The organism is Spirulina subsalsa FACHB-351, assembly GCF_026130165.1.
GTDB lineage: Bacteria > Cyanobacteriota > Cyanobacteriia > Cyanobacteriales > Spirulinaceae > Spirulina_A > Spirulina_A subsalsa_A.
In genome coordinates, this window is sequence record NZ_JAIHOM010000028.1 from 1 (window position 1) to 49,200 (window position 49,200).

Annotated in this window: 42 protein-coding genes and 1 pseudogene; 26 read left to right on the forward strand and 17 right to left on the reverse strand. The window is 47.8% G+C overall.

Going from position 1 to position 49,200, the window contains the following annotated elements:
• Together K4A83_RS07405 and K4A83_RS07410 are read right to left on the reverse strand one after the other, a co-directional pair.
• Positions 1 to 674, reverse strand: a 674-nt coding sequence (locus K4A83_RS07405) for a hypothetical protein (RefSeq protein ID WP_265263830.1), incomplete at its 3' end; no start/stop codon positions are given.
• A 255-nt stretch (positions 675 to 929) separates the two neighbouring features.
• Positions 930 to 1,433, reverse strand: coding sequence for a hypothetical protein (locus K4A83_RS07410; RefSeq protein ID WP_265263831.1), 504 nt, complete (start codon positions 1,431 to 1,433; stop codon positions 930 to 932).
• Positions 1,434 to 1,800: 367 nt separating this feature from the next.
• On the opposite strand from K4A83_RS07410, the pseudogene K4A83_RS23880 reads away from it, so the two are divergent.
• The 10 genes and pseudogenes from K4A83_RS23880 to K4A83_RS07455 form a co-directional block, all read left to right on the forward strand.
• Positions 1,801 to 1,884 (forward strand): annotated as a pseudogene (locus K4A83_RS23880) (UPF0175 family protein); the annotation flags it as partial.
• A complete protein-coding gene (locus K4A83_RS07415) occupies positions 1,881 to 2,267 on the forward strand; it encodes a hypothetical protein (RefSeq protein WP_265263832.1) in 387 nt (128 codons plus the stop codon). The pseudogene K4A83_RS23880 and the gene K4A83_RS07415, both read left to right, overlap by 4 nt.
• Before the next feature lie 409 nt (positions 2,268 to 2,676).
• Positions 2,677 to 3,132: an ATP synthase subunit I gene (locus tag K4A83_RS07420; RefSeq protein ID WP_265263834.1), complete on the forward strand. Its 456-nt coding sequence runs from the start codon at positions 2,677 to 2,679 to the stop codon at positions 3,130 to 3,132.
• A 233-nt stretch (positions 3,133 to 3,365) separates the two neighbouring features.
• Positions 3,366 to 4,127 (forward strand): F0F1 ATP synthase subunit A, encoded by a 762-nt coding sequence (gene atpB / locus K4A83_RS07425; protein WP_265263835.1) that lies wholly within the window; start codon positions 3,366 to 3,368, stop codon positions 4,125 to 4,127.
• A 158-nt stretch (positions 4,128 to 4,285) separates the two neighbouring features.
• Positions 4,286 to 4,531 carry an ATP synthase F0 subunit C gene (atpE, locus tag K4A83_RS07430; protein ID WP_017307105.1) on the forward strand — a complete coding sequence of 82 codons (246 nt, stop codon included), beginning with the start codon at positions 4,286 to 4,288 and terminating at the stop codon, positions 4,529 to 4,531.
• Positions 4,532 to 4,640: 109 nt separating this feature from the next.
• The gene (locus K4A83_RS07435) at positions 4,641 to 5,138 is read left to right on the forward strand and encodes a F0F1 ATP synthase subunit B' (protein ID WP_265263836.1); all 498 of its coding nucleotides are present in this window, start codon (positions 4,641 to 4,643) and stop codon (positions 5,136 to 5,138) included.
• Between the two features lie 19 nt (positions 5,139 to 5,157).
• Positions 5,158 to 5,682, forward strand: coding sequence for a F0F1 ATP synthase subunit B (locus tag K4A83_RS07440; protein ID WP_265263837.1), 525 nt, complete (start codon positions 5,158 to 5,160; stop codon positions 5,680 to 5,682).
• Between the two features lie 4 nt (positions 5,683 to 5,686).
• On the forward strand, positions 5,687 to 6,238 hold the full coding sequence (gene atpH, locus K4A83_RS07445) for an ATP synthase F1 subunit delta (protein ID WP_265263838.1): 552 nt from the start codon (positions 5,687 to 5,689) through the stop codon (positions 6,236 to 6,238).
• 38 nt (positions 6,239 to 6,276) lie between these two features.
• Complete coding sequence (atpA, locus tag K4A83_RS07450) at positions 6,277 to 7,794, forward strand: F0F1 ATP synthase subunit alpha (RefSeq protein WP_265263839.1); 1,518 nt, start codon at positions 6,277 to 6,279, stop codon at positions 7,792 to 7,794.
• 145 nt (positions 7,795 to 7,939) lie between these two features.
• Positions 7,940 to 8,884: a F0F1 ATP synthase subunit gamma gene (locus K4A83_RS07455; RefSeq protein WP_265263840.1), complete on the forward strand. Its 945-nt coding sequence runs from the start codon at positions 7,940 to 7,942 to the stop codon at positions 8,882 to 8,884.
• Between the two features lie 80 nt (positions 8,885 to 8,964).
• Here the strand turns inward: K4A83_RS07455 and K4A83_RS07460 are convergent, their stop codons facing one another.
• From K4A83_RS07460 to K4A83_RS07470, 3 genes are all read right to left on the reverse strand, one after another.
• Positions 8,965 to 10,677, reverse strand: coding sequence for a SulP family inorganic anion transporter (locus K4A83_RS07460; RefSeq protein WP_265263841.1), 1,713 nt, complete (start codon positions 10,675 to 10,677; stop codon positions 8,965 to 8,967).
• A gap of 133 nt (positions 10,678 to 10,810) precedes the next feature.
• Positions 10,811 to 11,674 carry a universal stress protein gene (locus tag K4A83_RS07465; RefSeq protein ID WP_265263842.1) on the reverse strand — a complete coding sequence of 288 codons (864 nt, stop codon included), beginning with the start codon at positions 11,672 to 11,674 and terminating at the stop codon, positions 10,811 to 10,813.
• A 6-nt stretch (positions 11,675 to 11,680) separates the two neighbouring features.
• Entirely contained in the window at positions 11,681 to 13,171 is a 1,491-nt protein-coding gene (locus K4A83_RS07470) for a SulP family inorganic anion transporter (protein WP_265263843.1), read from the reverse strand.
• A 50-nt stretch (positions 13,172 to 13,221) separates the two neighbouring features.
• Here K4A83_RS07470 and sipA point away from each other — a divergent pair, with 50 nt between their 5' ends.
• The 6 genes from sipA (at position 13,222) to K4A83_RS07500 (ending at position 24,093) form a co-directional block, all read left to right on the forward strand.
• Positions 13,222 to 13,452: a regulatory protein SipA gene (sipA, locus tag K4A83_RS07475; RefSeq protein WP_265263844.1), complete on the forward strand. Its 231-nt coding sequence runs from the start codon at positions 13,222 to 13,224 to the stop codon at positions 13,450 to 13,452.
• A gap of 84 nt (positions 13,453 to 13,536) precedes the next feature.
• Positions 13,537 to 17,841, forward strand: coding sequence for a PAS domain S-box protein (locus K4A83_RS07480; RefSeq protein WP_265263845.1), 4,305 nt, complete (start codon positions 13,537 to 13,539; stop codon positions 17,839 to 17,841).
• A gap of 988 nt (positions 17,842 to 18,829) precedes the next feature.
• On the forward strand, positions 18,830 to 20,395 hold the full coding sequence (locus K4A83_RS07485; RefSeq protein WP_265263846.1) for a diguanylate cyclase domain-containing protein: 1,566 nt from the start codon (positions 18,830 to 18,832) through the stop codon (positions 20,393 to 20,395).
• Between the two features lie 259 nt (positions 20,396 to 20,654).
• The gene (locus K4A83_RS07490) at positions 20,655 to 20,906 is read left to right on the forward strand and encodes an RNA recognition motif domain-containing protein (protein WP_265263847.1); all 252 of its coding nucleotides are present in this window, start codon (positions 20,655 to 20,657) and stop codon (positions 20,904 to 20,906) included.
• Between the two features lie 455 nt (positions 20,907 to 21,361).
• The gene (locus K4A83_RS07495) at positions 21,362 to 23,251 is read left to right on the forward strand and encodes a two-component system response regulator (protein WP_265263848.1); all 1,890 of its coding nucleotides are present in this window, start codon (positions 21,362 to 21,364) and stop codon (positions 23,249 to 23,251) included.
• Positions 23,252 to 23,379: 128 nt separating this feature from the next.
• Entirely contained in the window at positions 23,380 to 24,093 is a 714-nt protein-coding gene (locus tag K4A83_RS07500) for a pentapeptide repeat-containing protein (protein ID WP_017302938.1), read from the forward strand.
• 142 nt (positions 24,094 to 24,235) lie between these two features.
• Here K4A83_RS07500 and xth read toward each other — a convergent pair whose 3' ends face one another.
• The 8 genes from xth to K4A83_RS07540 form a co-directional block, all read right to left on the reverse strand.
• Positions 24,236 to 25,024 (reverse strand): exodeoxyribonuclease III, encoded by a 789-nt coding sequence (xth, locus tag K4A83_RS07505; protein WP_265263849.1) that lies wholly within the window; start codon positions 25,022 to 25,024, stop codon positions 24,236 to 24,238.
• Between the two features lie 3 nt (positions 25,025 to 25,027).
• On the reverse strand, positions 25,028 to 25,552 hold the full coding sequence (locus K4A83_RS07510) for a tetratricopeptide repeat protein (protein WP_265263851.1): 525 nt from the start codon (positions 25,550 to 25,552) through the stop codon (positions 25,028 to 25,030).
• Positions 25,553 to 25,798: 246 nt separating this feature from the next.
• Positions 25,799 to 27,202 (reverse strand): aspartate ammonia-lyase, encoded by a 1,404-nt coding sequence (locus K4A83_RS07515; RefSeq protein WP_265263852.1) that lies wholly within the window; start codon positions 27,200 to 27,202, stop codon positions 25,799 to 25,801.
• 27 nt (positions 27,203 to 27,229) lie between these two features.
• Complete coding sequence (hpsP, locus tag K4A83_RS07520; protein WP_265263853.1) at positions 27,230 to 28,417, reverse strand: hormogonium polysaccharide biosynthesis glycosyltransferase HpsP; 1,188 nt, start codon at positions 28,415 to 28,417, stop codon at positions 27,230 to 27,232.
• Positions 28,418 to 28,564: 147 nt separating this feature from the next.
• Positions 28,565 to 29,740, reverse strand: coding sequence for a hormogonium polysaccharide biosynthesis glycosyltransferase HpsO (gene hpsO, locus K4A83_RS07525; protein WP_265263854.1), 1,176 nt, complete (start codon positions 29,738 to 29,740; stop codon positions 28,565 to 28,567).
• 115 nt (positions 29,741 to 29,855) lie between these two features.
• The gene (gene hpsN / locus K4A83_RS07530; protein ID WP_265263855.1) at positions 29,856 to 30,878 is read right to left on the reverse strand and encodes a hormogonium polysaccharide biosynthesis glycosyltransferase HpsN; all 1,023 of its coding nucleotides are present in this window, start codon (positions 30,876 to 30,878) and stop codon (positions 29,856 to 29,858) included.
• Between the two features lie 160 nt (positions 30,879 to 31,038).
• On the reverse strand, positions 31,039 to 32,760 hold the full coding sequence (hpsL, locus tag K4A83_RS07535; RefSeq protein ID WP_265263856.1) for a hormogonium polysaccharide biosynthesis protein HpsL: 1,722 nt from the start codon (positions 32,758 to 32,760) through the stop codon (positions 31,039 to 31,041).
• 84 nt (positions 32,761 to 32,844) lie between these two features.
• Positions 32,845 to 34,353, reverse strand: a complete 1,509-nt coding sequence (locus K4A83_RS07540) for a DNA phosphorothioation system restriction enzyme (RefSeq protein WP_265263857.1) — start codon at positions 34,351 to 34,353, stop codon at positions 32,845 to 32,847.
• 193 nt (positions 34,354 to 34,546) lie between these two features.
• Here K4A83_RS07540 and nadA point away from each other — a divergent pair, with 193 nt between their 5' ends.
• The 9 genes from nadA (at position 34,547) to K4A83_RS07585 (ending at position 43,353) form a co-directional block, all read left to right on the forward strand.
• The gene (gene nadA, locus K4A83_RS07545; RefSeq protein WP_265263859.1) at positions 34,547 to 35,503 is read left to right on the forward strand and encodes a quinolinate synthase NadA; all 957 of its coding nucleotides are present in this window, start codon (positions 34,547 to 34,549) and stop codon (positions 35,501 to 35,503) included.
• Positions 35,504 to 35,592: 89 nt separating this feature from the next.
• Entirely contained in the window at positions 35,593 to 35,787 is a 195-nt protein-coding gene (locus K4A83_RS07550) for a DUF4089 domain-containing protein (protein WP_265263860.1), read from the forward strand.
• The gene (locus K4A83_RS07555) at positions 35,784 to 37,184 is read left to right on the forward strand and encodes an AtzE family amidohydrolase (RefSeq protein WP_265263861.1); all 1,401 of its coding nucleotides are present in this window, start codon (positions 35,784 to 35,786) and stop codon (positions 37,182 to 37,184) included. Before K4A83_RS07550 ends, K4A83_RS07555 begins: the two co-directional genes overlap by 4 nt.
• A 116-nt stretch (positions 37,185 to 37,300) precedes the next feature.
• Positions 37,301 to 37,435 carry a hypothetical protein gene (locus K4A83_RS07560; protein WP_265263862.1) on the forward strand — a complete coding sequence of 45 codons (135 nt, stop codon included), beginning with the start codon at positions 37,301 to 37,303 and terminating at the stop codon, positions 37,433 to 37,435.
• Positions 37,436 to 37,642: 207 nt separating this feature from the next.
• Positions 37,643 to 38,524 (forward strand): GGDEF domain-containing protein, encoded by an 882-nt coding sequence (locus tag K4A83_RS07565; protein WP_265263863.1) that lies wholly within the window; start codon positions 37,643 to 37,645, stop codon positions 38,522 to 38,524.
• A 304-nt stretch (positions 38,525 to 38,828) separates the two neighbouring features.
• Positions 38,829 to 39,074 (forward strand): photosystem I iron-sulfur center protein PsaC, encoded by a 246-nt coding sequence (gene psaC, locus K4A83_RS07570; protein WP_012307203.1) that lies wholly within the window; start codon positions 38,829 to 38,831, stop codon positions 39,072 to 39,074.
• A 187-nt stretch (positions 39,075 to 39,261) separates the two neighbouring features.
• Positions 39,262 to 40,155, forward strand: a complete 894-nt coding sequence (locus K4A83_RS07575) for a hypothetical protein (protein ID WP_265263868.1) — start codon at positions 39,262 to 39,264, stop codon at positions 40,153 to 40,155.
• 276 nt (positions 40,156 to 40,431) lie between these two features.
• Positions 40,432 to 41,019 (forward strand): type IV pilin-like G/H family protein, encoded by a 588-nt coding sequence (locus tag K4A83_RS07580; RefSeq protein WP_265263869.1) that lies wholly within the window; start codon positions 40,432 to 40,434, stop codon positions 41,017 to 41,019.
• Positions 41,020 to 41,145: 126 nt separating this feature from the next.
• Positions 41,146 to 43,353, forward strand: a complete 2,208-nt coding sequence (locus K4A83_RS07585; RefSeq protein ID WP_265263870.1) for an O-linked N-acetylglucosamine transferase, SPINDLY family protein — start codon at positions 41,146 to 41,148, stop codon at positions 43,351 to 43,353.
• A gap of 144 nt (positions 43,354 to 43,497) precedes the next feature.
• On the opposite strand, the gene secF is transcribed toward K4A83_RS07585, so the two are convergent.
• The 4 genes from secF to K4A83_RS07605 all read right to left on the reverse strand — a co-directional run bounded on the left by secF (position 43,498) and on the right by K4A83_RS07605 (position 47,836).
• Positions 43,498 to 44,457, reverse strand: a complete 960-nt coding sequence (gene secF, locus K4A83_RS07590; RefSeq protein WP_265263871.1) for a protein translocase subunit SecF — start codon at positions 44,455 to 44,457, stop codon at positions 43,498 to 43,500.
• Between the two features lie 51 nt (positions 44,458 to 44,508).
• On the reverse strand, positions 44,509 to 45,909 hold the full coding sequence (secD, locus tag K4A83_RS07595; protein WP_265263872.1) for a protein translocase subunit SecD: 1,401 nt from the start codon (positions 45,907 to 45,909) through the stop codon (positions 44,509 to 44,511).
• A 34-nt stretch (positions 45,910 to 45,943) separates the two neighbouring features.
• Positions 45,944 to 46,927: an alpha-ketoacid dehydrogenase subunit beta gene (locus K4A83_RS07600; protein WP_017305540.1), complete on the reverse strand. Its 984-nt coding sequence runs from the start codon at positions 46,925 to 46,927 to the stop codon at positions 45,944 to 45,946.
• A 195-nt stretch (positions 46,928 to 47,122) separates the two neighbouring features.
• On the reverse strand, positions 47,123 to 47,836 hold the full coding sequence (locus K4A83_RS07605) for an NnrU family protein (RefSeq protein WP_265263873.1): 714 nt from the start codon (positions 47,834 to 47,836) through the stop codon (positions 47,123 to 47,125).
• Positions 47,837 to 48,061: 225 nt separating this feature from the next.
• Here K4A83_RS07605 and K4A83_RS07610 point away from each other — a divergent pair, with 225 nt between their 5' ends.
• A complete protein-coding gene (locus K4A83_RS07610) occupies positions 48,062 to 49,069 on the forward strand; it encodes a LysR family transcriptional regulator (RefSeq protein WP_265263874.1) in 1,008 nt (335 codons plus the stop codon).
• Positions 49,070 to 49,200 lie beyond the last annotated feature (131 nt).

Genomic DNA, 49,200 nt, shown 5'->3' on the forward strand with positions numbered 1-49,200 from the left:
ATGACGGATGGGGCAGGCGGGATGACGGGCGGGGCAGGCGGGATGACGGATGGGGCAGGCGGGATGACGGATGGGGCAGGCGGGATGACGGGTGGGGCAGGCGGGATGACGGGCGGGGCAGGCGGGATGACGGGTGGGGCAGGCGGGATGACGGGCGGGGCAGGCGGGATGACGGGCGGGGCAGGCGGGATGACGGGGGCTTCAAAGGAGAACCCGGTGAGGGTGTTGGGCGTGTTCAGGGTGATTGTGCCGCCCGTAATGTTTTTGGTAACGTTGCCAAAAGTAAGCCAAGCTGAATCTACCGTGAGATCGAGCTTGCCCGTAAATGGGGTTGATGTGCCGTTCACATAAGCGTTGCCCGTAAAATCATTAGTACCGATGGATTGAAACATTGTTGTAGTAATAACACCGATGGCAAGATTACTGTTGTTTCCTGCGGCAAATGGCCCGGTATAAACGCCAAAGGGAGTGATGAGTGTCCCAGTTGGATTTTGTATAACATCCAATAAATAATCACCAGAAACATTACCCCCAGTTACATTAATGGTGACTTGCGCTTCGCTGGGTGTTGGGTTGCTTAAAACAGTTCCCAAGCCAATTACACCTGCTACTGCTGAATAAAGAACGGGTTTACCTAATCCTTGAAACAAAGAATCGAGTTGAAGTAAATTCATTGTGAGATGTTGTAGTTTCTAATGTGAACAGTAAGGTGGGAACCGTCTGGGGGTTAATGCTGCTGTTTCTAGCAGATTTAGGTACAGCAGCATTATTGCCAACATGAGTTACGGATAGGTTTAGCTCAATAAAAGAGCGCGAATGCAAACGTTAAAGATCTGGGCTTTTATCCTTGCGGCACTGGTCTCCTAAAGTTGGATCACTGGTTTTTCGTTGACTGAAACCCTTGTACAGCACACATTCCAAGAATCATCCTACTTTAACAAGCCAGTGCCATCCTTGCAAACCCCACCACCATAATTACCCCATTCAATTTTCTTGATTGGAGAATCGCTCATGTAGCTCACTTCATGCTGTTTCCGGTCACGCCGAAAAATCGAGAGGGTATAACAATCTCCAGTATCATCCGTGAATCCCAAATACATACTGCCACCATACCAAGCGGCGGGTCCTTGAGCGTCAACCTGAATAGTTCGCGTGAAGGGACTTGATGCCGAATCAACGACTTGAATGCTGTAAACCTTTGCATCATTGTTGGCAACTATACACTCGGTCAGATTGTCATGCCCCTTGAGAGTGACATATTCATTCGCACTGAGTGAACTGTTTGCGGTCGCGGAGCCATTTTCGCCGCAGCTATTGACCTGAAACTCGGCTGGTGTTGCCGCTAACGCACTGGGAGCAGCCCCCAGCAATACTGTACAGACAATGGCCAACGCCATCATCGCGGAGAGAAGTTTTTGACGTAAAGTTTGCATGGGTTTAGAAACCTCCAAAAAAATAAACAAACAAAAACACCGGATGAGCCAAACGCTCACCCGGCAAAACCTGAACTCAGCCAGTGAATATTTTGCGACGAAAGAATAGTCTTGGGTCGCGGGTATCGCCCCCCTTAAACCAAGGGCAACAGTCTCCCCCCCCCTACAGCCATCAGCATTTCAGCCAACACCCCCGCCCCACTGAAGAGCAACGCAGGAGCGCAACGAAACACAAATTTCTGGCGATCGGAGAATATCAACACGGGAAAATAATCAAATACCAACACATCTCAATTTAAGCTAACCAAATAACCCTCGTCAAGACAGTGTGATCAAACTCACACCGCCATGCCATGGTGATCCTGATGCTAGTCGTCACATCCCAGTAAATTAGGGGATAGAAAATTTTGAACAGGACATTCAAAATCTACGAGAGATGGGCAGATTGTGATTTATGTTTTCGTTGTGGCTGCTATCATTGAGGGAAATAATTTAATTGTTGGTGGGGCAACGATGAGCTTGGTGATTTCAGGAAATATAGTTAGTAATACTTCACCAATTTTAAATTTAGCGACTGTTGGAAACTTAAACCTATTGCAAGAAATTTATGGGACAATTCTGATTCCATGTGCGGTACGAGAGGAATTGTTGGATGAGCGAGCTGGGCAAACAGTGATCACAGCCGTTCAATCAGCAACTTGGTTGGAAGTTCATTCAGTGCAAAATCAACAATTAGTTGCTGAGTTAATCCCTCGTGTTAATATTGGTGAGGCGGAGGCAATTCCACTCAAGCAAATTTTAGAATCAGTCGCGAAATGCAGATATTTTGAGTGAAGCGAACGATTGACATACTCACCGTGCTAATGACAAGCAATCTACGCAGGGAAAGGCATAGTTTGTCTAGCCTAAAAGTACATAGTGCTTAAACAGTACATCCAAAACCAAGAAAAGCCGCCCTAGAAGGGCGGGGTTTTAAACCCATTTTTCTGATAACGACTGTACTAAACGCCAGCGATCGCTAATCGGCAATTGCAATGCCTGGGTTTGTAGCTCTTGTCGTGTCATCAGCCAACCTGCCAGAGGGAGATTCATCAATTTGCCTCTCCCCTGCTCCCGACTCCCTACTCCCCGTCCCAACAACTGTTCACATTTATTTAACAACGTCCCCCCCCGTGATAATATTGCAGATGGCTCGGTTTTATCTGGATCGTAAGTCTAGAGAACATCTGTCGTATAAAAACCCGTGAACTCTCCTGAACCCTCACTAGAACCCACCTCCTCCGTGGAGGACACTGCCACCGAAGCATCCACCAGCGAGAATTCTGCGGCTTCTGCCGGAGATTCAATGGAGGAATATTACAAGCTTCAAAAAGCCTTGTATCTTGTGACATTAGGGTTAACGGCCTTTATTTTTATCTGCGTTTCGATAGCCTACAGCCTCAACACAGGCCTGAATTATTTAATCGGTGCTTGTGTCGGCGTGGTGTATCTCCGAATGTTAGCTAAAGACGTAGAGAAAATTGGGGGACAGAAACGGAAGTTAGGGATAAACCGCTTGGCTCCGATTATCGGAGTTTTATTAGTGGCTACACAACTGGACCAGTTTCAGATTGTCCCCATCTTCCTCGGATTTATGACCTACAAAGCCGCCATTATTGTCTATGTGCTGCAAACTACCCTCTTGCCAGCACAGCGATAAATCCCGTACAGAAAGCCTCGTTTTCGCCAAAGTCCGCGTCGTGAGCGCCGTTTTTCTGGGATGTAAATAAAGTAAACAGTGTTCCCCTCCGGGGTCAACACCTAAAGAATGGGGCTAACCCCTAATGATTGGGTGAGCGTTCTTCTGCTGATAGTCAGCCGAAAGCGCGCCCGGGTTGATGCTGTTTTGCTGTTGTCTTAAGTTTACTGAAGTTCTGGGGAAAAACTCACCGCATGGAAATTCTAGATGGTTTGAGCCTTTTCAATACCTTCCCCCTAGCTGAATTAGAAGTCGGCAAGCATTTTTATTGGGAAATTGGGAATTTCCAATTACACGGGCAAGTCTTCCTAACTTCTTGGTTTGTCATTGCCCTGTTAATTGTCGCCGCCCTAGCTGGAACCCGTAATATCCAAGTTCAGACGGCTCCGAAGGGCTTCCAAAACCTGATGGAATACGCCTTAGAATTCATTCAGGATCTGGCCAAAAATCAAATCGGTGAAAAAGAGTATCGACCTTGGGTGCCATTTATTGGTACTTTGTTCTTGTTCATCTTTGTTTCCAACTGGTCAGGGGCGTTAGTTCCTTGGAAGCTCCTTGAAATTCCTGGAGGCGAGTTAGCGGCACCAACCAACGATATTAATACCACCGTTGCTTTGGCACTGCTTACGTCTTTAGCTTATTTCTACGCTGGTTTTAGTAAGCGTGGGCTGGGCTACTTGAAAAAGTATATTGAACCCACCCCCATCTTGCTACCCATCAATATCTTGGAAGATTTTACCAAACCTCTTTCCCTGAGCTTCCGTCTATTCGGTAACATTTTGGCCGATGAATTGGTCGTGGCGGTGTTAGTGTTCTTGGTGCCGTTGATTGTGCCTTTACCTGTGATGGTGTTGGGACTATTTACGAGTGCGATTCAGGCGCTAATTTTCGCCACCCTCGCTGGTGCGTACATCGGGGAAGCGATTGAAGGTCATGGTGGGGAAGAACACCACTAACAGGGTTCTTCTGTTAGTCGGTTGATCAGTCCAAGGATCAAAAAAACTGGTCAAAAAAACTGGTCAAAAACACCCATTTTTAAACAGCAGGTTCTTTAGAGTCTGGCTGGTTGCATAGAAACAACAATTCAAACATTGAGTCAAAGGAAGGAAAGATTATGAATCCTACAATTGCTGCTGCCTCCGTAATTGCTGCCGCCTTAGCTATTGGTTTAGCGGCTATTGGGCCTGGAATTGGTCAAGGGAATGCAGCCGGACAAGCGGTGGAAGGGATTGCTCGTCAACCCGAAGCTGAAGGGAAAATTCGCGGCACCCTGTTGTTGAGCTTGGCTTTCATGGAAGCACTGACCATTTATGGTTTGGTGGTGGCTCTGGTGTTATTGTTCGCCAACCCCTTTGCTTAATTCATCCGCTCGACGGGGTTAAGGCTTCGTCAAACCTAAAAAAAGTAGAGGCGTAGTGAGCTACGTCTCTACCCTAAATTCGGAACGTTAAGCTATAGGTTTGATCAAAATGATGCACTGGACAGTTTTATTGGCTACAGAAGTGGCTGAAACTGTAGCCGAAGAAGGCGGGGGATTGTTCGATTTTGATGCAACCCTGCCCTTGATGGCCATTCAATTCGTGGTTTTAGTGGCAGTCCTAAATGTCCTGTTTTATAAGCCATTGGGGAAGGCGCTGGATGAGCGAGAGGAGTTTATCCGCACCAAACAGCAAACGGCACGCGATCGCCTAGCCCAAGCCCAAACCCTCGCCCAGAAGTATGAGCAGGAATTGGTGGATGTTCGCCGTCAGTCCCAAGATATTATTGCCTCAGCCCAAAGCGAAGCGCAAAAAATTGTGGCGGGCAAAGTGCAAGAAGCACAGCAACAAGTCCAGCAGCAGCGAGAAGCGACTGCTCGCGAGATTGAACAGCAAAAAGCGGAAGCCTTTGCCTCGTTAGAAGGACAAGTAGATGCTCTGTCGCACCAGATTCTAGAAAAACTCCTAGGGCCGGAATTAGTCAGATAACAGGATTGAGAGAAGGAGCATGGGCATAGTTTTTTATTTAGCCACGGAAGGAGCAGAGCGTGGCTTTGGTCTGAATTTCGATATTCTAGAGACCAATCTCTTTAACTTAGTCATTATCATTGCAGTTCTGTTTTATTTTGGACGGCAATTTTTGGGGACGATTCTTTCCCAACGCCAAGCCAGAATTAGTGAAGCGATTCAAGAGGCAGAACAACGGGTGACGGCGGCGGCGACCCAATTGGCGGAAGCCCAGCAAAATCTCGCCCAAGCGCAAGATGAAGCGAAGAAAATTCGAGCCAATGCGGAAGCAACGGCGGAGCGGTTGAAAACGGAAATTTTAGCCAAAGGTGAGGCGGAAATTGCCCGGATTCAAGAAACGGCCGCAGCTGACCTCAGTACAGAACAGGATCGGGCGATCGCAGAATTGCGTCAACGAGTGGCAACGCTGGCATTGGCCAAGGTTGAAGCCCACCTCAAAGATCATCTGGATGATTCAATCCAAGGTGAGTTGATTGACCGTTCTATTGCTCGCATCGGAGGGTAACGCCATGAATAGCACATTGTTGAGCAGTGAAATTGCCGAACCCTACGCTCAGGCGTTGATGGCTCTTGCCCAATCCAAGGGTCTGACCGATGAGTTTGGTGATGATTTACGCTCCCTAGAAGGTCTATTAGAGGCCTCCCCGGAGTTGGGGTTTTTTATCAGCAGTCCGGTAGTGAAAGAGGGGGATAAAAAAGCGATTCTCCACCGTGTGATGGGCGATCGCACCAGTCCCTACTTAATGAACTTCCTGATGCTACTCGTAGACAAGCGGCGCATTGTGTTTTTAGAGCCGATTGTTGCTCAATACTTGGCCTTGTTGCGCAAGTTAAACAACGTCGTACTCGCTGAAGTCACCTCAGCCCGGGGACTCAGTGACGGGCAAATTCGCTCGGTGATTGACCGGGTGAGAGGGATGACCCAAGCCCGCGATGTGGAATTGAAAACCCAAATCGACCCCGAGATTTTAGGGGGCGTGATTATCAAAGTTGGTTCTCAGATTATTGATGCCAGTCTACGCGGACAACTGCGGCGTATTGGCATGAGTTTGAATGCCTAGTGGCAACCCCTTGTAAAACACAATCAATATAGAGAAACATGGTTAGCATTAGACCAGACGAAATTAGCAACATTATTCGCCAGCAGATTGAATCCTACGACCAAGATGTTCAAGTCTCTAATGTAGGGACAGTTCTTCAGGTTGGGGATGGGATTGCTCGGATTTATGGCTTAGAAAAAGTCATGGCCGGGGAATTGGTCGAGTTTGAAGATGGCACCGTGGGCATCGCGTTGAACTTGGAAGAGGACAACGTGGGGGCGGTATTGATGGGGGATGGCTTCGGGATTCAAGAAGGCAGTACCGTTAAAGCCACCGGAAAAATCGCCCAAATCCCCGTGGGTGACGCGATGGTAGGTCGGGTAGTGGATGCTTTAGCTCGTCCCATTGATGGCAAGGGCGATATCCAAGCCACCGACAGCCGTTTAATTGAATCCGGCGCACCGGGGATTGTCGAACGGCGCTCGGTGTACGAGCCGATGCAAACCGGGATTACGGCTATTGATGCCATGATTCCTGTGGGTCGGGGTCAACGGGAGTTAATTATCGGCGACCGTCAAACCGGGAAAACGGCTATTGCTATTGATACCATCCTCAACCAAAAAGAAGAGGATGTGATTTGTGTCTATGTGGCCATTGGTCAAAAAGCCTCTACCGTGGCGCAGGTGATTGGTGCGCTGGAAGAGCGGGGGGCTTTGGATTATACCGTCATTGTGGCAGCTAATGCTAGTGACCCGGCTACCCTGCAATATCTCGCCCCTTATACTGGAGCGGCGATCGCAGAATATTTCATGTATCAAGGGAAAGCCACCTTGGTGATTTATGATGACTTGTCCAAACAAGCCCAAGCTTATCGCCAGATGTCCCTGTTACTCCGTCGTCCCCCCGGTCGGGAAGCTTACCCCGGAGACGTTTTCTATCTCCACTCTCGTCTGTTAGAACGGGCGGCGAAACTGAGTGATGACCTAGGGGGTGGTAGCATGACCGCTCTGCCGATCATTGAAACCCAAGCTGGGGACGTTTCGGCCTATATTCCCACCAACGTGATTTCTATTACCGACGGACAGATTTTCTTGTCCTCTGACCTGTTCAACTCCGGTTTACGTCCGGCGATTAACGCGGGGATTTCTGTGTCCCGGGTGGGATCGGCGGCGCAAATTAAGGCCATGAAACAGGTGGCTGGGAAGCTGAAATTAGAACTGGCTCAGTTTGATGAGTTGGAAGCCTTCTCTCAATTTGCCTCGGACTTAGATGCAGCGACTCAAGCTCAACTGGCACGGGGTCAACGTCTGCGGGAACTGCTCAAACAACCCCAATATTCTCCTTTAGCTGTTTATGAACAGGTGGCCATTGTGTACGCTGGGATTAACGGCTATATGGATGATGTTCCGGTGGATCAAGTGACCCGCTTTACCCAAGGCTTCCGGGACTACATCAAGAACAATAAAGGTCAGTTCGTTGAGATCATCAAGTCTGAGAAGAAACTCACGGATGCCGCAGAAACTATGCTGAAAGAGGCGATCGCTGAATTTAAGCAAGCCTTCTTAGTGTCCGCTTAATGGCCATCAGAGGGGAGGGAGGGAAGGATGAGGGATGTCTCCCCAAACTCCCTAGATCAGGTTTAGGGCTTGAATCTAGGGCATCGATTTAATACTTCCCCATCCCTCCCCTAGCCTGCTCAACTCTGGATTCTCAACTACTGTCATGCCTAATCTAAAAGCTATTCGCGATCGCATTCAGTCGGTCAAAAATACTCGTAAAATCACCGAAGCCATGCGTTTGGTGGCCGCCGCCAAAGTGCGCCGCGCCCAAGAACAAGTTACGGCAACTCGTCCCTTTGCCGACTGTTTAGCCCAAGTCCTCTATGGACTGCAAAACCGTCTCCGTTTTGAAGATGTAGACCTGCCCCTGCTCAAAGAGCGGGATGTGGAAACCGTCGCCATTTTGGTTATTTCTGGCGATCGCGGTTTGTGTGGCGGCTACAACAACAACGTGATCAAACGGGCCGAAACCCGGGTCAAGGAACTGCAAGCCGAAGGTGTAAAACATCAATTGATTTTAGTGGGACGGAAAGCGACTCAATACTTTGAGCGCCGGGAAGCCCCTATCAGCCAAACCTACACCGGATTAAACCAAATCCCCTCCGCCGCCGAGGCCTCGAAAATTGCGGATTATTTACTCTCCCTCTTCCTCTCAGAGACGGTGGATCGGGTTGAATTGATCTACACTAAATTTGTGTCCCTGATCAGTTCTCGTCCGGTGGTGCAAACCCTCTTACCCTTATCTCCCCAAGGGTTAGAAGTGAGAGATGATGAAATTTTCCGACTCACCACTAAAGGGGGAGAATTCAGTGTCGAGCGGGAAACGGTGCCCTCTGAAGTGAAAGCCTTACCCAAAGATATGCTCTTTGAACAGGATCCAGTTCAGATTTTAGACGCGCTGTTACCCCTGTATTTAAATAACCAGTTATTGCGCGCTTTACAAGAATCCTCGGCCAGTGAATTGGCGGCACGGATGACGGCCATGAACAACGCGAGTGACAACGCCAGTGAGTTAATGAAAACCCTCACCTTGTCTTATAACAAGGCTCGTCAAGCGGCTATTACTCAGGAATTGCTGGAAGTGGTGGCTGGAGCTAACGCGCTGTAGTCTAAGGGAGCAAGGGATTTTATCCCCCATCAGCAGTAGGGTGAACGGTTTCACCCTACTTTTTTCGGTCTATTTTTTTCTCAACTCACCACTAAAACCTCTGGACGGATGTATTCAAAAGCCGCTTGTAGGGCTTGAGAACGATTTTGAATCTGATGGATTTGGGGGACTAAATGGGGAGCCATTTCGAGTCCTTTTTTAGCTTTACGGGATTTGGTCAGTTGCTCTAACTCTAGTTGTTCAAGGCGGTTCTGCACTTGTCCGGGATTGGCGACGATCCAAACTTGACGATGATTGGCGATCGCATCTTGAACAATGGATTCAATGGCTAGGGCTGCTGTTACGCCAATAGTGGGAACTTCGCTTAAATCCAAAACTAAAGCCCGATACTGCTTGACGTGCGCCATCCGTCGGGTGATACTCTTAGCCGCCCCAAAACTCATCGGACCTCCTAACTGCACGAGCAAAATTTCCCCCTGTCCTTGAGTGAGAATTTCCTGTTCCCTCGGGGTCAAGTTATGGCCTTGAGTGGGATCGGTAATGGCGTGAATGCGATCGCTCTGTAGATCAGTCAGGCGCTTAATCGTCAGCATATTCGCCACAAAAGCCCCCACTAAAACGGCTGTGATCAAATCCACAAAGACTGTTAACAATAGCACCAAATACATAATACCCGTCCCCTTGAGGGACAGGCGAGGGGAGCGTTTAATAAAGCCCCAGTCCAAAATATCAATACCTACCTTGAGCAACAATCCGGCCAACACAGCCAGGGGAATTTGCGCTGTTAAGGGGCCCGCTTGCAAGACCACGACAAGCAGAATGAAAGCGTGTATCATGCCCGAGAGGGGCGTTTTTCCTCCCGATTGTACATTGACCACCGTGCGCATAGTAGCCCCAGCCCCCGGTAAACCGCCAAATAGACCGGATAACAGATTCCCAATCCCTTGACCGATTAACTCTCGATCCGAATCATGCTGGGTGCGAGAAATACTATCGGCCACCAAAGAGGTTAACAAGGAGTCAATCGCCCCCAATACCGCCAACATCAGGGCATAACGGAACATATCCGTTAATTCATTGAGGCTAAAGGTGGGGAAACGGGGAGTCGGAAATCCCCGAGGAATTGAACCAATCCGCTCAAGGGGAACATCACTAAAAAAGACCACTGAGACGATGGTCACGACCACTAAAGACACTAAAGGGGCGGGGAGAATCTTATTAAAACGCTTCGGCATAGCATAAACTATCGCTAAAGTCAATAGTCCCAGACCTAAAGCTACCCAGTTAGGTTGTGCCAAGTAGTTAGGCAGTTGTTCCAAGGTATTGACCACCCCCCCGGGTCCGGTATGACCTAACAGGGGCGGGATTTGCAGCAACACGATAATCACTCCAATCCCCGACATAAAGCCAGAAATCACCGTGTAGGGGATGAGGGTAATATACTGTCCGAGACGCATCACCCCGAAGAGGATTTGTAAGACACCCCCCAACATGACCACGGTAAAGGCCATCGCCAGTCCGGTGTCTGGGTGTCGGGCTACAAGGGTAGCAATTACCGTCGCCACTACCACCGTCATGGGGCCTGTGGGGCCAGAAACTTGGGTCGGCGTTCCCCCGCAGAGGGCAGCAAAAAAGCCGACAATCATTGCGCCATAGAGTCCGGCGATCGCACCGGCCCCGGAAGCCACCCCAAAAGCTAGCGCCAACGGCAACGCAACGATAGCGGCCGTTACCCCCCCGAAGAGGTCGCCACGCCAATGGCGAAAATGAATATTGTTTATTGGGTTAAACACAGTATTTTGAGTCTTGTTTCTTACGAGTTATCAGACCATGTGCTTAGTATTTTCTAACGTTTTGGTCACTTTTTGTAGATCGCTTCGAGATGCTACGCGAACAGCACCCCTCTAGATAGGACTTCGGATCTCCCTAACGGAAGACTAACACCGGGATGGTACTACGGCGCAAGATTTGGACTGTTGTACTCCCGATGATTAAATGACGGATGCGGCTGTGTCCGTAAGCCCCCATGAGTAGGAGGTTTATGGATTGTGCCTGAACATATTCTGCGATCGCCGTTTCCGGATTGCCGATCCTCAGAGAACATATCGGGTCAAATCCTCCCTGACGCGCCCTTTCTCCGGCCTCATCAAGTCGAGCATGGGCAGTTTTATCCTCCTCCCCTTTCCCCACCGTCACAATATGGAGTTCTAGCCCTTGAAAGAGGGGAGATTTTAGTAAAAAGTTCAAAACGTTCTGACCGCTTGAACTGCCATCATAGGACAATAAAACCCGTTCAATGGTCTGAAAATCTCGCGAAGTAATCAAACAAGGATGACGACTAGAGCGGACAATTCGCTCGACATTAGCCCCCAAATGACTAGAGGCAAAATCCGCCGTTTGTCCCCGTTTTCCCAAGACCATTAAATCAACTTGTGGCTCAAATTGTTCGAGACAATCGAGCAAAAAACCCGTTTCATGGATCGATTGAACCTCCTCCACCCCATGACCCATTAAAACCGCCTGGGCATCCTGTAAAATTAACTTGGCTTGTTGATGATCTAACTTCGCCTTTTCATATTCCAAACTCACCAACTTATTTAACAACTGTTCCGAGGCATCAACCCCAATACTGCCGCTAAAATTGCGCGCTTTGACCGCCGCTCGACTCCGGGCATCGGTGACATATAAAACCTTAACTGTTGCCCCCAAACGACGGGCAAACCATGCCCCATATTGATAGCTACTTTGGGCAAAAATCGAGCCATCGGTACAGATTAAAATGCGTTTCATGGTGTTTTAACTCCCTGAAGAACCGGCCGTGCCTTGCAGAACTTTCGGGTCTTGGTGAATGGTTAACTTTTCAACTAACGTGGCACTAGCTTCATTGAGTCCGACTACCTCCACATCAGCCCCCATGCGCCGAAATTTGAGGATTACCCGATCTAAAAAAGCCACAGATCCTTGATCCCATAAATGAGCATGAGTGAGGTCAATGGTGATGCGCTCGAATACTTCGTTAAAATTAAAGTATTCAAAAAACTCATCTTTCGAGACAAAGAAAATCTGTCCCCTCACTTCATAGATACAATGATTTCCGGCTTCATTGACAAACTTATTAACAAAAACCAGTTGGGCAATTTTTCGGCTGAAGAACACCGTACTCATCACAATTCCTGTTACCACTCCTAGGGCAAAATTGCGCGTAAAAATGGTGACAAACATGGTGGTTAACATGACAATCGCTTCACTACGGGGGACTTTGCGAATATTGCGTAGAGAAGACCAGCGAAACGTGCCAATAGACACCATAATCATGATGGCCACTAGGGCAGCCATCGGCATTTGTTTGACAAAATCTTGTAAAACCAAAATGGCAAACAGCAGGAAAACCCCAGAACAAAGGGTCGATAAACGCCCCCGGCCTCCAGATTGAATATTAATCACCGATTGCCCAATCATGCCACAGCCTGCCATGCCTCCAAAAAAGGCGGTGATAATATTAGCAATGCCTTGTCCTTTGGCTTCTTGGTTTTTATCGCTGGGAGTATCGGTTAATTCATCCACTAAAGAAGCGGTTAAAAAGGAAGCCAATAAACCGACTAAAGCCAAGGTTAAAGAGTAGGGCAAAATAATTTCTAAGGTTTCCCATGTGAGGGGAACTTGAGGTAAGGCAAAGAGGGGGAATTCTGTGGGTAATTCTCCCATATCTCCCACCGTGGGAACGTCAATTTTTAGGGCAATGACGGCCAAGGTCATGACGGCCAAGGTGACAAGGGGGGAAGGAATCACTTTGGTAAAACGGGGCAGGATGTAAATAATCGCCAAGGATAGACCCGTTAGGATATAAACTGCCGGGGGTTTTCCGGTGAGTTGGGGCAGTTGTGCCAAGAAAATCAAGACCCCCAAGGCGTTGATATAGCCTAACATGACCGCCCTCGGGACATATTTCATCTGGCGACCGAGTTTCAAGACTCCGAATAGCACCTGAATGATGCCTGTAAGGAGGGTAGCGGCTAATAAATAGGGCAAACCATGATCTTTGACCAAATCAATCATCAGTAGAGCCATCGCCCCTGTAGCGGCGGAAATTGACCCCGGTCTACCTCCGAGAAAGGCGGTCATCACGGCAATGATAAAGGAGGCATAGAGTCCTACTTTGGGATCTACTCCTGCAATAATGGAAAAGGCGATCGCTTCTGGAATTAAAGCCAGTCCAACCACCGCCCCCGCCAGTATATCAGCCTGTACATTTGAGAACCATTCTCGTTTGATTGTGTTGATATTCAATTCTTCTCCTTCAATGCTTAAAATCTCGTTTTTGTGACTATTGCCAAATTATGACCCCAAATTTCCCTATAGGAACCCGTGTCCGTCTCGTGAGTCGTCCTCCCTATTTTAAAACAGCCGATCCCATGCCCATGTTACGTCCCCCGGATTTAATTAAAATCGGAGAGGAGGGGATTGTCATGGATCGTCGTCCGGGGGATTATTGGGTGATTCGTTTTAACCGGGGTGCCGTGTTATTAGAAGCCCAGTATTTGGAACTTGCCCCCCCAGTTGTTCCGTGAGTCCAAACCTCTGCATTGCCAAGGAATGGTAGAGGGGGGCGGAAATTTGGCACAATAGGATGATGGGGTTTCTCGGTGAAACGTATGACTATTTTTCCCCCGATTTCTGCTGAGAGTTTTGCTAATGGTTGTCCGGGAGTGACCCAACAAATCTTAGAGGTTTTGCCTCTCGGAGTGGCATTACATGGAGTCAGTGGACAACTGAACTATTTAAACCCCGTTGCCCAGTCTTGGTTTAATCTTCAACTGGAACATCCCATTCCCTTAGCCAAGATCAGTCAGAGTCTCCGGTTGTGTCGGGCTTCAGGAGAAGGATTATATCCCACGGAACAACTACCCATTAGCCAAGCTTTAAGGGGACAAAGTGTAACAGTTTCGGATCTCAAAACCGAACAAGGGGGAGAAGTCAAAGCCCTAAAATTAGAAGTCCATCCTCTGTGGGGGGAGGAAAAACAGATTATTGGTGCGATCGCCTTTTTCCATCTTTTAGCCTCCCCCTCTCCCCCCGGAAAGCAGCAGGAGAACATTTTAGAACGTCTCACCACCAACGTTCCGGCTGTCATCTATCGTTATCAAATCAACGCCACAGGTCAAGATCGCATCACCTATATTACGTCTCGCTGTCGAGAATTGTACGAACTAGAACCCGAAGTCATTTATCAAGATGCTCAGGTGCTATGGCATCTCATTCACCCGGAAGATATTCCCCAGCTGTTGGAGTCGGTTGGAGAATCCCAACGCACTCTCAGCCCTTGGTCTACAGAACATCGTATTCAAACCCCCTCGGGGAAATTAAAATGGATTCAGGCCTTTTCCACCCCCCAACGCCAACCCAACGGGGACACAGTGTGGGATGGGATTATGATGGACATCACGGAACGGAAACAGGCGGAAAAAGCCCTCCAAGATAGTGAACGACGCTATGCCGCTTTAGCAGATATTGCCCCAGTGGGCATTTTTCGCAATGATTTAACGGGCAACTGTATCTATAGCAATGAATATAGTTTAAAGATCATTGGTCTGAGTCGGTCGGAAGCATTGGGACAAGGTTGGATGAGTGCCATGCACCCGGACGATTGTGATCGCATTCTACAAGCTTGGCTCAATTTTGTTCAGCAGGGAGAACCCTTTGCCTGTGAATACCGTTTTCTCCACCCCGATGGCAAAATAATCTGGGTCTATGGTGAAGCTGTGCCAGAACAGGACAGCGAGGGCAATATTACAGGCTATGTGGGGACCTTGATGGATATTACGACCCAAAAACAAACCCACCTCGCCCTACAGGAAAATCAACATTTTATTGAACAAGTTGCCAACACTTCTCCCAACCTAATTTATATCTACGATCTCCAACTTCAACGCAACATATATACTAATCGAGAAGTCACCCAGTTATTAGGCTACTCGGCTGAAGAGGTCAGAGCAATGGGCAATAATTTTTTGGCGGAGATTGTCCATCCACAAGACTTCCCCCGAGTCGTCACCCACCTTCAGAATTTTCCCCAAGCATCAGAGGAGGAGGTGCGCGAGATACAATACCGCATTCGTCATGCTAACGGCTCTTGGCGTTGGCTGTGGAGTCGAGAGACGGTGTTTAAACGAGACGAAAACGGGCGAGTTCAGCAAATTATCGGCGCAACTCAGGATATTACCCGCCACAAAGCTATTGAAGCCGCCCTCATGGCCAGTGAAAGCCGTAGTCAGGCCATTTTATCAGCAATCCCGGATTTAATGTTACGGGTGCGCGCTGATGGTCAATGTTTAGATTATTTACCCCCTGAAGACTCCTATGCTCAGTGTTTTCTGCCCATTGACAGCCATCTGCGGGAAATTTTGCCCCCTCCCTTGTTCGAGCGTCAGCTAGCCGCCATTCAACGAGCGATTACTACGGGGGAACTCCAAGTTTATGAACATGAACTGGTCAAGGACGGCCAACGTTGTTATGAAGAGGTGCGCATTGCGGCCGTGAGTTTGGAAGAGGCCTTAATTATTGTGCGGGATATTAGCGATCGCAAACAAGCGGAACTCCTCCTGCGCCAAAGTGAAGCCCGTTTTCGTCGCCTCACCGAAAATGTCCCCGGTGTCGTCTATCGCTATTACCGAACAGACAACGGTCAGGATCAATTTACCTACGTTAGCCCCCGTTGTCTAGACCTGTTTGAAGTCCCCCCCTCCACCATCCAGCAAGATGCTCAAGTCCTCTGGCGGATGATTCATCCCGATGATGCTAGAGTCATGCAGGAACGAGCGCCCCTTGCCGCACAAAACCTCATCCCCTGGCAAATTGATTATCGTCTCACCACCCCCTCGGGTCAACAAAAATGGTTACAAAATTTTGCTTCCCCTGATGTCGCTCCCGATGGCACAGTATTCTGGGATGGGTTAATCATTGATATTACCAAACGCAAAGCCGCCGAACAATTAATTGCAGACTATAACCGCACCCTAGAGCAGAAAGTTCAACAACGCACCTTAGCCCTAGAACAAGAAATCTTAGAACGGGAACGCATCGCCCTAGCTCTCCAACAAAGTGAAACCCGCTTTCGAGCGATTTTTAATCAGGCCTTCCAGTTTGTGGGATTGCTCCAACCCGATGGCATTTTACTAGAAGCCAATCAAACGGCTTTAGATTTTGCGGGTATCACCTTAGAAGATGTGGTAAATCAGTATTTTTGGGACTGTTGGTGGTGGCAAGTATCCCCCGATACCCAAGAGCAATTAAAACAGGCGATCGCCCAAGCTGCCCAAGGGGAGTTTATTCGTTATGAAGCCAAGGTTTGGGGCAAAAATAAACAGGTGATTACCATTGACTTTTCCCTGCGTCCCATCCGCAATCAACAGGGAGACGTGATGTTATTAATCCCAGAAGGACGAGATATTACCAACTTAATGGAAATTGAGGCCCAATTACGTCAGGCCAAGGAAGCGGCCGAAATGGCCAATCAAGCCAAAAATATTTTTATGGCCAATATGAGTCATGAATTACGAACGCCCCTCAATGCGATTCTCGGCTTTTCCCGCTTAATGAGCCAAGATAGCAATTTATCGGTCAGTCAACAGGAAATCCTGCGCATTATTCACCAGAGTGGGGATCATCTACTCGCCCTGATTAATCAAATTCTCGACCTCTCCAAAATTGAGGCCGGACAAATGACGCGCCAAGATACCCCCTACCATCTGGTCGATTTGTTCGGGCAGTTAAAACCTTTATTTAGCCTCAAAGCCCAAGAGCAAAACATCGTCCTCCAGTTTGATATCCCCAAAGATATTCCCCCTTATGTCTGTGTTGATGGGGGGAAGTTACGACAGGTGTTAACCAACTTACTCCACAATGCCCTGAAATTTACCACCTGTGGGGGGGTGATCTTGCGCGTTAAAACCCTCGAAAAATCGAAAAATCAAGCCCTTTTAGGGTTTGAAGTCCAAGATAGCGGCATGGGGATTGACTCCCGAGAAATCGCCCGTTTATTCCAACCTTTTGAACAATCCTATCATCAACCCCAAAACAATGAGGGAACAGGATTGGGGTTAACTATTTGTGAACAGTGTGTGCGCTTGTTAGGAGGTCAGATGACGGTGTTGAGTCAAGGTTATGCCTTCACCCCACCCCATCAACTGGAATCCTCCCCGGAAGCTCCCCCGATAGGAACGATTTTCCGGTTTACCTTACCCGTCTTGATTCCCACTGCCGCAGAAATCCGCTCCCTGACTACCTCTCAACTCCCTGACTCTACCACCCCTGATTCTATGTTAATCGCTGTGAGCGATCGCACCTGTTCTCAGACCTTAGAATCTTGGCTCAAACCCTTGGGCTGCAAACTTTACCAGACTCCAAGCCCTGAAGAGGCGATCGCCCTCTGTCACAGTCATAGTCCAGCCCTAATCTGGTTAGAACTTGACCTCTCACCCCAGGATAATTACGAACTCATCGCAACCCTTCTCTCTAGCACCGACTCCCCACCGACTCTAATTGTCCTCAGTCCTCTGTTATCCCTTGAACATCAAGACACCCTCCTCCGATTAGGTTGTTCCGATTTCCTCCGTCTTCCCCCACAACGGCAAGATGTTCTCGCTATCCTGACTAAATATTTAGACTTGTCTCACCTTCCCCTCGACACCCTACCCAGTTCCCTACTGAATGTGGACTCTTCTGACCATTCATCTTCCCTCACCCCCTCTGACTTAACCCCCTTACCCCACCACTGGCGACAAGAATTTGCCAGTGCTTTGATTGAAGGAGATATGGAAAAAATGATCGGGTTTATCGCAGAGATTCCCCCGGAAAATTATCCGTTGGCTCAGTCTCTCTCCTCCTTAATTTACGATTACCGCTTTGAGGAACTTTTAGAGTTGTTGACTCATCCCAATGGCGGATCTTCTTTACCCTAAATTCATTTAACTCCCGTTAAAAATAAATTTTTGATAAAGATGTTACTTAAACTTTAATCGATGGCTTAAACTGGATCGAATGATTCCAGAAATAGGCTTATTTTACTGCAATGTTGCGTTTTCATCCCCATCCCTTTGTGGGTGGGGAGCTTCAACTAACTATTCTCACGTAGTCAATTAGTTCTGTTCATTGATCTTATTCATTTAACTTAAGTGACACCACTGAGTTTTGTTGAATTTTCGGTAAGCTCAGGTTATAATGCCAGTAGGGGCATACTAAGTATGTTTTTGGCATCCGTTTCTATTTTAAGATTTTTCTTGCTTTGATTTTATTGAAAGTATTAAGCTGCTTCAAATTAGCTCAAAAAACAAGTTTAGCTCAAAAAACAAGTCGAATTGAAGTCGAATTCAGTCTAATACTACAACTTTATTTATAGTATTCCATTTGTTTCGACTCTTGCACCCAAGTTAATTTAAACACATTTCGGCCTGTGTTTTTAATAAGTAGTTTAAATTTTGGGTTGTAGCAGCTTAGTCAGAGTTCTTTTAAATCCGAAATCACCAGCCCTGTTTGTGTAGTAATGTGTTAGAACTCCTCTGTATAGCAATCCTAAATAGGCTGTGGTAGAGGGAATCATGAATTACCCCTAGGATATAGGTTAAATTTCCCAAAACATTACAACTCAAATAGGATGGCTAGAGTTCTAGTCCTAATGCTTACGGGCTACCCAGTTGCTCACGAATTGTTATAGTGCCCAAGGACGATTGTTCGGAAGATGCTATAACTAGACTCAATCAGCAACAATCCCAAAGACCTTAAGTTAAGATGACAGGGAATGCTCCTAGCCTAACCTAGTGCTGACCTGTAATCATTCAACTTGAAGCTTTTTGTTCACGTTCTGCCCAAGTAAGGTCAATTTTCTCCCCACTTGTGGGATAGGGTTTTTTGGAGGCAGATTAGTAATCTGATGTTGCAGATCAAAGAGTTATGACCCAAACAAGGCGGTTAATTGAACCCAGCCCCAAAGCGGATTTTTTGCCCCATCATCACAATATTTTGGTGGTGGATGATACTCCCGCAAATCTCAATTTGTTGACGCGGATTTTGGGCAATGAAGGCTATAAAGTGCGAGTCGCTCCCAATGGGAAAATGGCGATTCGTTCCGCCTTGAGTAATCCCCCGGATTTAATCTTGCTGGATATCAAAATTCCAGATTTAGATGGCTATAGTATTTGTCAAAGGTTAAAAGCCGAACCCCAGACTTGTGATGTGCCGATTTTGTTTATCAGTGCTTTAGATGCTGTGATTGACAAAATCATGGCGTTTAGTGTGGGGGGGGTGGACTATATTACCAAGCCTTTTGAGCCAATGGAAGTGTTAGCGCGCATTGAACATCAACTGCGTTTGCGCTATTTCCAACTGCAACTAGAACATCAAAATCAACAGTTACAGTTATTGTTTGATACCAGTCAGGCGATCGCACAAGCCCAAGATGTGTCCACGGCCTTTGAGGCCATTTTAACCCGCATCTGCGAAACCTTGGACTGGGATTATGGAGAAGCTTGGACTCTCAACTCAGATCAGTCCCATTGGATTTATAGTCAAGCCTATTATTGTCCTAATCCGGTGGCTGAAGATTGGCTAGTCTTACGGCAAAATCTGGCTTTTGCCACAGGTCAAGGATTCATTGGCAAAGCGGCCGCCAGTCGGGAGATGATTTGGTTTAATGCCGTCTCCCATGAGTCTTGTCCTGATTATCCCATCTGTTCCCAGTTACTCGAATTCGAGAATTTCCGCAATGGACTCGCCTTGCCCATTTGTTTGGGGGAAGATGTATTAGCGGTGTTGATGTTTTTTCATCAGACCCCCCCGATCAATAGCCCCAATCCCAAAGGTGAGCAACAGATTCGTCAATTACTTAAGGTTGTTGCTACCCAGTTAGGGGAAATGTTGCAACGCAAAAAGGCTGAAACCGCTTTGCAAGAAGCAAATCGAGAGTTAGAACGCTTGGCGACCCATGATGGTTTAACGAAAATTGCCAATCGTCGCCATTTTGACCAATATCTGCAAGATATTTGGCTAGAGACGCAGGAGAAGGGAGAATACTTGTCTTTGATTTTGTGGGATTTAGACCACTTTAAGCAGTATAACGATTGCTATGGCCATCCAGCAGGCGATCGCTGTTTATACGAGGTGAGTCAGGCCGCGAGTCGAGTAGTCCACCGGAAAACAGACCTGCTAGCCCGTTACGGAGGGGAAGAGTTTGCGGTGATTTTACCCAATACCCCTATTCAGGGTGCGATCGCCGTAGCCCAAGGCATTCAACAAGCCATTTACCAACTGCAAATTCCCCATAAAACCTCCTCCGTCCGTCCCTACATTACCCTGAGTTTAGGCATTGCTAGCTTAATCCCCCAAGCGGGGTACAGCCCTCAAGAGTTAATTCAACTGGCCGATTTAGCCCTCTATCAAGCCAAAAATTCCGGGCGAGATCGTTGGTGTTATGAAGCCCTCCCGACCCAGCTACGCCAGCGTGGGGGTGTCTCCTGCTAGTCTTAGAGTCCAGATAACAGACCAAGCTAAACCGACTTCTAAGCTATGCTCCCGTATGACTTGTCACTCCTTGGGAGAATCATGTTATAATTAAGAGCGAGACTAGGTTATCGGCAGTTAAGTAATGCGATCGCAGGACAGGAGTTTTACATCGGTTTCGTGTTTTACATCGGTTTCGTGAACGTTCTTGTAGACTTGCCTCCGAGTTCCCATCTCTACACACATTTAATTGGTTTTGATCTCAAGAGAGAGGTAAGGAATGACAGTTTATATTGGTAATTTGTCCTTTGACGTAACAGAGGAAGACCTCAACAGTGTTTTCGCTGAATATGGCTCCGTGAAGCGCGTGCAAATGCCCGTGGATCGTGAGTCAGGCCGCAAGCGTGGTTTTGCTTTTGTCGATATGGACACAGAAAACGAAGAAACCTCAGCCATTGATAGTCTTGATGAGGCTGAATGGATGGGGCGCACTTTGCGGGTGAATAAAGCCAAACCTCGTCGCGGTCGCTAGAATCCCTAGAATGATTTAAAGGGATCATGGAAGAACTTGAAAAGAGCATTGCAGTATCCAACTCTCAAACGTATCTTCAAGCATTAATACCTAGAAGCTTAAGCACTCAAGCCTGAAAGTCTATTTCTGAACGGCAATTGTTCAGTCAGGGCAATAACTATCAGTTTAGCTGGCTTTTTGGTAGTGCATAACGTTAACTTTACAGGGGCGTTGTCCAACGCCCTTGTTTTTTTTTATGTTCTAGTTGCCAGTCCCTTGAACAAGGTCGCGACAATTGCCGATCTGTTCTCTACTTTTCCAGATGATCCCCCAATACTCTCACCAAGATTTTCACAAACTTTCCATACTCTGTAAGGTAATCAATGTTACTGTGTATCAAAAGAGACTTGATATTTCATAAAAGTTAACGTTTTAATAGAACCACGACTGAAATGTTAAGTCTTTATTAAAAAAATATGGTTAGTTCCCTTATTCGTGCATTTCCTTCTCAGGTGACTTCCTCAATCTCCAATTCCCAGCGCGATATTTTAATTGTTGATGACACGCCAGAAAACCTCCGTCTGCTCTCTCAGATGCTCATGCAGCATGGGTATAACGTGCGCAAGGCGAGAAATGGGAAGATGGCACTCATGGCCGTTGAGACAATGCTTCCTGACATCATCCTCTTAGACATCATGATGCCCAATATGGACGGTTATGAAGTCTGTCAACAGTTAAAAGCCAATCCGAACACGGCTCAAATTCCTGTAGTGTTCCTCAGTGCCTTAGATGAGGTGATGGATAAAGTCAACGCTTTTAAAGTAGGTGGTGCTGATTATATCACTAAACCATTTCAAATCGAAGAAGTATTAACCCGAGTTGAGCATCAACTGTCCTTGAAACAAGCTCAAGAGGAAATTCGGCAACTTAACAGCCAGTTAGAAGAACGAGTGCAGGAACGCACCCAACAACTACAGACAGTTGTCCATGAACTAGAACTGGAAATTCAGCAACGGAAACAGGCTGAACACCAGTTACTAGAGATGGCACTCCATGACGCACTCACAGGCTTACCAAATCGGGTGTTATTAGCCCAGCGTTTGCAAAATACGATTACTCGGGCATCGTTAGATCCAGACTATCATTTTGCGGTGTTGTTTTTAGATTGCGATCGCTTCAAAGTAATCAACGACTCCCTCGGCCATCGTGTGGGGGATCAATTATTAGTCGCCTTAGCCAGTCGAATTCAAACCCAGTTACAACCACAAGACACCCTAGCTCGTTTAGGAGGGGATGAATTTGCCATTATCTTAGGCAACAGTCCCGACCTCAAGCACGCCACCCAAGTCGCCCAAAACATCCTAGAATCCCTTGACCATCCCTTTCAACTCCAAGAATGCGAAGTGTTCACCAACGTCAGTATTGGCATCGTGTTTGGGGATTCTTACCGCACCCTCCACGAACGCAACGCCGACCAACCGGAACACCTACTGCGGGACGCAGATAACGCCATGTATCGGGCCAAGGAAGGGGGACGGGGAACCTATCACGTCTTTGACCCCACCATGCACCAGATGGCCCTAGAACGCCTCAACCTAGAAACCGAACTCCGTTATGCCCTAAACCGCCATGAATTCCTCCTGCACTATCAACCTATTGTTCACCTGAAAACCGGGAAAATTCAGGGCTTCGAGGCCTTGATTCGTTGGAATAGCCCCACCCGGGGCTTAGTTTCCCCTTCCCAATTTATTCCCGTCACCGAAGAAACGGGGTTAATTGTCCCCTTGGGGCAATGGGTGTTAAAAGAAGCTTGTTCTCAACTACGAGAATGGCAAAAACTGGGGTTAGTGGATGACAGTATGAGTGTTAGTGTGAACTTGACCGCCCATCAATTCACACAAGTAGACTTTTGTCAACAACTGGATCAAATTTTAGCGGAAACGAGACTTTCTCCCCATCACCTCAAACTAGAGATCACCGAAAGCACGATCATGGATAATCAGCGTTCGGCGCAAAGCATCTTACAGCAACTCAAATCCCGGCATATTTCCTTAAGTATTGATGATTTCGGCACAGGATACTCCTCCCTGAGTTATCTTCACGCCTTCCCGGTGGACATTCTCAAAGTAGATCGCTCCTTTGTCCAGTCCCTTGATGGTAGCCGGGAGAATCTAGGTCTAATTCCCGCCATTTTCAGTATTACCCAAGCTATGGGAATGTCGGCGATCGCCGAAGGCATCGAAACCGCCATTCAACTGGCTCAACTGCGCCATTTAAACTATGAATTTGGACAAGGCTATTTTTTCTCCAAACCCTTACCCAGTGAGGCTGTCGTAGAACTTTTAAAAACAGATCCCCAATGGTAGAGTCTGAATTTGTCCTGATGGCGAGACTTTCTTTTAGAATAGGGGAGCGGTTCTCAGGGAGGACAGAATCACCGTCCCTAATCCTGCTAGAATGCAAATTGACCAAGCACCTGACCCCTTAAAACACGATGGTTGATCAAAACGGAGACATCGAAAGACTACTAGAAACGAAAAAATGCCAAGGCGGGGATCTCAGTCACGCAAATTTAAGCAACTTGGATCTCAGTGGGGCGGATCTCAGTGGGGCGACGCTGTTCTGCACCAACCTGAGTGGGGCTAACCTGAGTGGGGCCAACTTGAGTGGGGCGGATCTCAGTTATGCCAACTGTGTCAATACAGACCTCACCCGGGCCAACATCAGAGGGGCTGATGCGAAAGGAATTAACTTGTTTGATGCTAACCTCAACGGCACTAATTTAAGCGGGACAGATTTAACGTTTGCTAATCTCGTTAATGCCAGTTTAAGTGAAGCTAACTTACGCGCCGTTAAGCTAGTGGGAGCGAACTTAATTGGGGCAAAACTGAACAGTGCTAACCTCAGCAGTGCCGACCTCGGAGGAGCAAATCTCAGCACCGCAAATCTGGTGGCGGCTAAACTGTTGAGTACAGATTTAAGTGAGGCCAAATTAGTCCGATCTGATTTAAGTGATGCGGATTTGGTGGGGGCTAACTTAACCGATGCGAACCTCTCCAACGCGAATCTCCTCAATACCAATATGGCGAGCGCTTTATTGATTGGGTCTTACTTGGTGGGGGCGAATTTAATTGGCACTCATTTAGAAAATGCCAAGTTAGATGGAGCGATTGGGATTACAACGGAAGGACAATTAGTGGTTCGTTAGATCAAGCCTGAAATTGCTTTTGTTGGGGTGAACTTCTGTTCCCCCGATTATGATTGGGTCGGGGTAATTCATAAATTACCCCGGTTTTTTTGGGGGGTAATTCTTCAATTCAAGGGGATTGACAGACCCCGAATTGTCCTGATCACCACTCAACAATCACGGGAGTATGATCACTGGGTTTTTCTAACTTGCGGGGTTCAATATCAATGGTACAAGCTACAGCTTTTTCGTACAGTTTCGGCGTTAAATAATGGTGATCAATCCGCCATCCCCGATTTCGACTAAATCCCCCCTGACGATAATCCCACCAGCTAAAGTATCCGGTTTCTGAATTAAACTTGCGGAAGGCATCTTTTAAGCCTAAGGCGAGAACATTTTCTAGGGCTTCTCGTTCCATAGGGGAGGACATAATATGTTTTTCTTTGCCTTTGGGGTTGTAAATATCCCGATCGTCTAAGGCAATATTAAAGTCACCACAGACACAAAGTTCTGTGTTTTTCTCCTTGACAAAATGGGCTAAATAGTCTCTTAAAGTGGCAAGCCAACGCAATTTATATTCATATTTATCACTATCTAAAGCCGCACCATTGGGAACGTAGAGATTAACAATTCTTACCGCTCCGAGTTGACCGCTAATCACTCGTTTTTGTTCGTCTAATTCTGTGGCAAGCTGACGGTTGAGAATGCTAGAAAATCCTATTTTGATATCGGTTAAAGGGGTTCGACTGGCAATGGCAACACCGTTATAGGATTTTTGTCCAGAAATGGCAAGGGAGTAGCCTATTTCCTCAAAGGGTTCTCGGGGAAAGTCGGAGTCAATGACTTTGGTTTCTTGTAAACATAAAACGTCAACGGGATTCTGTTTTAACCAATCGATAACAATACTGAGACGACTCCGAATTGAGTTAACATTCCAGGTGGCTATTTTCATTTTTTAAACTTGTCCGGTGATGGCAAAACCGAGGAGAATTAAGAGAATGAGGATTAAGGCTAAAGCGACGAAGTTGTTGTCTTGGCGGTTAATTAAACTGGGATCAATGGGTTCTGGTTCAACTTTTTTGACTTTTCTCCGGGGTTTTTCTTGCAGGGGAACATAGCGATTATCGGGTTTACTGTCTTCGATGTTGCGGAGATCGGGAATTTGGGTCATCCATTCTGGAGGACGCTTTAAGGCGGGTGCTTTGATGATGTAGAGGAGGCGTTTGGCTTGTTTGCTGGTTTCTGGGAAGGGGTGACGGAGGAGTTTTTCACAAAGTGCGATCGCCTTTTCCTCTTCATTGGCCGCTTGATAGGCTGTGACGAGCCAAATCTGCGCCTCTCCCCCTACCCGAGAAGTCCCTCTCACTAAGCGACAGGCCGCCTCTAAGGCTTCGATACTAGCACGGTAAAGACCGCGTTCAAAGGCAACTTTTCCCGCTTGATATTGTTTTTGAAAGGCTTCTTGTTCTTCTAGATTCACGTTTTCAGAGGTAATACTGGATACTTGTTTGTTGGGTTGCGCTGGCGCTCCACCCAACCTACAGATATTGTCTTGTTGGGTTGCGCTGGCGCTCCACCCAACCTACAGATATTGTCTTGTTGGGTTGCGCTGGCGCTTCACCCAACCTACAGAGCGCGAAACAATTAACAATTATTGATTATTAATTGTCTTGTTGGGTTGCGCTGGCGCTCCACCCAACCTACAAATTGCCGTTTGCTTCTGATATTAATTCCCGGTTTCGGGTAACAAACTCATGGTTTCTAAGTCCAAGACTTGGGCTAACTCGGCTTCTCCCATTAATCCCCGTTCTAACACAATTTGCCGTAGGGATTTCCCGGTTTCGAGGGATTCTTTCGCCACGGCGGCGGCGTTCAAGTAGCCAATATGGGGATTTAAGGCCGTGACGAGGGCTAAACTCCCTTCGGCATAGGCTAAACAGCGCTCCTCTTTGGCTTCAATGCCTTGTAAACATTTCTCGCTTAAAGCGTTGATGGCGTTGCCTAAAATCTCGATACTTTGAATCAAGTCGTAGGCGATTAAGGGCATCATGACGTTTAATTCCAATTGTCCGGCTTGAGCAGCTAAGGTGATGGCGGTATCGTAGCCGATCACTTGGAAACAGACCATTGAGATCATTTCGGCCATTACCGGATTATATTTCCCGGGCATGATGGAGGAGCCGGGTTGTACGGGGGGGAGTTGAATCTCTTTGAAGCCTGTTTTGGGGCCCGAGTCCATTAAACGCAAATCATGGGAGATTTTGATCATATCTTGGGCGAGATTGCGTAGGGTGCCAGAAACGGCGACAAAGGGGGCCATACTCTGCATGGCCGCCATGAGGTGGGGGGCGCTGTGTAGGGGTTGATCAATGAGTTCTGAGAGTAATTCGGCGACGCGGAAACGATAGTCGGGATGGGTGTTTAATCCTGTTCCGGCGGCGCTTCCCCCTAACCCTAACACGGACAAATCCTCGGCGGCGAGTTTAACCCGTCGGGCGTGATCGGCTAAAATTCTGGCCCAAGCGCGGAAACTTTCCCCGAGTCGCACGGGTACGGCATCCTGTAGGTGGGTGCGGCCGGATTTGACGACATCTTGGAAGGCGATCGCTTTTTCATTGAGGGCGGCGATCGCCTGATCTAAGGCCGGATAGAGGGTATGGGCGAGGGCGAGTAAGCCCCCAATCCGAATGGCTGTGGGGATCACATCGTTGGTAGACTGGCCATAGTTAACATGATCATTGGGGCTAACACGCTGATAATTGCCTTTACTGTCGCCCAATATTTCTAAGGCTCGGTTGGCCAACACTTCGTTAATGTTCATATGGTGGGAGGTACCGGCTCCGGCTTGGTAAACATCCACCACAAATTGATCCCGTAAGTTCCCCTGTAATATCTCATCGGTGGCTTGGACAATGGCCTGACTAATCTCTGGGGGGATGCAGCCTAATTCCCCGTTGGCGATGGCGGTGGCCTTTTTAATCAGTAAACAAGCGTCTACATAGGTGGGGAGGGGTTTTAGTCCACTAATGGGGAAATTTTCCACCGCCCGTAAGGTTTGAATGCCATAGTAGACGGTACTGGGAATTTGACGTTCTCCCATTGAGTCGCGTTCAATGCGGTAGTCACTCATCACACACTCCTGTTGTGTTTTCCTGTATTATCGCCGTTCGCGGGTGTTGATGATCTCACGGTAGACCTGGATCATCTGTTGTGCGATCGCCTGCCAACTATACTCCGACTGTGCCAAATTACGGGCATTTACCCCCCGTTGTTTTAATCTTTCAGCCTCCCCTAGCGCGTCTTTCAAGCCCTCATAGACCGACTCAACCTCACAAGTTGTCACCCAGCCCGCTTCTGCGCCTGCTATGGCCTCCCAAATATGCACTTGATCGGAAATTAAAACCGGAGTTCCCGCTAACATTGCCTCCGCTACCGCAATGCCGAAATTCTCGTAGTAAGAAGGGAGGACAAATAAATCCGCATCTTGGAGTAACGCTAACTTATCCACACCCCCCACAAACCCAGTTATGGTGCTAGTTTCAGCTAGATGGAACGAGTGGAGGCGATCGCGCACACTTTGTTCAAACTCCGGATCTTGCGGATTAGCCCCCGCCAAGACAAAATGAAACCCAATCCCCTCCTCCTGCAACTTCGCCAACGCCGGAAACAACAAATCAAACCCCTTCTTCGGATCCAAACGCGACATAAACAAAATTAACAGCTTATCCGCCGGAATTCCCCAATCCCGACGCGCCTTTCCTCGCTCCGGTAACTCCCCCTTTAACTCCACCCCCAACGGAATTACAATATCCTTCGTCTTTACCCCAAACCGTTCCGAAATCTTCGCCTCCTGTTCACTCGTAAAATGCACCCCCGCCGCCCCCGCCAGATTAGGCTTTTCTAACCAATTTCCGTATAACTTTTTAACCTGTTTTTTCTTCCGTAAATCCGCCGGATCCAACGTTCCCAACGGACGTAAAATATAGGGCAACCCCTGCCACCGTGCCACCATTGCCGCCGTCGTACTTACCGGAGAAAATAGCGCATGAATATGAGCTAAATCATACTCTTTTCCCTGCTTCCTTAACCAATTGAGCAACCCCAAAGAAAACTTATAACGCCGGAAAGGAGAACAGCGAAAATAGCGGATAGAATAACCATCCTCAAACACAGGTTCATTCAACGGCACATCTAACGGCGGTTGTCCCACATCCCCATTAGAATTAGTAGTAATAATCTCCACCTCCACCCCTTCTTTCACCAAGGCCGCCGACAATCCCCGCACCATTTGACTCGGCCCCCCATACACCAAAGAAACCGAAGGAATCACTTGTAAAATTTTCATTGTTTTTCCCGCTCTCGCCCCCATAATATAATAAAAACAACTAAGAAACCCTCATCGCTTGTCGAGCTAAATCAATCAGTTTATCAGGATAATCTTGATGAAAAGCACTTAAAAATTAACAGTATTTTTCCAATGTGAACTAATCCCTTAAGATTCATGGCAAATACTCTCATAAAACTTCAGTTGTTCCTGAGCAATGGCATGATTAGTATATTTTTCCATTGCCCGTTCATAGCCCTTTTGACCCAACTCCGCCCGTAATTCTTCAGAGATTAAAACCTTCTCCAAACAATCTTTAAGCCCCTCAACATTGCCCTCTGGAAAAACTAATCCCGCCTCCCCAATCACATAGGGAATTTCCCCCGAATCTGAACCAATAACAGGCACCTTACAAGCCATTGCCTCAATTAAAACATGACCAAACTGTTCCTTCCACCCCGCCGCCGTCAGCGTTTTAAACTTATACGTCGTCTCCGAAGGCAACACCAACGTATCCATCACATTAATATAATTTGTCACCTCATCATGGGGAACACTTTCCACCATAATTAGGCGATCTTTAATCCCTGCCTCCTGTGCCTTTTCTTCAATCGTTGCCTGTAACACCCCTCGCCCTAAGAGCAAAAACTTCCAATCATATTGTTGTAATTCTGTCAAGGCTTTTAATAAGGTTAAAATGCCTTTTTCTTCCACAAATCGCCCCACAAAACCAATCACCACCTCACCCGGTTTAATCCCCAGTTTTTCCTTTAACTCCGGTTGAGGTTTTGGGGCAAATAAGCCCTCATCTACCCCTAACTGGGGTAATACCTTAATCGCCTTAGTATAGCCATGATCTCGCAGGATATCCGCCCCATCTTGATTCCCCACAATTGCCCCATCGGTTTGGCTAATATTATACTTTTCTAACAAGGAAATGGGGAACTTATTAGTATAGGGCAAATTCCACCAAGTAAAGAAAAAATTTTTAGCCTTCAGACCTAATAACTTATTCAACGTAATCAATTCTGCATAGCCGATAGACTTCGCCCCTTGTTCCACCTGAATAACTTGGGGTTTAAATGACTTTAAAATTCCGATAACTTCTGGCTTAAAGCTCAAAATCCCCTGATTATTTTCACTAAAATTCCCCACGGGAACAATTCTAAAATTTCCTTCTGTTTTCGCTTGCGGTTCAATAATTTTATTTTGCACTCCACCCGGTCGCCAACGTTTCGGCACAATAACCATCACCTCTATACTGGGGTCTAAATTAGCCAACACCCGTAATTTTTCACAGTTTAAATCAACGATATAGGTATGACTTGCAACTAAAATTCTCATTGTAAAAATGGGTAACGTTTAAGAAACAAACCAGAAGACAAGGCTTAGATTGAGGGCGAAAGGTAGCCAAGCCGGAAAAATGCCCCTGATGAGTTAGGATGCCGTGGGGATTTATTTATGACCCTACTGCTTCAGGATTCCGTGTAGTTTCCGGGGGAGGGGAAACAAACCAAGGGTCTTGGCGGGAGTATATTTGTCCCTTATTCCAAATTGATTTGATGCGAGTTTTAACGGCATCCAAAAAACCGAGACTATAGAACACACCTCGGCTAACAATTTTTATCGGCGAGCCACTTTTATTACAGGGGGGATTTCCTAAGACATGACAATCAAACAACTTGGCATATAAACGCAATTGTTGCCCGAGAGTTAAATTCTTTTGCGCCATTAGAAAGTGATTGTGGTAGAACGTGATTTGATATTTAAGCGATCGCGTGGCAATATCATGACAGCCTCCCGTTTCCTCCCCCAAATGGACTAAATGCGCCTCCGGGTCGTACCAAATCTGATATCCTGTTCTGCGTAAACGGAGGCAAAAATCCGACTCTTCCCGCACCGCAGACCCACGAAAACGCTCATCAAACCATACCCCATGCTGCGTGAAAATCTCCCGACGATAGGACATATTGCACCCCCGGGCAGAAATCACCCGTTGCGCCTTCGTCGTGTGGACTAAATCAATGTGATACCAGGCAATACCGGGGTCCATCGCTTGTGGGGGCAAGTCCTCAATAGTCAACTCTCCCCCCGAATCTCCCAACTTCATGCGGTCAAACACCCGCCCCGCTACTGCCCCCACTTCAGGCCGTGCATAATTGCGGGCATGGGCTTTTAAGTACCCTGTTTCCATGCGAATATCATCATCAATAAACACCACAATCTCCCCCGTGCAGCGTCTGACGGCATAATTGCGCGCCCCCGGCAAACTCGCCCAACTCAGACGAAACCACTGGATTTTCCCTGTATTAGCCAAGGATTGGAGGAAATCCTGCACCTCTGGGGTATGAGTTGCGGTTTGGTCTACCACCAAGATTTCAAAATCAGGATAATCTTGTTGGAGAACATCCTGTAGGGTGTCAATTAACGGGGTTTCCCGGTTATATGTGGGGATGACAACTGAAATTTTAGGAGAGTTCATAGAAATTTGATCTGTTTTCTCAACCAAGATTTTAGCCCAATGAAGAGCCAGACATACAAACTTGATAAAATTATCGTAACAACGAGGGTTAAACTTAAACCGCTTCCTAAATATGGTTAATGCTTTGGCTTGATCAATCCATTCAACTCTCAGGTTAGAATTATGGTGTTTGAATATCTTTTAAAAATCTCTCTTTTTTCCGTTTTTCAGCCTGTAACAGTAATTCAAGTTCTTGTTCCTGCAATGCTTTCAATCTAGCTCTTTCTTCCTTATCAATTATAGGAGCTTTGATTACAATTCCCGCAAAAAACCAGTAATAAACGCAGACCGGATCTGTATCTAAAGGATACCAGTAGGGAAAGATTGTAATAATCAAAATAAACACCCAAAAACTAGAGCCAAAACTCCTGATTACAGGGTCTTTACAGGCTCGATAGGATTTGAATGTCACCCAAGTTAGAGTGAAGAGGAAAAACATATAGGCAAAAAGTCCAATCCAACCCATTTCATACAGTATTTTAGGATGATAGGTTTCGACTAATTCGGCACGACCAAAGACCCGAGTTGAATTGGTTGCTGTACCCATCCCGCGACCGAGAAAACCACGCTGTTGGTTCATTGCCCAATGAAATTGTTCAATAATAAATTCTTGAGGAGGAGACGCTTCAGCACGGCTTTCAAAGCTGGCGAGTCTTTCTTCTACTAACTCAGGATTAAGTGTAATACCAATGCTTAAAACAACCGCTAAACCTAAAGCAATGGGTAAGAATTTTTTAATTTGTGCAACTTGCCCCGTTAAAACTAACAAAACAACTGTAACAACTGGTACTAAAGCAAGGGCAATTCTTTGTCCAGAGATCACCGAGTTTACAAAGACTAAAGCCATAGATAGTAAACCGATAATTTTCCAGATGAGTGAGGGATCAGAAAAAGCGGTTGTGAAGGAGATGGCACTATTAGAAATTAAAAACCATGCCCAGTGCCAAGGAGAGGGTAAAGTACCCGGTAGGCGAATTTGAGCTTGTTGGGGACTGTAGGTTAATGATCCTCCTATTAAGCATTTAGCATCAATACTAGCCTTGAACAAATCTGCACCTACAGCATTGCGTGTACCTTCACAAATACCCAAATAAAGCATCATGTATTGTACTACACCTAAAGCACAACAGACAATAGCCAAGATTACATGAAGGCGACCAACCCATAGCATTTCTTTTTTGTTGGTTACTAAATAGTAGGTGCAGAAAATAAGTGGCACATAACCGAGGAAAACTTTGATGCCTAAAATACCTTGAGCCAAGGGAATTCCATCTCGACAAACCATCCCTTGTCCCCCTCTGGGTAAACTATCACAGGGAGGGCTGAACTGCATCGCTCCATTCACTACTAATAAGGTTAAAATACAACAAACAAAAACAAATAATAAAGGTTTAACTAATTCCTTAGAGACAAAAATTGATTTTTTCTCTTTTTTTGCGGCTTGCACTAAGCCAATACAGGCTGGAATATAGAAGGCATCTTTTGCTAAAGCAAATATGGCGTTTCCTCCCATGATTTGATATTGAACTGTACCACTAAAAGGAGTATAAATTACGAAAAACCAAAGAGCAGCACGAGGATAAACATAAGAAATATAAAGAGTTGGAATACCAGCCCCCATAACTATCCCAAGCTTGGGATCTAAAATTAAAGAAAGGGGAACGCCAAAAACAATAAAACAAGCTACACTAACGCCAATGGTTTTCATCAGTTTGTCTTTAGCTTGCTTGGCTTTGCGCTTTTGTGCGGCTTTTTCTTTGGGGTCAAGAACAATTTGATTAGCTGGCTTTTTGCCTTTTTTATTTTGGGGCTTTTTCTTCTTTTTGGCTTTCTGTTTGGGCATAGTTCAGAGGGAGGGAACAATTTTTTCTCAGTATAGCCTTGTCTTTTTGGGGTGTCTCGTGCAGGTCTAGGATTTGCAGGAGGGTTAAAGTTCGTACCTTTCTTGGAGGTGGCGAAATTGGCTGAGGGCTTCTGGGGCGTTGTCGGCGAGTTGGGCGAATTCGAGGAAACGGACTAATTCTTTTTTTAGTAGGGTGCGTTCTACTTCCCAAGTGTCTCGTTCGAGTTGGGGGGGAAGTACAATCATGTCGAAGAGGGTGGCTTGTTGTTTGCTGGGGTGAGGTCGTAAAATGCGCCCGCGACGTTGGATGAATTGGCGGGGATTGCCTGTGCTGGCGAGGATGACGGCGTGTTGGATGGCGGGAATGTCTACGCCTTCATCAAGGCAGCGAATGGCGACTAGGCCTTGTAGTTCGCCTTGTTCAAATTGTTGACGGATTTTTTCTCGTTCAATGAGGGGGGTTTCTGCGGTGTAGGTGTTGACGCGATAACCGAGTTGGTGGCCAAGGAGACGGGTGACGGCGGCGATTTGACGGCGATCGCATTTAGAAATTCCCTGTACTGAACCATCTCCACAATAAAACAGGGTGTGGCTGGTGTGCAAACGATTAGCCATTAAGGTCTGCAAGGCGTTCAGTTTATTACTGGCTGCTCCAATGAGGCGCGATCGCTGCATGAGCAAAGCGGTTAACAGTTGTGAATTAGTGCGCTGTTCCCCGTCGGCTAATACCCAGCCAATGCGTTTGGTTAGCTTGGCATAGGCCCAAGCCTCCCCTTCCGTGAGTTCTACAAACAGGGGATGATACTGATACCGGACTAGGGCCCCCTGTTGAATGGCATCGGCAAGGCTGAATTCCGGCTCAAGAACCCCCCCAAAGTAACTAAAAAGGCATTCTGTCCCAGAATCATCAAAATAGCGTTCTGGGGTGGCGGAGAGGGCAAGGCGTAAACCAATGGTGCGGGGGAGACTTTCCTCAATTTGCGGAGAACCCAAATGATGGGCTTCATCCCCCACGATGAGGGTTTTGGGGGGAAAATACTTGACCTGAGACTGGAATCCGGGGTTGATTAAGGTGGCGTTGGTGGTGAGCAGGGTTAAAAAGGGTTGGGTTCCGACGCGAATATTGTAGAGTTGGTTGGCGAGTTGGTTTTGCCACTGATGGACGGTTTCAAAGGCCAGAATCGGCTGTAGGTTAAATTTTTCTGCTTCTTTCGCCCATTGGGTGACGAGGTGACGATAGGGACAGAGGACAATTAAAACTTGTAGCTGGATTTGTTGATAGAGTTCCGTGGCAATGGCTAGGGCGGTGATGGTTTTGCCGCTCCCGGTGGCCATTTTCAGGGTCCCTCGACCTCGATTGTGAAACCAAGATGCGATCGCCTGCCGTTGATACTCTCGTAACACCAAATCCCTCGGCATCTGGGGAACGCCCAGCCCCTCGGTCTTTTCCCCCACCTCATAGGCCGCGCCCCTCTCCCTCACCCCCGCCGGAAAACTGTACCGTTGGGCTAGAGCTTCCCAATCAATCTCAAGCCAAGGCGGGGAGGAGGTGTCTTCCGGTAAGTCCGGCAGAGGTGAAACTCGATAGCTCATGATTCGTACACAGTAATCCGTAAATAACTGAGGTTGAACAGGAATGACCCTAATCCTGACACACCATCCTTAATCTATTATCAACTCCCCGAGTGAACAGTAATCCATCCCGAGTTTACCCGATTCCTTTTTTGGTGAAATTTACTATAATTAAAGAAACCTTAACATTCACTATTCCCAAACCAGAGCCACCGTGTTTACAACCCTTAGCCCCACCCGTCCAGCCCTGCCCAACGACCTATTCAGTGCCATCAACGACCTGAAACGGGAGTTAAACGCCATTATCTTGGCGCATTATTACCAAGATGCCGACATTCAAGATATTGCCGATTACCTGGGCGATTCCTTGGGACTCTCCCGACAGGCCGCCCAAACCAATGCGGAGGTGATTGTCTTTGCGGGGGTTCACTTCATGGCAGAGACGGCCAAAATCCTCAACCCCGATAAACTGGTGTTACTCCCGGATCTCAATGCGGGGTGTTCCTTAGCCGATAGTTGCCCCGCGCCGGAATTTGCCCAATTTAAAGCCCAATACCCAGATCATTTAGTGATCTCCTATATCAACTGTTCGGCCGAGATTAAAGCCCTGAGTGATATTATCTGCACCAGTTCTAACGCGGTGAAAATTGTCCAACAAATTCCCCGAGATCAGCCCATTATCTTTGCACCGGATCGCAATTTAGGCCGTTATGTGATGGAACAAACGGGGCGGGAAATGGTGCTATGGCAGGGGAGTTGTATTGTCCATGAGACATTTTCCGAGAAGAAAATGGTGCAGTTGAAAATAGAACATCCCCAAGCTCAAATCATTGCCCACCCGGAATGTGAACCCCCCGTCTTGCGCCATGCCGATTATATTGGCTCAACTACGGCACTTTTGAACTATTGCCAAGATAGTGGGGCCGATACCTTTATTGTGGCCACGGAACCGGGGATTATTCACCAAATGCAGAAACACGCGCCCCAGAAAACGTTTATTCCTGTGCCGGGGATGAATAACTGTGCTTGTAATGAATGCCCCCACATGAGGCTAAACACCCTAGAGAAACTTTACTGGGCGATGAAAAATCGGGAACCCGAGCTTATTCTACCGGAATCGACTCGGGTCGCGGCGTTGCGTCCCATTCAACGGATGTTAGAGCTTTCCTAAGTTGTACGTTGTCTGGACAAATCTCTGCGCTCTCCTCATGGGATGGGCTATGCTGAGAGTGAGCGTCTTCAATCTCAGGGAGTTGGGTTATGAGCGAAAAGGACTCTCCGATCAATCTCAGAGAATATGTCCAGCAGGTTTCTAGCTTGATGAATTTGACTATTGCGCCAGAATATTGGCCAGGGATTATCCAAAATTTAGAACAAATGGCGGAACTTGCGCCTTTAGTGACGGAGTTTCCCCTACCCGAAGAAATCGAGTCTGTGCCTGTTTTTGAACCATGAGTTGGACAGTAGAAACGGCTGATGCGATCGCCATTGCTCACGCTATCCGCACGGAAACCGTGACGGCGGAAACCGTCGTGCGCCAAACCTTAGCGCGTATTGAGTGCTACAATGAACGGCTCAATTGTTTTACCCAAATCCTCGCCCAACAAGCCCTAGCCGATGCTCAGGAGATGGATCGGGCGATCGCCCATCACATCAAAAATATCGGTTTTCTCACCGGGGTTCCCTTTGGGGTAAAAAATCTCTTTAATATTGCCGGAGAAACCACCCTCGCCGGATCGAAAATCAACGCCAGCCACCCCCCAGCCCCCACCGATGCCACCGCCATCACCCGCCTAAAACAAGCCGGGGCGGTGTTAGTTGGCTCCCTGAATATGGATGAATATGCCTACGGTTTCGTTACAGAAAACCACCACTATGGCATCACCCGCAACCCCCACGACTTAACCCGCATTGCCGGAGGATCGTCCGGGGGCGCGGCGGCAGCTGTGGCGGCTGGTTTACTGCCCCTCGCCTTGGGATCCGATACCAACGGCTCCGTGAGGATTCCCGCCGCCTTGTGTGGGATTTATGGCTTTAAACCCACCTATGGGAGACTCTCCCGGGCTGGGATGCAGTTACTATGCAGTAGTTTGGATCATGTGGGTATTTTTGCTCGTTCCGTGCGGGATATTGCCAGCAGTTTCGACTTTTTGCAGGGAGAAGATGAACAGGATCCCGTCTGTACCCGTCATCCTCCTGAACCCCTCATGTCTCAGATTAATTTAGGTTGTCGGGGGTTAAGAATAGCGATCGCCCGGGATTATTTCCAAACCGGAGCAGATCCCGAAGCCCTCGCCGTAGTGCAACAAGTCGCCCAAGCCCTAGACGTAACCCAAGAGGTTAGTTTACCCGAATCTCACCGCGCCCAAGCCGCCGCTTTTCTGATCACAGCCGCCGAAAGTGCCAACCGTCATTTACCGAATTTGCGATCGCGCCCCCAAGACTTTGATCCCGCCACCCGAGATCGGTTTTTCGCCGGAACCCTCCTCCCCTCCCCTTGGTATATCCAATCCCAACGCTTCCGTCGTTGGTACCGGGATCAAATGCGCGAAACCTTCCGCCACCTCGACATCATCCTAGCCCCCACCACCCCCTGTGTTGCCCCACCCATTGGTCAAAAAACCATCACCATTGCCGGGCAAGAAACCCTCGTGCGCCCCAACCTAGGCCGCTTTACCCAACCCTTCTCCTTCGTCGGTTTACCCGCCCTCTCCATCCCCATCCAACGCCCCAATCAACTCCCCCTCGGCGTTCAACTCATCGCCGCCCCCTATAACGAATCCCTGATTTTACGAGTCGCCGCCACCCTTGAACGGCGGGGAGTGATTGCCGCCCCCATTGCCCCCCTTTAAATCCCGGTCAGGGTTTATACTGCTCTCAAAAACCCGTGCTAGAATCAGGGTAAATTTCCTTGATTAAAACTCCAGCACTCGCATTGATTTCTTTGTACATTCAGGAGAAAATCCCCATGAAACGGTTTTTATTGCTCTTCAGTACCCTTTTAATCGCCTCCTCTTTAGCCCTCACTGCTTGTGGTGGTGGAGAAGAAGAAGCGCCCACCCCCGAAGCTGAACCCGAAGCCACCGAATCCCCGGCTGAATAGTTAACTCGCCCTTTTTTCTGTCCCCTTGAGTAGGAACAGGGAAAATTTTCGTCCTCACCAAAAGCGAGGACAAAGATAAAGTTAACTACACTGGACTTGTCCCGGTCAAATTTTGGCCGGGATATTTGGTTTTAAAAATCCATAACTCTAGAACAAAACAGGCTTAAGTCTTGTGCTTTTTGTTCTCTTCACAAAGCACTATAATGTATGATTCTTGAACCTCCCTTGATCTTTCACTATATTGCTAGGAAGGCTTACCGCTATCTAGAACAATGCTCTGAGCGTTCCTTACTGCTCCTCTGTTCTCTTTTGCTGATTGGACTGGGCTGGCTTCATTACTCGTTCCCAGTCGATATATCTTTTTTTCTCTTTTATCTCGTCCCTGTTGCTATTGTCACTTGGTTTATTCGGGGTGAGTGGGGAATCCTATTTGGGGTGATCAGTGCGGTTTTTTGGTTGGCTTCGGATCTGAGAATTGAATTAGGAAAACACCTCAGCGCTCATCTTTGGAATATGAGTGTACGTTCTATTCAATTTGCTATTATTGTTTACTTGCTCACAGCTTTTAAGCGAGCTTATAATCTAGAAAAAACTCTAGCCCGTTTTGACACTTTAACTCAAACGGTTAACCGTTACCATTTTTTTGAACTCTTGCAGGCTCAACTCACGCTCAATCAAAAAAACTGCATTTCCTTTACTATTGCCTATATTGATTTGGATGATTTTAAACAGATTAATGATAAGTTTGGTCATCAAGTTGGAGACAACATTTTACGCAAATTTGCTCACACCATTCAGCAAAATATTCGCTCTCAAGATATTCTAGGGCGTTTAGGAGGGGATGAATTTGTCTTACTTTTACCTAATTTAAACCCGCAAGAAGCCCCAACTTTTCTAAAACGTATTCAAGGTTGCTTGACTCAGATTACCACCCCAGATCATCACAGTATTACGGTGAGTATTGGAGCAGCAACCTTTGAATGTTTTCCTACATCTTGTGATGAAGTCCTAGAATATGTAGATCAGTTGATGTATAACGTGAAAATGAGTGGAAAAAATAACATCATTTATGAAATTGTGAAGCATTAGCCCCTAATTGTTATGAGTGATAGGGGAGTAGAGGGGCAGGGGGGCGGGGGAGCAGGGGAGCAGGGGAGCAGGGGAGCAGGGGAACAATTATCAATTCCCTATTCCCTATTCCCTATTCCCTAGCCCCACGAGTAGAGTTATTCCGCAAGCCCTAGGTGAGCGTCGAGAGGGAATAACGTAACAGAGTGTTACAGATTCTTAAGGGTTGACCCACCTTTGCACTGTGAAGAATCAGAGCTAAGGTAAACTAACCGTTAAATCACTAACCCGATTTTAGGAGAACACTCACACTAGGAGTTACTCGATGTCTCATAGCGTCAAAATTTACGATACCTGTATTGGCTGCACCCAATGTGTACGGGCTTGTCCTTTGGATGTATTAGAAATGGTACCCTGGGATGGTTGTAAAGCCGGACAGATTGCTTCTTCCCCTCGGACCGAAGATTGTGTAGGGTGCAAACGTTGCGAAACCGCTTGCCCCACCGACTTCCTAAGCATTCGTGTTTACTTAGGGGCGGAAACCACCCGCAGCATGGGTCTGGCTTATTAAAACAAACTTTAAATGGTGTGCGAATTAGAGGGCAAGGGTTAAACTTGCCCTTTCTTTTTTTTACTGTTCCGGATGGGGGGTCTGAAAGGGAGGGAACAGGGAGTAAAGGCCTTGCGTCTGGAAATTTTGGTGCGATCGCCTAATTCATCGCCTACCCTACTTTTTAGTTCCCCAACTCTTTCCCATCATGAAGACTCAACCGTTACTCTCTCGTCTCGTCCTTTCAGGTTGTTTAGTGATCCTACCTGCTTTAGGAGTCCAAGCCCAAGAACCAGCCCCTCTGATTGCTCAAAGCAGCGTCTGTCAAAACTACAGCCCTGAAGCCGCCGCCCAAGAAGCCTTACTCCTCCAAATGATTAACCAAGCGCGACAACAGGAACAACGCCAAGGAGGGGGACTCGGCAACTTGCAACAGTTTTTAACCCTAGCCGAGCGTTTCTTACCCGGTGCATTAGGCGATCGCGTTAACCTCGGACAAGTGACCAGTATCCTCAATCAAATCATGAGTTGGGTCGGCGCTGATAATAGCCTCAGTCAAAGCGCACCAGACCCCGAAATGACCCGAGTCATGGAAGTAGTCAGTCGTCGTTTAGAACCCCTTTTAAGGCAATCTAGAGGCAATTTAGACCCCAAACAGGTCGTTAACATCCTAATGGATACCGCCTCAGAAGTCGGGGAGGTTAAAGCCCGGCAGCCCCAACAAGATAGCACCCTCGACTATCTCACCCGGGAGCTAGAAACCCTGCGCCGTCAATGTCGTTCTGGCGTAAGCCCTAATCGTCCCACACCCCTCCCTGCTCCTGCCCCCATCCCCTCTTCTGGCTCAGGTTTGCCCAGTTTACCCCCTCAAGCAGCCAGTCGTTCCGTTCAACTCTACACCCAAGCTTGTCAAGACCGAGGCGGTACCATTAGTTCCCACTATGAAGGAGAAGATACAGGAGAAGGTCGTTTAGAATATCGGCAAATGTTGCAATGTATCCCCGGAGCGCGGGCTTTAGATTGGGCCGACATGGAAAATGATTGTCTGGCAGCCGGGGGAGAATGGTTAGGGGAGCGTTCAGGCCCCATCTGTCGTTTCTAGGTTGACATCCTCCACCGTCCTAAACGACGGGGATTCCTAGACCTCGCAATCTAGGCTTTCTGCTTCAGCACCAGATCAGGCTTTAGGTCAGGCTAGCACTAAGAGCAAGCAGCACCAAGGGGATGAAATCCGGCCATCCCATTCAATTTTGTAGTTCCCTGAACGGGGAGAGAAAAAATTTTTTGCGGGGAGGTGATAGGAAATGGGATTAAGCTGGGTAACTTACGGTCATAAGCGGAGAAATCCAGCTACGTCAATTGATAGGAGAGAGTCATCATGAGACCGGAATTTCAAGCGAAGTTCTTGATGCACCTGAACGGGAAGAAAAAAGGGGATGAAGGTTTCACCCTGATTGAACTGCTAGTTGTAATCATTATTATTGGTATTTTGGCAGCTATTGCACTGCCCTCCTTGTTGGGTCAAGCCAACAAAGCCAAACAGTCCGAAGCTCGCCAAAACGTGGGTTCTGTGAACCGCGCTCAACAAGCCTTTGCCTTGGGTAGAACAGAATTTACCTCTCAGTTAGCTGAGTTAGGCATTGGGATTAAGAGCCAAACGGATAACTACGTCTATGTGCTGAAAACCAGTGCGAACAGAGATGGTGCGGCTAACTACGGTGCGGCTTACAAACCCGCTCTGAAGAGTTATGTTGGGTTAAACGTCACCGCTCAAGGCGACACAACAACGGGTGAAGTTTTAACCTTAACCGGAACTTGCGAAAGCCTGAAACCTGCTAAAGTGAACACCCCCACGGATGCTGCTATTGCTGTACCCACTAAACTGGGTCCTGATGGCGCGCAATGTGCTAATGCTCCCAGCAATGGTGCTTTCTCCGATGGTTGGAAAGATTTATCTGGTGGCTAATTTTCAGGATGGGGTACTGGCTTAAACCAACCTCAATTATCTCAATTTAATCCTGTCAGGGGTAGTGTAGGGAACTGCACTACTTCTTTATTTTGTCTTGATTTCACAGCAGGTTATCCCATCAATATGGCAACTCTAGAACAGTGGCAACAGGAAGCACAACAGGCCTATTTAGCGGGGGATTATGTTCAAGGGGCTTTCGCCTATGAACAGGCGCTACAGATTGCCCCGGATCAGGTGACTTTATACTGGTATTTGGGCTTAATGTTGCTGTTACAGGGTAAACCCTCGGAAGCTCAAACCACTTGGCTGATGGTGATGTTGGAGGGGGATGAGGAGACAGTAGAACGTTGGACGCTGGAGTTGGTGGGGATCTTGACTCAGGAGGCGGTGCGTCAGGAATTGTTAGGGGAGGGGGAGCAAACTTGGAGGATTCGGGAGGAAATTCGGGAGTTGGCACCGGGGGATCTCCAAAATCTGTTTGAGTTGTTGCGGTTAGCCATCACCCAAAATCGTTACAAGGGATCGGAACTCGAAGAGTGGGGCGTAATCCCCCTAGTACAATCGGGGCTTCCTTTAGACTTTGCCCTGCTGTTAACGGTGCTGGAAGCCCTCTTTAGCCATGATGCCCGCAATCCGGCTTTAATCCCCCTCATGGAGGCTAGTCTTGCCTATGCTCAAGAGGACAGCCAAAAAGTGGCGCTGTTGAACTTCTGTTTAAAAGTAGGGGTGGCTTTAGGGTATTCTCAACGCCACCCCGGAATTGCCGCCCAACTTTGTGAACTGGGGTTACGTCTTGATCCTCGTACTCCTGAACTGGTCAATCTCCTAGCCCGTTTATACCAAAACTCTAATCAATTTGACCAAGGTTTAGAAATGGCGCGCTTTTACGCCACACTGGTGGAGGAATTGCCCGATCAAGTGTTTGCCAGTAAAGGTCTGTTGCGTGCCTTGATGAGTACGGGAGGGCATTGGCAAGAAGGATTTGAGCAGTTTCTCTGCCATGAACAACTGCTTGAACAGTTGATGGTGCAACAGCCGGAACTCACGCCTCTGCAAGTCTCCCGCCTTTATAGTACCTACTTCTTTGCGCCCTATTTTCGCGATCGCGCCCCAGAAAACCGTCATCTCCAGAACCAAATCGCCCAACTCTGCCAACACAACGCCCAAATTCATCACCGGGAGTTAGTCGAAAAATATCAAAAAGCCAACCAACACCCCCGCAATCCGAAGCACCCCTTACGGATTGGCTACCTCTCCCACTGTTTGCGGACCCACTCCGTTGGTTGGTTAGCGCGATCGCTCATTCAACACCACAACCGGGAAAACTTCCAACTCTACGCCTATTTCATCACCACCCCCAACACCTACGATCCCCTTGAAAATTGGTATAGTCAACAAGTCCATCAAACCTACAAATCCACCCAAGCCCTAGAACTTGCCGAACAAATCCATCAGGATCAAATTGATATCCTTGTAGACTTAGATAGTCTCACCCTTGATGTTGGCTGTGCCGTAACAGCCCTCAAACCGGCCCCCCTCCAAATCACTTGGTTAGGGTGGGATGCCTCGGGAATCCCTGCCATAGATTACTTTATCGCCGATCCCTACGTTTTACCCGACAACGCCCAAGACTACTATCACGAGAAAATCTGGCGCTTACCCCACACCTACATCGCCACAGACGGCTTTGAGGTGGGGATTCCGAGCTTAAACCGTCACCAGTTAAACATCCCCCCCCATGCCGTCATTTACTACAGCGTACAACACGGCTATAAACGCCATCTCCACACCATTAACCTCCAACTGGAAATCCTCAAAGCAGTGCCGAACAGTTATTTTTTAGTCAAAGGGGCCGCCGACTCCGAAGCCGTGAAACGGGTGTTCTTAACGATGGCCGCACAAACTGGAGTAGAAGCGGAACGCTTTCGCTTTCTCGACATTGACGACAGCGAAATGACCCACCGGGCTAACTTAGGCATAGCCGATATTGTCCTAGACACCTATCCCTACAATGGTGCCACCACTACCCTAGAAACCCTGTGGATGGGGGTTCCCCTTGTGACCAAAGTCGGTCAACAGTTTTCAGCCCGCAATAGTTACACCATGTTAAAAAATGCAGGCATTACGGAAGGGATTGCTTGGAGTGATGAGGAATATATTCAATGGGGGATTCGTTTAGGTCAAAATCCCACCTTACGGGATACCATTGCCGGGAAACTCAAACAAGCGCGTTATCAGGCTCCCTTGTGGAATGGAAAACAGTTTACCCGAGAAATGGAGCAAGCTTATCAGGCAATGTGGCAGCACTTCCAAACTCAACGGAACCGCTGAGTAAGGCTCTAATCCCGAGAATAGGGGAGCGGGGGAGCAGGGGAGCAGGGGAGCAGGGGAGCGGGGGAGAAATTCCCTATTCCCTATTACCTATTCCCTAGCCCCAGGAGTAGAGTTATTCAGCAAGCCCTAATTATTACCCCCTTAAACTTCTTCCGAAACGGGGGTATCGGTGACAGCCATTGTTCCCACCCCTTGACGTTCTCGCCAGAGGGCTAATAGGGTACTGGCGATAAAAATACTCGAATAAGCCCCACTAATAAAGCCCACAATTAAGGCTAAGGCGAAAAATTTTAAGGTTTCTCCCCCAAAAAGGAAAATGGCGAACAAGGGTAAAACTGTGGTGACGCTGGTGTTGATAGAACGAGTTAAAGTATCATTAACGGCTCGGTCTACAATGTCACTAATAGATTCTCCCCCCTCACTATTGGCACTGGTTTCTCGAATACGGTCATAAATCACGACTGTATCATTGACGGAGAAACCGATAATGGTTAACAGGGCAACTAAAAATAGGCTGTCAATTTCGACCCCTAACGTTAAGCCTAAAATGGCAAACACCCCGGCCGCAATCAGGACATCATGGACAAGAGCGAGAATAGCAAAAATAGCGTAGTCGAATTTAAAGCGAAAACTGAGATAAACCACAATGCCAAAAAAGGCTGTCAGGAGGGCACCAATACCGGAAATAAATAACTCCTGACCGATGGTGGGGCCAACTGTGTCAATTTGTACCGTTTGGGGGTCAAACTCGCCGATTTCGTTGGTTAGGAGTTGTTGCAATGCCGTCCGTTCCACGTCGGTGAGGGTTTGGGTGCGAACGGAGAGGGTGTAATTCTCGACAATTTGAATAGAACTCCCTTCTAATCCTTCTTGGGCTAAGATATTCCGGACTTCGGAGACATCTATGGGGTCGCCACAGCTATCGGTTGCCACACAAGCGAGGGATAGCTGTAGTCTTGTCCCCCCGACAAAATCTAAACCCGGTCGTAGGGGTGCGCCGAATTGAGTCCAGCACACCACCATGGCGATTAAACTAATTAGACAGGCGATGCTGGAAATGATCCACCATAATCGCTGTTGCTTGATAATATCGAGTTTCATTTTAATCCTCCTGCGAAACTGCCCAGAACAAAAGCGTGATAAACTCTCCCGTTAAGCTTGGGTGCGTAAATTGGGACAAAAGAGTTCTGGTTTTTGGCGAACGCCGGGCATTCCTAAGACAATGGCTAACATAAAGGTGCGGCTACAGGTGAGGGCAGTAAACATACTGACTAATACCCCAATGGCGAGGGTAAGAGCAAACCCTTTCACTAGGCCCGAACCGAGCCAGAATAGGGCAGCACAAGCGATGAGGGTGGTCACGTTGCTATCTAAGATACTGGAGAAGGCGCGGTAAAAGCCCGATTCTACGGAACGATAGAGGGTTTTCCCTGCGCGTAATTCTTCCCGGGTGCGCTCAAAGATCAGGACGTTGGCATCAACGGCCATGCCGATACTGAGGATAAATCCGGCAATCCCGGGGAGGGTGAGGGTGACTCCGACGAGGGCGTAACAGCCGAGGGTTAAGAGGGCGTAGATAATCAGGGCGAGATCGGCGATCGCACCGGGTAAGCGATAATAGACCACCATATAGACCAATACTAGGGCTAAACCCGATAAACCAGCCACCACACTCCGGTTCACACTATCCCGCCCCAAGGTTGCCCCAACGGTGCGGTTTTCGACAATTTCCACGGGGAAGGGTAGGGCCCCACCTCGTAACTGAATGGCTAAACCATTGGCTTCTTGGAGGGTGAAATTCCCAGTAATTTGCGCCCGGCCGCCTGTAATCCCGGTTTCGGCGTACTCAATGGATACGGTGGGCGCGCTAATTAACACATCATCTAAGAAGATCCCTAACCCTCGCCCGGTTCCTGCGACGGATTTGGTCAACTCGGCAAACTTATTGCCTCCTTCGCCATCAAAGACAATATTGACTTGCCAGCGATCGCTTGTGCCGATAGTTCCAGCCCTTGCATCCCGCAGATACTGCCCAGTCAGGTCGGTGGACTCGAACAGTTCCGCTAAAGCTTGATTGGCTAAATCCACTTGCTCTTGAGCGGCGGCAATGTCTTCAGGAGAGGCATTTTCGCTCCGTAGGGCTTCTAATTCGGCTTCGGCTAAGTCACGCAAGTTCAGTTGTGGGATGAGTTCGGTTTCTGTGCCGCGTTTTTGGCTTTTGAACTCTAACTGAGCCGTACCTTGGAGGACTTTTTCCGCCTGTTCTGGGTTACTCACTCCCGGCAACTGCACCACAATTTTATCCGGGTTAACGGTTTGGATAATCGGTTCAGCCACCCCTAAACCATTGACCCGATTTTCCAGCACTCGTTTCACATCGGCGAGGTTTTCGGTGGTAACATCGGGAAATTCGGCGGTGGGTTGAACTTGTAACGTGAGACGCGCCCCTCCCTTCAAGTCAAGGCCGAGGTTAAGCGGCATGAGGATCAAAATGGCGATCGCGGCGGCCACCAAGGCCAGAATAAAAGCTATCGTCAAACGTTGTTTTTGCATGGTGTTTTGAGCGTTGCCAGTAATCGCGAGTGGGTTAAATGCGCATTTCTACAATTTTCTGCACCGCTTCCACAATTTGGGGCGGTTGCACAATGGTTAAATGCTCTAATTTGCCATTGTAGGGGGTGGGAATATCTTGGGACGATAATCGCATCACCGGGGCATCAAGTTCATCAAACAACTGTTCATTAATCAAGGCCATGACTTCGGCGGCCACTCCGGCGGTTTTCATACATTCTTCTACGATAATCACCCGATGGGTTTTGCGCACCGATTCCCGGATGGTTTCCATATCAATGGGTTTGAGGGAAATCAGGTCGATAATTTCCGGGTCGTAGCCCTCTTTTTTCAAGGTTTTAAGGGCTTGTAAGCAGTGATGCCGCATCCGGGAGTAGGTCAGGATGGTGACATCTTTCCCGGAATGAACCACTTCGGCTTTATCTAACGGACAGAGATATTCATGATCCGGTAAATCTTCTTTGAGGTTATAGAGCAGAACGTGTTCAAAAAATAGAACGGGGTTTTCATCTCGGATGGCCGCTTTAAGCAGACCTTTGGCATTATAGGGGGTGGAACAGGCGACAATTTTTAACCCCGGGACTGCTTGGAAATAGGCCTCTAATCGTTGGGAATGTTCTGCCCCCAGTTGCCGCCCCACCCCTCCGGGGCCACGAATTACGAGGGGAATGGTGAAGTTGCCGCCGGAGGTATAGCGTAACATCCCGGCATTATTGGCAATTTGGTTGAAGGCGAGCAGGAGAAAGCCCATGTTCATCCCTTCAATGATGGGGCGCAGTCCCGTCATGGCAGCCCCGACGGCTAAACCTGTAAAGCTGTTTTCTGCAATGGGGGTGTCTAGAACTCGCAAATCGCCATATTTTTTGTACAGGTCTTTGGTGACTTTATAGGAGCCACCATAATGACCCACGTCTTCTCCTAGGACAAATACCCTAGGGTCCCGCGCCATTTCTTCATCTGTTGCCGCACGGAGGGCATTAAAAAACAGAGTCTCTGCCATGCACTTTTACCAGTAGAGGGTATAGGCGATCCTATCATTGAACTGTGTCTGAGGGTAGGGAGTCGGGAGTCGGAAACAATTAGGGCTTGTTGAGTAACTCTCCTCGTGGGGCTAGGGAATTGATAATTGATAATTGATAATTGTCAATTGTCAATTGTCAATTGATAATTTCTCCCCCGCTCCCCTGCTCCCCATTTACCAAGGCACCCTAGCTGTAACCGTCATTAACCAAGGATGCCCCCACCAAAAGAGCAGGACAAAGGCCGCAACTCCCGCATAGGCAGGGCGGAGAAATTCCCGCAGTTCTAGGGTTTGGCGACCTTCCCAAATGGCGCGGAAGGGGATAACCGAAGTGCGGGCTTTGGCTTGGCGGAAGGCTTCGCCGTAGCGCTGTTCTAAACGGCGATCGCCATGCCAGACGGCGAAGAGATGATGAGCAATCAAGCCCAAGGATGTCACCACCATAAAACTGGTGCCTAACCAAAGGGTATGGGCGACACACCAGATAATCTGTCCCACCATTTGGGGGTGGCGGGTAATGCGTATAATCCCCTGTTCATGAAGGTGAACCTGGGGTTTTTGAATGGCGGCCACTTCCAACAAGTTAAAGGTGGAGGGGTAGAGGAAGAGGAAAGACAGGGCGCTTAAACTCCAGACGACGGCTTTCACCCCGGGGACTCCCTGCACTTGCCACAAGAGCGCTCCATCATAACGGTGGTTGAAGAAGTAGATCACTAAGATGGTGGCGAAGGGGACACTGACTAGGGCAAACAGAACCCGATAAAGGCGAGCGCCGATCTTCTGTTCCCCCCAAGCACGGAGGGCGGCGAGTCCACTATGGGCGATCGCAAAACCCAACAACAAAGCCAACATGATGCTATGACTAGGGGTAAACCAAGAATTGATCATAAAAATTAACGTTTTTTAATATTTGGACTAAAGTCAATTTGCGTTTAGGGTTGGTTAAGTAACACTAATGATTGTAAGAGGACTTGTTCCCCTGTTGTGATACTGTCAATTTCAGGAACCAATCGACAATTCAGCTTTGATTGACCTATAACTTCCTTAAATCACACGGATCAAAGCCCTTGATTCTCATGGTTCGCTTTTTTCCTCATTCTCTTTTTGGGCATTATGTCTGAAATCCCTTTCACTCTAGACCAACTCCGTATCCTCAAGGCGATCGCCGTTGAGGGGAGTTTTAAAAGGGCGGCGGATAGTCTTTACGTTTCCCAACCCGCAGTTAGTCTGCAAGTGCAAAACCTCGAAAGACAGATGAATGTCCAACTGTTTGATCGAGGAGGGCGCCGGGCAAACATGACCGAAGCGGGACATTTACTCCTCAACTACGGGGAGAAAATTCTCAGCCTCTGTCAAGAAACCTGTCGGGCCATTGAAGATTTACAAAATCTCCAAGGGGGAACCCTCATTGTCGGAGCTTCCCAAACCACAGGAACTTACTTATTGCCTCGGATGATTGGTTTTTTTCGCCAACGTTATCCTGATGTTGCCGTACAACTTCAAGTCCACTCCACCCGTCGCACGGCTTGGAGTGTGTCCAATGGACAAGTAGACTTAGCCATTATTGGCGGAGAAATACCGGCCGAACTTCAGGATACTCTAGATGTTCAACCCTACGCTGAGGATGAACTCGCTTTAATTTTGCCCGTGTTTCACCCCTTGGCGAAACAGGACACCATTCAAAAAGAAGACCTTTATAAACTCAACTTTATTACCCTAGATTCTCAATCCACCATTCGCAAGGTGATTGATTACGTCTTGACGCGCTCGGAAATTGACCCCAAGCGCTTAAAAATTGAAATGGAACTCAATTCCATTGAAGCGATTAAAAACGCTGTACAAGCAGGGTTAGGGGCTTCTTTTGTCTCGATTTCTGCGATTGAGAAAGAACTTCAGATGAACATTCTGCACCGAGCGATTATTGATGAAGTGGTCGTTAACCGCACCCTGTCGGTGATTATCAACCCCAATCGTTATCGTTCCAAGGCTGCGGAGGCATTTATTCAGGAAATTCTGCCTGAATTTGCCACGAATCGGGATTTTATTCTCCCGCCTAGAAGTTCTGAGAATAACCGCAAAAATAAAGCGGAAGCTAAAGCTATTGCTGAAGCAGAAGTTTAGTCAGGTTTATCTGCAATGTCGGGTGAAGACCCTCGGTTTTACCGACGGGATGAAACCCGACCAGTATAGAAACAGCGAAGCACGACTCTTTAGCTAAGGCTCAGGGATCACTCTTAGCATGACAATTTGTG

Bases quoted from the DNA above. Each gene is read 5' to 3' on its own strand.
- K4A83_RS07410 (WP_265263831.1), bottom strand. From the start codon at position 1,433: ATGCAAACTTTACGTCAAAAACTTCTCTCCGCGATGATGGCGTTGGCC.
- atpB (WP_265263835.1), top strand. From the start codon at position 3,366: ATGGAAATTCTAGATGGTTTGAGCCTTTTCAATACCTTCCCCCTAGCT.
- atpE (WP_017307105.1), top strand. From the start codon at position 4,286: ATGAATCCTACAATTGCTGCTGCCTCCGTAATTGCTGCCGCCTTAGCT.
- K4A83_RS07435 (WP_265263836.1), top strand. From the start codon at position 4,641: ATGATGCACTGGACAGTTTTATTGGCTACAGAAGTGGCTGAAACTGTA.
- K4A83_RS07440 (WP_265263837.1), top strand. From the start codon at position 5,158: ATGGGCATAGTTTTTTATTTAGCCACGGAAGGAGCAGAGCGTGGCTTT.
- atpH (WP_265263838.1), top strand. From the start codon at position 5,687: ATGAATAGCACATTGTTGAGCAGTGAAATTGCCGAACCCTACGCTCAG.
- atpA (WP_265263839.1), top strand. From the start codon at position 6,277: ATGGTTAGCATTAGACCAGACGAAATTAGCAACATTATTCGCCAGCAG.
- K4A83_RS07455 (WP_265263840.1), top strand. From the start codon at position 7,940: ATGCCTAATCTAAAAGCTATTCGCGATCGCATTCAGTCGGTCAAAAAT.
- K4A83_RS07465 (WP_265263842.1), bottom strand. From the start codon at position 11,674: ATGAAACGCATTTTAATCTGTACCGATGGCTCGATTTTTGCCCAAAGT.
- sipA (WP_265263844.1), top strand. From the start codon at position 13,222: ATGACCCCAAATTTCCCTATAGGAACCCGTGTCCGTCTCGTGAGTCGT.
- K4A83_RS07480 (WP_265263845.1), top strand. From the start codon at position 13,537: ATGACTATTTTTCCCCCGATTTCTGCTGAGAGTTTTGCTAATGGTTGT.
- K4A83_RS07485 (WP_265263846.1), top strand. From the start codon at position 18,830: ATGACCCAAACAAGGCGGTTAATTGAACCCAGCCCCAAAGCGGATTTT.
- K4A83_RS07490 (WP_265263847.1), top strand. From the start codon at position 20,655: ATGACAGTTTATATTGGTAATTTGTCCTTTGACGTAACAGAGGAAGAC.
- K4A83_RS07495 (WP_265263848.1), top strand. From the start codon at position 21,362: ATGGTTAGTTCCCTTATTCGTGCATTTCCTTCTCAGGTGACTTCCTCA.
- K4A83_RS07500 (WP_017302938.1), top strand. From the start codon at position 23,380: ATGGTTGATCAAAACGGAGACATCGAAAGACTACTAGAAACGAAAAAA.
- xth (WP_265263849.1), bottom strand. From the start codon at position 25,024: ATGAAAATAGCCACCTGGAATGTTAACTCAATTCGGAGTCGTCTCAGT.
- K4A83_RS07515 (WP_265263852.1), bottom strand. From the start codon at position 27,202: ATGAGTGACTACCGCATTGAACGCGACTCAATGGGAGAACGTCAAATT.
- hpsP (WP_265263853.1), bottom strand. From the start codon at position 28,417: ATGAAAATTTTACAAGTGATTCCTTCGGTTTCTTTGGTGTATGGGGGG.
- hpsO (WP_265263854.1), bottom strand. From the start codon at position 29,740: ATGAGAATTTTAGTTGCAAGTCATACCTATATCGTTGATTTAAACTGT.
- hpsN (WP_265263855.1), bottom strand. From the start codon at position 30,878: ATGAACTCTCCTAAAATTTCAGTTGTCATCCCCACATATAACCGGGAA.
- hpsL (WP_265263856.1), bottom strand. From the start codon at position 32,760: ATGCCCAAACAGAAAGCCAAAAAGAAGAAAAAGCCCCAAAATAAAAAA.
- K4A83_RS07540 (WP_265263857.1), bottom strand. From the start codon at position 34,353: ATGAGCTATCGAGTTTCACCTCTGCCGGACTTACCGGAAGACACCTCC.
- K4A83_RS07550 (WP_265263860.1), top strand. From the start codon at position 35,593: ATGAGCGAAAAGGACTCTCCGATCAATCTCAGAGAATATGTCCAGCAG.
- K4A83_RS07555 (WP_265263861.1), top strand. From the start codon at position 35,784: ATGAGTTGGACAGTAGAAACGGCTGATGCGATCGCCATTGCTCACGCT.
- K4A83_RS07560 (WP_265263862.1), top strand. From the start codon at position 37,301: ATGAAACGGTTTTTATTGCTCTTCAGTACCCTTTTAATCGCCTCCTCT.
- K4A83_RS07565 (WP_265263863.1), top strand. From the start codon at position 37,643: ATGATTCTTGAACCTCCCTTGATCTTTCACTATATTGCTAGGAAGGCT.
- psaC (WP_012307203.1), top strand. From the start codon at position 38,829: ATGTCTCATAGCGTCAAAATTTACGATACCTGTATTGGCTGCACCCAA.
- K4A83_RS07575 (WP_265263868.1), top strand. From the start codon at position 39,262: ATGAAGACTCAACCGTTACTCTCTCGTCTCGTCCTTTCAGGTTGTTTA.
- K4A83_RS07580 (WP_265263869.1), top strand. From the start codon at position 40,432: ATGAGACCGGAATTTCAAGCGAAGTTCTTGATGCACCTGAACGGGAAG.
- K4A83_RS07585 (WP_265263870.1), top strand. From the start codon at position 41,146: ATGGCAACTCTAGAACAGTGGCAACAGGAAGCACAACAGGCCTATTTA.
- secF (WP_265263871.1), bottom strand. From the start codon at position 44,457: ATGAAACTCGATATTATCAAGCAACAGCGATTATGGTGGATCATTTCC.
- secD (WP_265263872.1), bottom strand. From the start codon at position 45,909: ATGCAAAAACAACGTTTGACGATAGCTTTTATTCTGGCCTTGGTGGCC.
- K4A83_RS07600 (WP_017305540.1), bottom strand. From the start codon at position 46,927: ATGGCAGAGACTCTGTTTTTTAATGCCCTCCGTGCGGCAACAGATGAA.
- K4A83_RS07605 (WP_265263873.1), bottom strand. From the start codon at position 47,836: ATGATCAATTCTTGGTTTACCCCTAGTCATAGCATCATGTTGGCTTTG.
- K4A83_RS07610 (WP_265263874.1), top strand. From the start codon at position 48,062: ATGTCTGAAATCCCTTTCACTCTAGACCAACTCCGTATCCTCAAGGCG.